Source organism: Deltaproteobacteria bacterium (genome assembly GCA_028818775.1).
In the GTDB taxonomy this organism is placed as follows: Bacteria; Desulfobacterota; Binatia; order UBA9968; family JAJDTQ01; genus JAJDTQ01.
Map to the genome: position 1 here is coordinate 1 of JAPPNE010000061.1, position 57242 is coordinate 57242.

General features: G+C 66.6%; 54 protein-coding genes (1 of these 54 running past the window's edge). 28 read left to right on the forward strand and 26 right to left on the reverse strand.

Annotation, left to right across the window (positions count from 1 at the left end):
* Positions 1-203 (forward strand): amidohydrolase family protein (locus tag OXU42_07880; GenBank protein MDE0029300.1); only part of this gene is annotated, 203 nt, incomplete at its 5' end.
* Between the two features lie 115 nt (positions 204-318).
* Here OXU42_07880 and OXU42_07885 read toward each other — a convergent pair.
* A complete protein-coding gene (locus tag OXU42_07885) occupies positions 319-1410 on the reverse strand; it encodes an amidohydrolase family protein (protein ID MDE0029301.1) in 1092 nt (363 codons plus the stop codon).
* 13 nt (positions 1411-1423) lie between these two features.
* Complete coding sequence (locus tag OXU42_07890; GenBank protein ID MDE0029302.1) at positions 1424-2083, reverse strand: dienelactone hydrolase family protein; 660 nt, start codon at positions 2081-2083, stop codon at positions 1424-1426.
* A gap of 227 nt (positions 2084-2310) precedes the next feature.
* Between OXU42_07890 and accB the strand changes: the two genes are divergently transcribed.
* Entirely contained in the window at positions 2311-2835 is a 525-nt protein-coding gene (accB, locus tag OXU42_07895) for an acetyl-CoA carboxylase biotin carboxyl carrier protein (protein ID MDE0029303.1), read from the forward strand.
* A gap of 14 nt (positions 2836-2849) precedes the next feature.
* Positions 2850-4217, forward strand: a complete 1368-nt coding sequence (gene accC / locus OXU42_07900; GenBank protein ID MDE0029304.1) for an acetyl-CoA carboxylase biotin carboxylase subunit — start codon at positions 2850-2852, stop codon at positions 4215-4217.
* Positions 4218-4282: 65 nt separating this feature from the next.
* Here accC and OXU42_07905 read toward each other — a convergent pair whose 3' ends face one another.
* Complete coding sequence (locus OXU42_07905) at positions 4283-5089, reverse strand: alpha/beta hydrolase (GenBank protein ID MDE0029305.1); 807 nt, start codon at positions 5087-5089, stop codon at positions 4283-4285.
* A 166-nt stretch (positions 5090-5255) separates the two neighbouring features.
* On the opposite strand from OXU42_07905, the gene OXU42_07910 reads away from it, so the two are divergent.
* The 3 genes from OXU42_07910 (at position 5256) to OXU42_07920 (ending at position 8537) form a co-directional block, all read left to right on the forward strand.
* Positions 5256-6278 (forward strand): hypothetical protein, encoded by a 1023-nt coding sequence (locus OXU42_07910; protein ID MDE0029306.1) that lies wholly within the window; start codon positions 5256-5258, stop codon positions 6276-6278.
* A 124-nt stretch (positions 6279-6402) separates the two neighbouring features.
* Complete coding sequence (locus OXU42_07915; GenBank protein MDE0029307.1) at positions 6403-7296, forward strand: DMT family transporter; 894 nt, start codon at positions 6403-6405, stop codon at positions 7294-7296.
* Between the two features lie 5 nt (positions 7297-7301).
* Positions 7302-8537, forward strand: coding sequence for a glycerate kinase (locus OXU42_07920; protein ID MDE0029308.1), 1236 nt, complete (start codon positions 7302-7304; stop codon positions 8535-8537).
* A 14-nt stretch (positions 8538-8551) separates the two neighbouring features.
* On the opposite strand, the gene selD is transcribed toward OXU42_07920, so the two are convergent.
* The 3 genes from selD to selA form a co-directional block, all read right to left on the reverse strand.
* Positions 8552-9595, reverse strand: a complete 1044-nt coding sequence (selD, locus tag OXU42_07925) for a selenide, water dikinase SelD (GenBank protein ID MDE0029309.1) — start codon at positions 9593-9595, stop codon at positions 8552-8554.
* A gap of 47 nt (positions 9596-9642) precedes the next feature.
* Entirely contained in the window at positions 9643-11553 is a 1911-nt protein-coding gene (gene selB, locus OXU42_07930) for a selenocysteine-specific translation elongation factor (GenBank protein MDE0029310.1), read from the reverse strand.
* Positions 11554-11661: 108 nt separating this feature from the next.
* Entirely contained in the window at positions 11662-13074 is a 1413-nt protein-coding gene (gene selA / locus OXU42_07935) for an L-seryl-tRNA(Sec) selenium transferase (GenBank protein ID MDE0029311.1), read from the reverse strand.
* A gap of 55 nt (positions 13075-13129) precedes the next feature.
* Here selA and OXU42_07940 point away from each other — a divergent pair, with 55 nt between their 5' ends.
* Positions 13130-14332, forward strand: a complete 1203-nt coding sequence (locus OXU42_07940; protein MDE0029312.1) for an MFS transporter — start codon at positions 13130-13132, stop codon at positions 14330-14332.
* 170 nt (positions 14333-14502) lie between these two features.
* Here OXU42_07940 and OXU42_07945 read toward each other — a convergent pair whose 3' ends face one another.
* The 3 genes from OXU42_07945 to OXU42_07955 form a co-directional block, all read right to left on the reverse strand.
* Entirely contained in the window at positions 14503-15339 is an 837-nt protein-coding gene (locus OXU42_07945) for a polysaccharide deacetylase family protein (protein MDE0029313.1), read from the reverse strand.
* Between the two features lie 151 nt (positions 15340-15490).
* Positions 15491-16600, reverse strand: a complete 1110-nt coding sequence (locus OXU42_07950) for an acyl-CoA/acyl-ACP dehydrogenase (protein MDE0029314.1) — start codon at positions 16598-16600, stop codon at positions 15491-15493.
* An 18-nt stretch (positions 16601-16618) separates the two neighbouring features.
* Positions 16619-18820, reverse strand: coding sequence for an acetate--CoA ligase family protein (locus tag OXU42_07955; GenBank protein MDE0029315.1), 2202 nt, complete (start codon positions 18818-18820; stop codon positions 16619-16621).
* A 171-nt stretch (positions 18821-18991) separates the two neighbouring features.
* Between OXU42_07955 and OXU42_07960 the strand changes: the two genes are divergently transcribed.
* A complete protein-coding gene (locus OXU42_07960) occupies positions 18992-20152 on the forward strand; it encodes an acyl-CoA dehydrogenase family protein (protein MDE0029316.1) in 1161 nt (386 codons plus the stop codon).
* A gap of 41 nt (positions 20153-20193) precedes the next feature.
* Positions 20194-21102 carry a formamidopyrimidine-DNA glycosylase gene (locus OXU42_07965; GenBank protein MDE0029317.1) on the forward strand — a complete coding sequence of 303 codons (909 nt, stop codon included), beginning with the start codon at positions 20194-20196 and terminating at the stop codon, positions 21100-21102.
* A 13-nt stretch (positions 21103-21115) separates the two neighbouring features.
* Here the strand turns inward: OXU42_07965 and OXU42_07970 are convergent, their stop codons facing one another.
* Together OXU42_07970 and OXU42_07975 are read right to left on the reverse strand one after the other, a co-directional pair.
* The gene (locus OXU42_07970) at positions 21116-21910 is read right to left on the reverse strand and encodes an RNA methyltransferase (protein MDE0029318.1); all 795 of its coding nucleotides are present in this window, start codon (positions 21908-21910) and stop codon (positions 21116-21118) included.
* A 45-nt stretch (positions 21911-21955) separates the two neighbouring features.
* Positions 21956-22714, reverse strand: a complete 759-nt coding sequence (locus tag OXU42_07975) for a DsbA family protein (GenBank protein ID MDE0029319.1) — start codon at positions 22712-22714, stop codon at positions 21956-21958.
* A gap of 237 nt (positions 22715-22951) precedes the next feature.
* On the opposite strand from OXU42_07975, the gene OXU42_07980 reads away from it, so the two are divergent.
* The 8 genes from OXU42_07980 to pstB all read left to right on the forward strand — a co-directional run bounded on the left by OXU42_07980 (position 22952) and on the right by pstB (position 31121).
* Positions 22952-24286 carry an AAA family ATPase gene (locus OXU42_07980; GenBank protein MDE0029320.1) on the forward strand — a complete coding sequence of 445 codons (1335 nt, stop codon included), beginning with the start codon at positions 22952-22954 and terminating at the stop codon, positions 24284-24286.
* Between the two features lie 255 nt (positions 24287-24541).
* Positions 24542-24907 carry a metalloregulator ArsR/SmtB family transcription factor gene (locus OXU42_07985; protein ID MDE0029321.1) on the forward strand — a complete coding sequence of 122 codons (366 nt, stop codon included), beginning with the start codon at positions 24542-24544 and terminating at the stop codon, positions 24905-24907.
* Entirely contained in the window at positions 24862-25578 is a 717-nt protein-coding gene (locus OXU42_07990; GenBank protein ID MDE0029322.1) for an aquaporin family protein, read from the forward strand. The genes OXU42_07985 and OXU42_07990 overlap by 46 nt, the downstream gene beginning before the upstream one ends.
* Positions 25575-26108 (forward strand): arsenate reductase ArsC, encoded by a 534-nt coding sequence (locus OXU42_07995; GenBank protein ID MDE0029323.1) that lies wholly within the window; start codon positions 25575-25577, stop codon positions 26106-26108. The genes OXU42_07990 and OXU42_07995 overlap by 4 nt, the downstream gene beginning before the upstream one ends.
* Positions 26109-26343: 235 nt before the next feature.
* Positions 26344-27387, forward strand: a complete 1044-nt coding sequence (locus OXU42_08000; GenBank protein MDE0029324.1) for a PstS family phosphate ABC transporter substrate-binding protein — start codon at positions 26344-26346, stop codon at positions 27385-27387.
* A 102-nt stretch (positions 27388-27489) separates the two neighbouring features.
* Entirely contained in the window at positions 27490-28869 is a 1380-nt protein-coding gene (pstC, locus tag OXU42_08005; protein ID MDE0029325.1) for a phosphate ABC transporter permease subunit PstC, read from the forward strand.
* A 2-nt stretch (positions 28870-28871) separates the two neighbouring features.
* Positions 28872-30161: a phosphate ABC transporter permease PstA gene (gene pstA / locus OXU42_08010; protein ID MDE0029326.1), complete on the forward strand. Its 1290-nt coding sequence runs from the start codon at positions 28872-28874 to the stop codon at positions 30159-30161.
* A gap of 108 nt (positions 30162-30269) precedes the next feature.
* Positions 30270-31121 carry a phosphate ABC transporter ATP-binding protein PstB gene (gene pstB, locus OXU42_08015; GenBank protein ID MDE0029327.1) on the forward strand — a complete coding sequence of 284 codons (852 nt, stop codon included), beginning with the start codon at positions 30270-30272 and terminating at the stop codon, positions 31119-31121.
* Between the two features lie 6 nt (positions 31122-31127).
* Here pstB and OXU42_08020 read toward each other — a convergent pair whose 3' ends face one another.
* The 4 genes from OXU42_08020 to OXU42_08035 all read right to left on the reverse strand — a co-directional run bounded on the left by OXU42_08020 (position 31128) and on the right by OXU42_08035 (position 36680).
* Positions 31128-32054 carry an aldo/keto reductase gene (locus OXU42_08020; protein ID MDE0029328.1) on the reverse strand — a complete coding sequence of 309 codons (927 nt, stop codon included), beginning with the start codon at positions 32052-32054 and terminating at the stop codon, positions 31128-31130.
* Positions 32051-33925, reverse strand: a complete 1875-nt coding sequence (locus OXU42_08025) for an alpha/beta fold hydrolase (protein MDE0029329.1) — start codon at positions 33923-33925, stop codon at positions 32051-32053. The genes OXU42_08020 and OXU42_08025 overlap by 4 nt, the downstream gene beginning before the upstream one ends.
* A gap of 82 nt (positions 33926-34007) precedes the next feature.
* Positions 34008-35105 (reverse strand): ankyrin repeat domain-containing protein, encoded by a 1098-nt coding sequence (locus tag OXU42_08030; GenBank protein ID MDE0029330.1) that lies wholly within the window; start codon positions 35103-35105, stop codon positions 34008-34010.
* A gap of 57 nt (positions 35106-35162) precedes the next feature.
* On the reverse strand, positions 35163-36680 hold the full coding sequence (locus OXU42_08035) for an amidase (protein MDE0029331.1): 1518 nt from the start codon (positions 36678-36680) through the stop codon (positions 35163-35165).
* Positions 36681-36844: 164 nt separating this feature from the next.
* Between OXU42_08035 and OXU42_08040 the strand changes: the two genes are divergently transcribed.
* From OXU42_08040 to OXU42_08065, 6 genes are all read left to right on the forward strand, one after another.
* Positions 36845-37045 (forward strand): type II toxin-antitoxin system VapB family antitoxin, encoded by a 201-nt coding sequence (locus OXU42_08040; GenBank protein MDE0029332.1) that lies wholly within the window; start codon positions 36845-36847, stop codon positions 37043-37045.
* Positions 37042-37428, forward strand: a complete 387-nt coding sequence (locus OXU42_08045) for a PIN domain nuclease (GenBank protein MDE0029333.1) — start codon at positions 37042-37044, stop codon at positions 37426-37428. The genes OXU42_08040 and OXU42_08045 overlap by 4 nt, the downstream gene beginning before the upstream one ends.
* A 211-nt stretch (positions 37429-37639) precedes the next feature.
* Positions 37640-39100 carry a lyase family protein gene (locus tag OXU42_08050; protein MDE0029334.1) on the forward strand — a complete coding sequence of 487 codons (1461 nt, stop codon included), beginning with the start codon at positions 37640-37642 and terminating at the stop codon, positions 39098-39100.
* Between the two features lie 132 nt (positions 39101-39232).
* Positions 39233-39949, forward strand: a complete 717-nt coding sequence (locus OXU42_08055; protein ID MDE0029335.1) for an aspartate/glutamate racemase family protein — start codon at positions 39233-39235, stop codon at positions 39947-39949.
* 26 nt (positions 39950-39975) lie between these two features.
* Complete coding sequence (locus OXU42_08060) at positions 39976-41514, forward strand: long-chain-fatty-acid--CoA ligase (GenBank protein MDE0029336.1); 1539 nt, start codon at positions 39976-39978, stop codon at positions 41512-41514.
* 47 nt (positions 41515-41561) lie between these two features.
* Positions 41562-41966 carry a heme-binding protein gene (locus tag OXU42_08065; protein ID MDE0029337.1) on the forward strand — a complete coding sequence of 135 codons (405 nt, stop codon included), beginning with the start codon at positions 41562-41564 and terminating at the stop codon, positions 41964-41966.
* A gap of 41 nt (positions 41967-42007) precedes the next feature.
* Here the strand turns inward: OXU42_08065 and OXU42_08070 are convergent, their stop codons facing one another.
* The 9 genes from OXU42_08070 to OXU42_08110 form a co-directional block, all read right to left on the reverse strand.
* On the reverse strand, positions 42008-43411 hold the full coding sequence (locus OXU42_08070) for an L-serine ammonia-lyase (GenBank protein ID MDE0029338.1): 1404 nt from the start codon (positions 43409-43411) through the stop codon (positions 42008-42010).
* A 54-nt stretch (positions 43412-43465) separates the two neighbouring features.
* On the reverse strand, positions 43466-44002 hold the full coding sequence (locus tag OXU42_08075; GenBank protein ID MDE0029339.1) for a PIN domain-containing protein: 537 nt from the start codon (positions 44000-44002) through the stop codon (positions 43466-43468).
* Positions 43992-44360, reverse strand: coding sequence for an STAS-like domain-containing protein (locus OXU42_08080; GenBank protein ID MDE0029340.1), 369 nt, complete (start codon positions 44358-44360; stop codon positions 43992-43994). Before OXU42_08080 ends, OXU42_08075 begins: the two co-directional genes overlap by 11 nt.
* A 9-nt stretch (positions 44361-44369) precedes the next feature.
* Positions 44370-45242: an ATP-binding protein gene (locus OXU42_08085; protein ID MDE0029341.1), complete on the reverse strand. Its 873-nt coding sequence runs from the start codon at positions 45240-45242 to the stop codon at positions 44370-44372.
* 35 nt (positions 45243-45277) lie between these two features.
* Entirely contained in the window at positions 45278-46906 is a 1629-nt protein-coding gene (gene pgi, locus OXU42_08090) for a glucose-6-phosphate isomerase (GenBank protein ID MDE0029342.1), read from the reverse strand.
* Between the two features lie 16 nt (positions 46907-46922).
* Positions 46923-48383 (reverse strand): biotin carboxyl carrier protein, encoded by a 1461-nt coding sequence (locus tag OXU42_08095; protein ID MDE0029343.1) that lies wholly within the window; start codon positions 48381-48383, stop codon positions 46923-46925.
* Positions 48384-48473: 90 nt separating this feature from the next.
* A complete protein-coding gene (locus tag OXU42_08100; GenBank protein ID MDE0029344.1) occupies positions 48474-48812 on the reverse strand; it encodes an XRE family transcriptional regulator in 339 nt (112 codons plus the stop codon).
* Entirely contained in the window at positions 48809-49177 is a 369-nt protein-coding gene (locus tag OXU42_08105; protein MDE0029345.1) for a type II toxin-antitoxin system RelE/ParE family toxin, read from the reverse strand. The genes OXU42_08100 and OXU42_08105 overlap by 4 nt, the downstream gene beginning before the upstream one ends.
* 48 nt (positions 49178-49225) lie before the next feature.
* Positions 49226-50368 (reverse strand): amidohydrolase family protein, encoded by a 1143-nt coding sequence (locus tag OXU42_08110; GenBank protein ID MDE0029346.1) that lies wholly within the window; start codon positions 50366-50368, stop codon positions 49226-49228.
* A 167-nt stretch (positions 50369-50535) separates the two neighbouring features.
* Between OXU42_08110 and OXU42_08115 the strand changes: the two genes are divergently transcribed.
* Together OXU42_08115 and OXU42_08120 are read left to right on the forward strand one after the other, a co-directional pair.
* Complete coding sequence (locus OXU42_08115; protein MDE0029347.1) at positions 50536-51612, forward strand: amidohydrolase family protein; 1077 nt, start codon at positions 50536-50538, stop codon at positions 51610-51612.
* Between the two features lie 99 nt (positions 51613-51711).
* On the forward strand, positions 51712-52749 hold the full coding sequence (locus tag OXU42_08120; protein MDE0029348.1) for an amidohydrolase family protein: 1038 nt from the start codon (positions 51712-51714) through the stop codon (positions 52747-52749).
* Positions 52750-52853: 104 nt separating this feature from the next.
* Here the strand turns inward: OXU42_08120 and OXU42_08125 are convergent, their stop codons facing one another.
* Together OXU42_08125 and OXU42_08130 are read right to left on the reverse strand one after the other, a co-directional pair.
* Positions 52854-53174 (reverse strand): DUF6295 family protein, encoded by a 321-nt coding sequence (locus tag OXU42_08125; GenBank protein MDE0029349.1) that lies wholly within the window; start codon positions 53172-53174, stop codon positions 52854-52856.
* Positions 53175-53214: 40 nt separating this feature from the next.
* The gene (locus tag OXU42_08130; protein ID MDE0029350.1) at positions 53215-53970 is read right to left on the reverse strand and encodes a dienelactone hydrolase family protein; all 756 of its coding nucleotides are present in this window, start codon (positions 53968-53970) and stop codon (positions 53215-53217) included.
* A 202-nt stretch (positions 53971-54172) separates the two neighbouring features.
* Here OXU42_08130 and OXU42_08135 point away from each other — a divergent pair, with 202 nt between their 5' ends.
* From OXU42_08135 to OXU42_08145, 3 genes are all read left to right on the forward strand, one after another.
* Positions 54173-55285 carry a hypothetical protein gene (locus tag OXU42_08135; protein ID MDE0029351.1) on the forward strand — a complete coding sequence of 371 codons (1113 nt, stop codon included), beginning with the start codon at positions 54173-54175 and terminating at the stop codon, positions 55283-55285.
* Between the two features lie 134 nt (positions 55286-55419).
* Positions 55420-56559: a hypothetical protein gene (locus OXU42_08140; GenBank protein MDE0029352.1), complete on the forward strand. Its 1140-nt coding sequence runs from the start codon at positions 55420-55422 to the stop codon at positions 56557-56559.
* A 133-nt stretch (positions 56560-56692) separates the two neighbouring features.
* Positions 56693-57242, forward strand: the 5' portion of a protein-coding gene (locus OXU42_08145; GenBank protein MDE0029353.1) for an anaerobic glycerol-3-phosphate dehydrogenase subunit C. The gene runs 713 nt beyond the window's last position; only the first 550 of its 1263 coding nucleotides appear in the window; its start codon is at positions 56693-56695; the stop codon falls past the right edge of the window.

The following is a 57242-nucleotide window of genomic DNA, read 5'->3' on the forward strand; positions in this document are numbered from 1 at the left end:
GCAAGGCCGCCCTCATCGCCCATACGATCAACAACGCCAAGTTGCTGTTCAAGGAGAAGAGTCTCGGGTCGTTGGAAACCGGCAAGCTGGCCGATCTCGTCGTGCTCGACCGGGACTATCTGACGGTCCCGGCGGAAGAGATCGCTGCCATCCGGCCCGTCCTCACCATGACGGGCGGTCGGATCACATTTGTAGAGAAATAGGTCGTGCGAATTCGCCGGAAAGGACACTAACTTAGCCGTGTAGGGTTTGTCCTACCGCCAGTATCAGAGTTATCGAATCATGGGCGGGTTTGAAATCCGCCTCTACACGCGCCCCTCAGTTGGGCGCGATGTCGTAGAGCCGCTGCGCGTTCTCTCCCATGATCTTGGGCAGCGCGTCCGCGGCGATGTCGTCCCGCTCCAGCACCTCCTTGACCACGTTGGGGAACTTGCAGTCGCCGTGGTTGTAGTCCGAGGCGAACACGAGCCGGTCGTCGCCGATGAAGTCCATGACGTAGGGCAGGGTGGTCTCGTCGGGCTCGAAGGAGAAGAAGACGTCGCGTTGCCGGATGTACTCGCTCGGCGGCATGGTCAGGAGCGGCACCGCCGCCTGCATGTACTCGTAGTGCTCGTCCAGCCGCTCCATCCAGAACGGCACCCAGCCGGCGCCGGCTTCCAGGAACGCCACCTTGAGCCTGGGGAACTTCTCCAGGACGCCGCCGCCGACGACGCACATGACGCCGATCATCTGCTCGAAGGGGTGGGTGGTGGCGTGCACGAACAGGGCGTTGTCGAAGCGGTCGGCGGCGGCCGCGGGCCGGCCCGAGCCCACGTGGACGCACACCGGCACGCCCAGCTCCTCGGCCGCGGCGTAGAACGGGTCGAAGTCGGGGTGGTCGAGGTTGCGCCCGGCGGAGTGGGCCGCGGTGGCCACGGCCACGAAGCCCAGGTCGTTCACGCAGCGCCGCAGCTCGGCCGCGGCCTCCACCGGGTCCTGCATGGGCACCAGGGCGACCCCCTTGAGCCGCTCGGGCGCGTGGGTGCAGTACTCGTGAAGCCAGTTGTTGTAGGCCTTGGACACGGCGCAGGCGTAGTCCTTGTCCTCGAGGAACGGCAGGCTCAGGAACACGGTGGTGCCGAAGTTCACCGAGATGGTGATCTGCTCCAGGTCCATGTCCTTGAGCCGCTGCACCGGGTCCCACATGCCGGTGGTGGGCTGCGGCGAGCGGTTGTGGGGCACCGCGCCGATGCCGCAGCCCACCCCCGAGGGCTTGGCCCAGATGCGCCCCTCCATGAGCAGTTGATCGCGGCCGTCGGCCTTCACCACCCGGGGAGCCTTCTTCTTGTAGGGCCCCTCCAGCAGGTCCTCCCACGGCGCGAACTTCTCCTGCACGTGGCCGTCGGCATCGATGATCGGGAAACTTGCCATGGCGGTCGACCGGCTACTTGAGGTTCTGGGCCAGGAACGCCGTGCTCCGGTCCCATGCCAGCTTGCAGGCGTCGGCGTCGTAGTTCGCCCCGGTCTCGTTCCCGAAGGCATGCTTCGCCTGGTAGCGGAAGATCTCGTGGGTGACGTTGCCCTCCTTGAGGCGCTCTTCCAGGGCATCCACCTGATCCGGCGTGAAGAAGCCGTCCTCCAGCGCGAAGTGACCCTGGAACGGCATGGCGATGGTGCGCGTGTCGGCCGCTTCGGCCGGGGGAACGCCGTACCAGCAGCAGGCCGCGTCCGTGGCCTTGGAGTACACCGCCGCCAGCACCGTCAGGGCGCCGCCCATGCAAAAGCCGATGACCCCCACCTTGGGACAGCTCTGCTTCAGGTGCTCCGCCGCGCTGCACACGTCCGTATTGGCATCGGCGAAGTCCAGGTTCTGCATGAGGTGGCTGGCTTCCTCCGCCTCCACCGTCACCACGCCCCGGTAGAGGTCCGGCACCAGCGCGTTGTAACCCAGACCGGCCAGCTTGTCGGCCACGCTCTTGATCTGGTCGTTGACGCCCCACCATTCCTGGATCACCACCACGCCGGGAGCGTTGTCGCCCGACGCCGCGTAATATCCCGATGCTTCCTTGCCGTCGGGCCTCTTGAAAGTGATCGTCTCTCCCATGACTCTCCCTCCTGAATTCTCCGAGAATGTTCGGCGTCCGCCGCCGACGGGGAGTCAGAATAGTACGTCTCGATTTGCGAGTCCAGCCGTTGCCGGAGGCCCGCGGGCGCGGTTGACGCGCGTTTCGGATTCTTGTTAACAATACCGCCAATTCAGGGCCTTCGCGTCTTTACGCCCGCCACGGCGGTCGCCGGAAACGCAGCGGAACAGGAAGAGAGGACACGCCATTGACCGAGGATGAAGTACTGCAAATTCTGGACTTGGTGGAGAAATCGAACTTCGACTATCTCGACCTGGAGATAGGCGATCTGAAGCTCACCGTCAGCAAGTCGGGCGTTCCCGCGGTGCCCGCGACCGTCAGCGTGACCCAGGCCGCGCCCGCGGCGGCTGCCGCTCCGGCAGCGGCTCCCGCGGCCGAGGCGCCGGCAGCTCCCGCCGCGGCAGCGCCCGAACCCGCCCCGGCGGCGGAAAGCGCCCCCGCGGCCCAGGCGGTCACCGTCAAGGAGGGCACCGTTCCCGTTCCCGCGCCCATGGTCGGCACGTTCTACGCCACGCCCGAGCCCGGAGCGCCGCCGTTCGTGAAGCTCGGCGACCACGTGGACGCCGAGACCACCGTGGGCCTCGTGGAGGTCATGAAGGTCTTCAACGCCGTGAGCGCGGGCGCCGCCGGCACCATCGACGAAGTCTGCGTCGAGAGCGGCCAGTTCGTCGAGCACGGCCAGACCCTCTTCCTGGTGCGGCCGGATGCCTAGCGAGGGTTGCGCCGGTGGCCGTTAGCCGTCTCCTGGTCGCCAACCGGGGCGAGATAGCGGTCCGCATCATCAGAGCCTGCCAGTCCCTGGGCATCGAGTCGGTGGCCGTGGTCTCCGAGGCCGACCGCGACAGCATGCCGGCGCGCCTCGCCAACCGCACCGTGTGCATCGGACCGGCCCGTTCCACCGAGAGCTACCTCAAGGTCGAGGCGCTGGTGGCCACCGCCCTGGGCACCGGCTGCGACGCCCTTCACCCGGGCTACGGCTTCCTCGCCGAGAAGTCCGAGCTGGCCGAGGCCTGCGCCAAGCACGGCGTCACCTTCGTGGGTCCGCGCGCCGACAGCATCCGCCAGATGGGCAACAAGTTGCTGGCCCGGGCCACGGTCGGGGCCTTCGGGGTGCCGCTGGTGCCCGGTTCGGACAACGTGCGCGGCTTCGAGGACGCGGCGGAGGTGGCCGCGGAAGTGGGTTATCCGGTGCTGCTCAAGGCCGCGGCCGGCGGCGGCGGCAAGGGCATCAAGATCGTCCGGGAAGACGGCGAGCTCCAGACCGCCTTCGAGACCGCTTCGGCGGAGGCCCGGGCGGCCTTCGGCGATCCCACGCTGTACATGGAGCGCTACATCCCCAACGCCCGCCACATCGAGGTGCAGGTCATCGGCGACCGCTTCGGCAACGTGGTGCACGTGGGCGAGCGCGACTGCTCGCTGCAGCGGCGCTACCAGAAGGTGGTGGAGGAGGCGCCGGCGGCGTGTATTCCGGTGGAGTTGCGGGAACGCATCCGCGACGCCGGACACAAGGTCGCCAAGGAGATCAAGTACGAGAACGCCGGCACCGTGGAGTTCATCTACGACGAGGACCGGCAGGACTTCTTCTTCCTGGAGATGAATACGCGCATCCAGGTGGAGCATCCGGTCACCGAGATGATCACCGGCATCGACCTCGTGCGCGAGCAGATCCGCGTCGCCGGCGGCGAGCGACTGTCCTTCTCCCAGGAGGACGTGAACTTCAACGGCCACGCCATCGAGTGCCGCATCACCGCCGAGGCGCCGTGGCAGGGGTTCCGGCCGTGTCCCGGCGTGCTCACCGAGTGGAGCCCGCCCCAAGGGCCGGGCATCCGGGTGGACACCCAGTGCTTCCCGGGCTACCGGGTCCCGCCGTTCTACGATTCGCTGCTGGCCAAGCTCATCGTCCACGCCGGCGACCGAGAGCAGGCGGTGGCGCGCATGAAGCAGTCCCTGACGCAGTTCGCCGCCGCCGGCATCGACACCACCATCCCGTTCCTGACCGCGGTCATGGACGAGCCGGACTACGTCAGCGGCAGGGTCAGCACCCGCTGGCTCGAGGGCCGGCTCGACGACCTGGCCGCGCGCCACGCTTCCTGAGCTTTGTCGAAAGGCTCACTCCCCCACCGTTCGCCCTGAGCGTAGCGCAGCGAAGTCGAAGGGCCTCAGTCCCGGATGAACTCCCGGATCGCCTTGTGCGCGGCCTCCGGGTTCGTGAAGAAATAGCTGTGCCGCTCTCCCGGAAGCACCACCAGCCTGGCGTTGGGGATGCCGGTTGCCAGGATCTCCGCTCCCTTGCGGTGCGACATGTCGCTCACCACCGCGTGGTCGTCCTCGCCCACCAGCACCAGCGCCGGCACGCCGATGTCCTTCAGGCGCTCGCTGGTGTCGTGCTCCTGCCGCGCGATCACGTGCCGAAAATAGCACTCCACCGACGACATATTGGCCATGCGCACCTTGAGGCAATGCTCGATCTCGGCCGGGTGGTCCGCCTGGTACTGCTCGGTCCAGCCCACCTCGATGGTGTGCTCGCGCACGTATTTCTCGTAGCCCATCTCCACCATTTCCGTGGCGATGCGCAGGGGTATGCCCCGGGCGTCGGGGTGCGAGGCGCCCGACGAGGCGAGGATGAGCTTCTTGACCCGCCCGGGATGCTCCAGGGCGAGCAACTGCGCCACCCGGCCGCCCATGGAATGCCCGCACACGACGGCGTCGGTGGCGTCGATGTGATCCATGACCGCCGCGACGTCTTCGGCGAACATGCGCGTGGTGTAGCGCATGGGTGTCCGGGTGGAGCGCCCCGTGCCGCGGAAGTCCGTGATGAGGGTGCGGTGGTCGCGCGAGAACTCGGGCACCTGGAAGATGTTCCAGACGTCGCCGTCGCACGCGGTTTCCGAGATGAACACGAACGGAGGCCCGTCTCCCTGGACCTCGTAGTAGATGTCGGCGTCGCCGACGTTGAGTGTTGGCATGGCAAACCTCCTTGGGGTAGACGGACTAGCACAAACCGCCGGTTGGAAACAGAATGCCGTGAAACCGGTTCAAGGGTTGGCATTGTGCGGGCCGATGTGCGACAATGCGGGATTTATTTTGGGGCAAATCCAACCTAAGGGGGTTCTTATGGTCAGGAAGACAGGATTGGCAGTCGCACTGGTTGCGGCGCTCGGCCTGGTCGCCGGCAGCACCGCCGTGGCCGCCGATTTCTTCAAGGGGAAGACCATCCGGGTCGTCGTCGGCTACGCGCCCGGAGGCGGTTATGACACCTACACCCGGCAGGTCGTGCGCCACATGGGCAAGTACATTCCGGGAAACCCGAAGTTCATCGTGCAGAACATGACGGGGGCCGGCAGTCTGGTTTCGGCCAACTACATCCAGAGGCGGGCGAAGCGGGACGGGACCGTCCTGGGCGTGTGGAACAGCGGCTTCGTGCTCATGCAGGCCCTGGGTGATCGCAAGGTGCAGATCAAGGCCAGGGAGCTGGGCTGGATCGGCGCCCCGGTCAAGGGCAACCCCACGTGCGCCTTCATGGGCTGGTCCGGCGTCAGGACGCTCGCCGACATCACCGATCCCAACAAGAAGATCAAGGTGGGCGGCACCCGTACCGGCTCCACCGGTGTCGACATGCCGAAGCTCCTCAACCAGACCGCGGGCACGAACTTCGACGTGGTCGCGGGTTATTCGGGGACCGCTACGTCACGCATCGCCATGCAGTCCAAGGAAGTCGCGGGTGCCTGTTGGGGTTGGGAATCCATGCGCGTGACCGCGCGGGGCATGCTCGATGCCAAGGGCGACGACAAAATGATCCCGGTGCTGGTCACCCACAAGATCGATGACCCGGAGCTCAAGGACTCGCTGCTGGTTCACGAGGTGGTGGAGAAGCGAGGAGGAAAGGAAGGGCTCGCAACCTACCAGGCATGGGGCGGCCAGTATGAGTTCCAGCGCCCGTTCGTGGCTCCGCCGGGAGTGCCCGCCGACCGCCTTGAGGTCCTGAGAGAGGGTTTCCGGAAGACGTTGCAGGATCCCGCTTTCCTTGAAGAGGCCAAAAAGGTCAAGCTCATCGTTCAGTACGTCCCGCCGAAGGAAATCGATGGGCACGTCGACACGATTCTCGGCATTCCTCAGGAGTCCAAGGACGCACTGAGCTTCCTGGTGCGGAAGTAGACTGTTTCCTGCGCCGACCAGGTGATCAGGGAGGGGGCATGCCCTCTCCCTGATTTCCTCCCTTCCGCTGAATACCTCCCACCAACCCAACGGGCCTCCTCCAAACGCGCCCGCGTCACGGGCGGTGGCGCGCCGCACCGAGCGCGCCGCGATTCTGGCGTTGTTCGTCGGCGCCGTGGTCACGGCCTTCGCCCCCATTCTCGTGCGCGTCAGCGAAGTGGGTCCAAGCCCCACGGCGTTTTACCGTTTCCTGCTGGCGATACCCGTTTACTGGACTCTCGCGCTGGCCGTGTCCACGGGAGGCCGGCGCGCTGCCCACAGAAAGCCCACCGGTTCGAGGATCTATCTGCTGATGGCCCTGGCGGGCGCATGCCTCGCCGGAGACATGGCGGCGTGGCACTACTCGATTCACATGACCTCCGTGGCCAATGCCACGCTGCTCTTGAACGTCACGCCGGCGTTCGTGGTCCTGGGCGGGTGGCTCCTGTTCCGCACGCGGGTGACCGGGACGTTCATGCTCGGCCTCGTGACGGCCATGACGGGTATCCTCGCGCTCTCGGGCGCAAGCCTGGCGCTAAGCCGCACGCGTTTCGTGGGCGACCTGCTGGGACTGGTGACCGCCATGTTCTATGCCGGATACCAGATGACCGTGGAACGCCTGCGGCGGCGCTTTTCCACGCTCACCATCATGATCTACGCGATACCTGTCAGCGCCCTGGTGACTTTGGTGGTGGCGCTCCTGAGCCGTGAGACCATGGCGGTGGTGACGCCCGCGGGGTGGGTCGTGCTGGTGGCGCTGGCCGTCGGCCCGCAGGTGCTCGGCCAGGGCCTGATCGCCTGGGCCTTGGCGCACCTGCCGGTGGCGTTCGTCTCCGTGAGCCTCCTGGTGCAGCCGATCGTCGCCGCCACCGCCGCTTGGCTTTTCTTCGACGAACGCATCGGCGGCCAGCAGGCGCTGGGCGCCGTTGCCGTTCTCGGGGGCATCGCCATCGCCCGGCGCGGGAGCGTGCGGCGGTAACTCGAATGGACGCTAAGGTGCTTCTCCGCGGCCTGTTCGACGCCGCGGTCGCCGCCGCCGATCCGGCCCATGTCGTGCCGCCGCACCTTCCCGCGCCGCCCCCGGGACGCACCCTGGTGCTGGCGGCGGGCAAGGCGGCCGCCTCCATGGCGCGGCCCGTCGAGCGGAACTGGCCGGGCGCCATCGAGGGCATAGCGGTCACGCGATACGGACACGGCGTCGAGTGCCAACGCGTCGAGGTGGTCGAGGCCGGTCATCCGTTGCCCGACGCGGCAGGACAGGGCGCCGCCGCGCGTTTTCTCTCGGCCGCCGCCCGCCTGGGGCGCGACGACCTGCTGCTGTTCCTCGTTTCCGGGGGCGCGTCCGCGCTGCTGGTGGAACCGCAACCGGGCCTCGGCCTGACCGACAAACAGGCCGTCAACCGCGCGCTGCTGCGGGCGGGCGCTCCCATCGCCCAGATGAACTGCCTGCGCAAGCACCTCTCCGCCGTCAAGGGGGGACGCCTTGCCGCAGCGGCCGCGCCGGCCCGGGTCGTAACCTTGGCCATCTCGGACGTGCCCGGAGACGACCCGGCGGTCATCGGCTCCGGCCCGACCGTCTCCGACCCCACCACCTGTGCCGATGCGCTGGCGATCGCCGCACAGTACAAAATCGTTCTACCGGAAGTCGCGAGGAGAGCCCTGCAGCAAGCCAGATGGGAAACCGTGAAGCCCGGCGACCCGCGTCTCGCCCGGACCGATTACACGATCGTCGCTCGTCCTGCCGACGCGCTGGCCGCGGCCGCTGCCAGCGCCCGCGCGCTGAATCTCAAGGTGCTGAATCTGGGAGACGATCTCCAAGGAGAGGCACGCGATCTGGGCGCCGCGCACGCTGATTTGGCCCTCCAACACACGCCCGGCGTGCTCATTTCGGGCGGCGAAGCCACGGTCACCCTCAACGCCCCGGGCGCAACCGGCGGCCCCAACCTCGAATACCTGCTGTCCCTGGCGGTGGCCCTCGACGGCGCCCCCAACGTCCACGCCATCGCCTGCGACACCGACGGCATCGACGGCTTCACCAACGCCGCCGGCGCCTGCATCAGCCCCGACACCCTGGCGCGCGCCCGCGCCGCCGGAACGGACCCGCGCGAAATGCTCGCCAGGCACGACAGTTACGAATTCTTCCGACGTCTGGGCGATTTGGTGGTGACCGGTCCGACGCGGACCAACGTCAACGATTTCCGGGCAGTGCTGGCAACTTGAGCGGCGCGGATAGCTCACACCAACCGCACCCCATACTCCTCCCGCCCGGTCACGTGTCCGACGAGGGCCGCCGCGGGCACGTCCCGGTCGATCAGCGCTTTGACCAGCGCTTCGCCGTCCTTTTCCGCCACGGCGATGAGCAGACCCCCGGAGGTCTGCGGGTCCAGTGCCACCTCGGCGAGGGCGTCGGAGACGCTCCCGTCGATGACGGTCTTGTCGTCGAGCCATTCGCGGTTGCGCTTGCAGCCGCCGGTGAGGTTGCCGCCGGACTCGGCGAGTTGGGCGACGTCCGGCAGTACCGGCAGCCGGGCGGCCTCGAAGGTGATGCTGACGCTGCCGTCGAGGGTCATCTCCAGGCCGTGGCCGAGCAGGCCGTAGCCGGTGATGTCGGAGCAGGCGTGGACGTCGAAGTCCCTCATGACCTCGGCGGCGTACTTGTTGAGGGTGGCCATGGAGGCAATGGCCTGGTCGATGCTCGTCTGGGAAACGTTGCCGCGCTTGACGGCGGTGGTGGCGATGCCGGTGCCCAGGGCCTTGGTGAGAACCAGCACGTCGCCCTCACGGGCGCCGATGTTGCGCAGGATGCGGTCGGGGTGCACGGTGCCGGTGACGGCCAAGCCGTACTTGATCTCCTCGTCGATGATGGAGTGGCCGCCGACGATGACGGCGCCGGACTCCTTCACCTTGTCGGCGCCCCCGCGCAGCACCTCGCCCAGCACCTCGATGTCCATCTTCCCCTTGGGGAAGCAGACGATGTTGAGGGCGGTGGCGGGCACCCCGCCCATGGCGTAGACGTCGCTCAAGGAGTTGGTGGCGGCGATCTGGCCGAACATGTAGGGGTCGTCGACGATGGGCGTGAAGAAGTCCACGGTGTTGACGATGGCCAGGTCGGGACGCAACTGGAAGACGCCGGCGTCGTCGGCCGTCTCGGTGCCTACCAGCAGATCAGCGGATTCGAACTTGGGAAGCCGGTGCAGAACCTGCACCAGATCGGCGGGGCCGAGCTTGGCCGCTCAACCCGCGGCCTTGACTTCCTGGGTCAGCCGGATGGCTTCCATGGACATTTGAGAACTCCTTGAGACTGCTCTCGCGGTCTCGTTGGCGATCAGTTTCTCCCCGGCTTGAGCCTCCTCACGTCGCCCACCCGCATGGTCACGCCGGTGCGGTCGAAGTACTCTAGCACGGGGATGGTGTACTTGCGGCTCGACTGCAGGATGTCCCTGAAGGTGGCCGCGCTCATTTCCTCGTGGCTCTCGAAGTAGCTATATAAATCGGCCTTGATCCTGTCAATGGAAGCCTTGAGATAGTAGAGCTCGGTGGTCACCCGGACGATCTCCCCCTGCCGTTCCATGACCCGGATCACCTCGTTCAGCTTCGGGCGCTCCACCCCGAGAGCCTTCTCGATCTCCTTCAGGTAGGGCGGGGCGAGCGGGTTCCTGGCCAGCGCGGCGGAGATCTCGCCGGACAGCGACTTCTCCCGCGCGCCCAACTCTACGCGATGATCCGGCAGGCGCAGGTGGTTGCCGTCCCGGACGCACACGCCCTCGGCCGCCAGGAGGTCCGTCAGGTCCCGGAACAGCCGCGCCGACGCGCCGCTGGCCAGTCTCGCGCGGACCTCTTCGAGGTCCATGCCCGGCGCCAGCGGATGGCTCTCGTGGAACGCCGCCAGGGCGGAGCGCAGCCGCTCCCGGAAGCCGTCCCACTTCTCCTCGGTGGTGTAGACGCGCTCCCGCTCGGAATCGAAGGAGCGGAGCCCCTCGGTCCGTTCCAGCCAGTCGCGCGTTTCCTCCCGCTTCAGGTTGAGGAACTGGCAGATGGAATCGGCCCCGGTGGCCAGACTCGCGTCCCCGGCCAGGAAGCTCCGGATCATCTCCGGCGTGTCGCCTTCGCGCAATGTCCGCAGCCGCTGCTCGACGTCCTTCTCCCGGCGCCGGTGCCGCCGCGCCCGCGGGTCCACGACCTCGCCGCCCCCCAGGGTCTTCTGCGCGGTCTCGTCGCGCACGATGAAGTGGTCGCCGCGCATGACCAGCAGCGGCTCGGTCAACAGCACCTGGCAGTAGGTCGTCTCCTTGGGCTCCACCTTCTCGGTGTCGCCCAGGAAGACGAGCTTTCCCATGCGTTCGGCCGTCCCCAGGTGAATCCGCACCCGCTGGTGGTTCTTGATCCCCTTGGCGGCCGCCGGCCGCACCTCCAGGTGGGCGTCGAAGCGCGTCGACGCCAGGGTCAGCTCCTCGTGGCAGATCATGTGGCCGCGTTCCAGGGCGCCGCGATCCTGGCCGGTGAGGTTGAGAGCCACGCGCTGGCCCCAGCCCGCCGACTCCACCGACTGGCCGTGCACCTGGATACTGCGGACGCGGAACTTCTGGCCGCCGGGGACCGCGTGGACGTGGTCGCCGGTGCGCACCTCGCCCGCCAGCCCGGTGCCGGTGACGATGACCCCGTGCCCCTGGAGCACGAACACGCGGTCCACCGGCAGCCGGAAGAAGCCGCTGGGGGCCGGCCGGTCGATGTCCGTCAACGCGTCGAAGATCCCCTTCCGCACCTCTTCCAGTCCGTCTCCCGAGACGGCGGAGAAGTGGACCACCGGCGATCCTTCCAGCGCGGTCTCGAAGGTCAGGATCTCGATCTCCTCCTCCACTTCCCGGACCCGCGCCTCGGACACCAGGTCCACCTTGGTGATGACGAACAGCGCCGTCCGAACTCCTAGGAGGTGGACGATGTCGAGGTGCTCCTCGGTCTGCGGCATGACCCCGTCGTCCGCCGCCACCGTGAACAGCACGAGGTCGATGCCGTGGGCGCCGGCGAGCATGTTGCGGATGAAGCGCTCGTGGCCGGGCACGTCGACGATGCCGGCCTCGCTGCCGTCGGGCAGGGACAGGTGCGCGAACCCCAGGTCGATGGAGATGCCGCGCTCCTTCTCCTCCTTGAGGCGGTCGGTGTCCGCGCCGGTGAGGGCCTTGATGAGGCTCGTCTTGCCGTGGTCGATGTGGCCGGCGGTGCCGATGATGTATGGCATGGCGTGTGCGGTCCCGTGCCGGTCAGAGTGGACTCGACGCTTGCTCGATCATGGTCGCCGTTGTGCCCGCGGTCCCGGGTGCCGGCTGACGGCGAGAGTCTTGCGCGATCATCGCGTCCCTTCAGGCGACATGAGGGGCTCGAGGTTGGGCACCACCGACTCGGGGTCGCCGGCGCTTCTCAGGTCGAGGATGAAGCGGTCGTTGTGAATGCGGCCGATGACGGGCGGGTCGGCCTGCCGAAAGAACCGCGCCACCTCGTCGGGGCTCATGCCGCGGCCGCGCACGGCGATGCCCTTGCTCGGGATCTCCTCGGTGGGGAGGGCGCCGCTGCCGATCTGGCAGGTGCAGTCCACGAGCTCCAGCTCGTAGTCTGGCCCCAGGCGCTCCCGCAAGAGCGGCAGCACTCTCCGGCCGCCTTCCTCGATCTCGTCCGGCGGACGGCTGAAGGCGCGCAAGGTGGGGATCTCCCGGGTCAGGTCGGGGGACTGCACGTAGCTCCGGAGCGTCGCCTCCAGCGCCGCCAAGGTGAGCTTGTCGCAGCGCAGCGCGCGCTTGAGAGGGTTGCGGTTCATGCTCTCGATCCAGCCCTTGGTGCCGGCCACGAGCCCCGCCTGGGGTCCGCCGAGGATCTTGTCGCCGCTGAAGGTGACCACGTCCGCGCCCATGGCCACGCGCTCCGCCACCAGCGGCTCCCGCGGCAGCCCGAGCTTGCCGAGGTCCACAAGCGCGCCGCTCCCCAAGTCCTCCATCACCGGCACCCCGCGCTCCCGGCCGATGGCCACGAGGTCCTTCAACTCCACCTCCGCGGCGAAACCCACCACCCGGTAGTTGCTGGTGTGCACCTTGAGCAGCAGCCCGGTGTTCTCGTCGATGGCCTCGGCGTAGTCCCGCGGGTGGGTGCGGTTGGTGGTGCCCACCTCTCGCAGGATGGCGCCGCTCTTGGCCATGACCTCCGGGATGCGGAAAGAGCCGCCGATTTCGATCAGCTCGCCCCGCGACACGACGACGTGCTTGCCCTCGGCCATGGAGTTGAGCCCCAGCAGCACCGCCGCCGCGTTGTTGTTCACCGCCGCCGCGGCCTCGGCCCCGGTCAGCTCCCGCAGCAGCGCCTCGATGCCCGCCTCCCGCTGGCCCCGCTTGCCGTGCTCGAGGTCGAACTCCAGGTTGACGGGGTGGCGCGCGGCGAGGGCGGCCGCCGCGGCCGCGGCCTCCGAGAGCAGGGCCCGCCCCAGGTTCGTGTGCAGGATGGTGCCGGAGGCGTTGACTACCCGCACCATGCCGGGCCGGGCGGCGCGGGCGAGCTTCCTTTCCAGGTCCGTTATGATAGATTCCTCGTGCAAACGGTCGGACGGAAGGTCGCGGCCGGATCGTATGACCTGCCTCAGTTCATCCATGAGGCCCCGCAGGGTCGCCGTCACGAACGGCCGGCTGAACCGCTCCAGCAACGGCGCCGCGGCAGGGTGATTCATGACGCGGTCCACGGAGGGCAGCTCACGCAGCAGGTCGGTTTCCGGTTTCATGAGTCAGCATCATCAAACTAGCCCTTCGGTCCGGTAGACGCAAATCTCACCGCACGTGACACCCTCCTCCTCACCCTCACCCCGGCGCTGGTTCTATCTGTTCATCACGACGCTGGCGCAGACCGCGCTGGCGACCATCCACATGGGCATCCCGACGCTGGTGCCGCTCATCCAGAAGGAGCTCTCGCTGACCCTCACCGAGGTCGGCATCCTCGTTTCGATGATCAACGTCGGGGTCGTGGCCGCCGTCCTCGCCGCCGGCAAGGCAGCGGACCGCTACGGCGAGCGGCGCATCATCGGCTACGGCACCGCGGCGTGCGGCGTGCTCGTACTCGCGGTGTTTTTTGCACGGGACTTCCCCGGCCTCCTCGTCCTCTTCCTGCTCCTGGGGCTCCCCATCGCCACCGGCACCCCGGCTGGCAGCAAGGCCATCGCCGGCTGGTTCCCGGACCGCGAGCGCGGCACCGCCATGGGCATCCGCCAGACCGGCATCCCTCTGGGCGGCACCATCGCGGCGCTCACGCTGCCGTCCCTGGGCTTGGTCTACGGCTGGCGCCCGGCGCTGTCCGTGGTGGGCGTCGTCACGGTGGCCACCGGGGTGCTGGTGCTGCTGTTCTACCGGGAACCGGAGCGGGCGCGGGTCGCGGACGGCGCGGCGCCCGCGGTGGGGTTGAGGGAGATCATCCGAAGCGGGGACATCTGGGCGGGGGCGTTCTACGCCGCGGTGCTCGCGGGATGCCAGTGGTGCTACATCAGCTACATCGAGCTGTATCTCACCGAGGACGTGTTCTTCTCGCTGGTCTTCGCCGCCGCGTTGCTGGCGGTGGGACAGGCCTGCGGCGGCGCCGGGCGCATCGGCTTCGGCATCGTCAGCGACAGGGCCTTCTACGGGCGGCGCGTGCCCGTGCTCATGATGCTGGCGCTGCTCGGCTCCGCCGCCGGCGCGGCCACCGCCTTCCTGTCGCCCGGGATGCCCTGGTGGCTCGTGGCCGTGGTCGTGTCGCTTCTCGGCCTCGGCACCATGAGCTGGCAGGGACTGTACCTCGCCCTGGTCGCCAAGGTCGTCGGCATCCGCATCGCCGGCGTCGCCATCGGCCTGACCAACACCGTGGCCTTCGCCGGCGTGGTGGTGCTGCCTCCGGCCTTCGGTTTCATCGCCGACTACACCGAGTCCTACAAGATGGCCTGGATCGCCCTGGCCATCGCCATCGCCGTGCCGCTGCCGTTCCTGTGGAGGGTCCGGGAGGACGCGCTATAGGTTTTCCCTCTGTCATACGCGCCTCCTTCCGTCATTCCCGGGGAACAGGCTGTGTCAGAACACCATCTGAGAGAGGCAACAACCCCCTGAATCGTCATTCCCGCGAAAGCTTGCCCTCGACCCCGATCGGGGGCGGGAATCCAGGGGGGGACGGGGGACCCGAAACCCGATTAGCCACCCAGACAATACTCCGCGATCTCTCGATAAGTGGGTTGCCAGATCTCGCCGCGGTGCCGGTTGACGTACTCGATGATGCGTTCGAAGCCGGCGGCGAGGTAGGGCCGGCCGCCCAGTTCGGCGTGGACGCAGGCGTCGATCATGCCCGGGCGCCCTCGGTTGGCCTCTTCGTAGACGAAGTCGAAGCCGTCCTTGAATCCGGTGAAGAAGGTGCTGGCGTTGCCGAGGCCGTTGCCCCAGGCGCGCCAGTCGTTGGCGTACCAAGTCTTGGGGATCACGCAGATGCGCCGGCCGTCGACCGACTCCACGTGAGGGATGTCGTCGTCCGACGGGTCCCCGGACCACAGGTAGCCTGCCTCGGCGAGGAGTCCCAGCGTGACATCTGTGTGATGCCCGCCCGGACCGAACCAGCCCACCGGCCGCGCCCCGGTGATGTCCTCCAGGATCCGGGTGCAGGAGGCGATCTCCTCTTGCTGTTCTTCCGGACTCAGCTCGATCATGCTGACTTCGTTGGTGGTGCCGTGGCCGGCGATCTCGTGTCCGGCCTCGTGCAGCGCGCGCACCGCGTCCGGCCACTTCTCCGCCGCCAGCGAGTTCACCAGGATCATGGCGCGCACGTTCTGCCGCTCGAGGATCTCGAGGATGCGCCAGACGCCGGCGTTGCCGCCGTACTCCGCATGCGAGAGCGAGCTGTGGTTCACGTCGATGCGTGAATCCATCTTGAAGCGGCCGGTCTTGCGGAAGGCCTCCAGCGCGATGCTGAAAGTGCAGCAGACGAGCTTGTCGTCGGGCCACCGGATGGTGCGTCGAAAAGCGGAGTCGTTGGCCATGATCGGTTCCTTTCGTAACTCGCGGCCCCTCCCCACCCCTGGATTCCCGCTTCCGCGGGAATGACGTTTAGGGAGGTTGTTGCCTTTGTGGTTTACACGGCCTGTTCCGCGGGAATGACGGTGTGGGGTGGCGATGCCACTTCTCCTATCGTCACGCCGCCCGTGACGAAAGCCGCGCGTAGCGCTTGCGGTGTGCGGCGGCGTTGCCGTACTGCGCCGACAGCGACATGGCCCGGCGCAGGTACAGGCTCGCGTCGTACTCGTCGGTGAAGCCGATGGCGCCGTGCATCTGCACCATGGACTTGGTCACCGAGAGCGCGGCGTCCGAGGCGCGGGCCTGGACCGCCGCAACCATCGCGCGGTTGCCGCGCCCCTCGTCCATGGCGGCGCATACCTGGTAGAGCAGGGAGCGCGTCAACTCGATGTCGATGTGGTCGTTGACGGCCCGATGCTGCAATGCCTGGAACGAGCCGATGAGCCGTCCGAACTGCTCGCGCGTTCCCAGGTAGTCCACCGCCAGGGCCAGCCCCTGCTCCATGATGCCCAGCATCTCGGCGGACGTTCCGAGAAGCACCAAATCCAGCGTGGCCGTGGCGACTTCCGTGCCTCGTGCGCCTTGCGCGATCACCGCGTCCGGGGCGATGTCCACGTCCGCCAATGTCAGCGCCGCGTGACCGGTGCCGTCCACGCGCCCGCGCTGTACGACCTCCAGTCCGCCGGCGTCGCGCGGCACAAGGCACACCACCGTGCCGTCGCCGCTCCGGGCGCCGACGATGAAACCGTCGGCCGCGGCCGCACCGGGAACCGCGCCGATCTGCCCGGTGAGCCGAAAGCCGCCGTCTTCGGCCACCGCCTGGACGCGCGTGCCCTCCGGGTCCTCCGCGGCAGGGTCGTGCAGCGCCGGTACGACAACGGAGCGGCCCGTTGTCAACTCCACCAGGGCCGCGCCCATAGTCCCGGGTCCCGAAGCCACGGCCCGCGCCGCCGCCATCACCGCCGCGACAGGCTCGGTCATCAGGCCCCGGCCGGCGGCTTCCAGCACTAGCGCCGCCTCGGTGGTACCGAGACCCAGGCCGTCCCGTTCCTCCGGAACCAGCAGCGACAGCCACCCGGCTTCCGCCACCTCCACGAGCCGCGCCCGATCGAAGCCGTGTTCGGTTGTACGGAGTTCCCGGAAACGGGCGGGTCCGGCGTGCCGTTCGACGAGCTTGTCCGCGCTCTCCCGAAGAATCGTCTGTGCCTCATCGAGGACCAGTTCCATGGCTTCGCCTTTCTTGTGTCACCGCCCTGCTGCCGGTCCGACCACCGCCAGCGCGTCCAGCGCCAGCCCGCCGGCGCCCTCGGGCAGCGCCAGGAACGGGTTGATGTCCAGGCTTTCGATGACGTCGCCGGCCGCGGCCGCCAATCGCCCCACGGCCACCAGAGCATCGATGACGGCGTCGCGGTCGTAGGGGTCCTGGCCGCGGTATCCGTCCAGCAGCTTGCCGGCGCGTGTGGAATCGATGAGCCGGGCGCCGCCGGCGCGGGTCATCCCGGGCGGGCCGAAGGCCACGTCCTTCACCAGTTCCAGCCACACGCCGCCGGCGCCGAACATCACCACCGGCCCCATCTCGGGGTCCCGCTGGATGCCCAGCACCAGTTCCAGGCCGGGCGGCGCCATCCGCGCCACCAGCCAGCCGTCCAGGCGGATGCTCGGGTCATGGGCGGCGGCGTTGCGCGCGATTTCCCGGCAGGCCTGTTGCACGGCCGCCGCGTCGCCGACGTTGACCCGTACGGCCCCGGCGTCGCTCTTGTGGGTGAGGCTCGCGGCCACGCCCTTGACCACCACCGGGTAACCGATACGTTCGGCCAGTTCTTGCGCTTCCTTCTCGGTTTGCGCCAGCCCTTCCTCGACCAGGGGCACCCCGAAAGCGCCTGCCAGCTCCTTGGATTCCGGTTCGGTCAGCGGGAACGGCGTGGCCGCGGCGGCGGCCCGTTGCCGCAGTGTGTCCATTCGCACCGTCAGCGAATCCGGCAAGGCGGGCACCCCCGCGACCTCCGCCTCTCGGCAGCGCCGCCGGTAGTCCATGACAGCGCGGATGGCCCGGAACGCGCGCTCGGGCTCGTTGAGACAGGCCATGTGCGGGAAGCGGCGCCGGGCGGTGCGGCTGAACTCCGTGAGGTCGTAGGACGCCGGGGAGACGAGGGCGAAGGGCTTGCGGTCGGCGCCCAGAAACTGCCGGTCGATGGCCTCCATGGTGGCCAGCACCCGCGCGGCGCGGCGCCGGTTGGCGTCGTTGGCGCCCTCGTGGGGCGGCAGGTCCTCCTGGAACACCACCATGTCCACGCCCGGGTCGTTGTACACGGCGTCCACGACCTTGAGCGCGTCCTCCAGCGGGCGGTTGAGGTAGCCGTTGGCGTCCAGCGGGTTGCTGATGGATTGGGCCTCCCCCAACAACTCGCGGAGGCGCGCCCGGGTCTCGGGCGCGAACTCGGGCAGCGGTACCCGGTGCCGGTCGGCGGCGTCCTCGGCCAGTCCGCGCACCCCGCCGGAGTAGACCAGGCCGCCGACGTTCTCGCCGCGCGGCTCGCTGGCGTGGAGCAGCATGTCGATGACGCCCACCGCTCCGTCGGCGCTCTCCACCCGGATGACGCCGGCGGGTCCGGCGACCGCGTCGAAGGCCTCCACCCGGCCGGCCATGGAGCCCGTGTGGGACAGGGCGGCGCGGCGTCCCCCCTCGGACACGCCCATCTTGAGCACCACCACCGGCTTGCCGGCGTCGCGGGCGCCGCGGCAGGCGGCGAGGAAGTCCTCGGACCGGCGCACCGCCTCCACCAGGCAAAAGACCAGCCGCACCTCCGGATCGGTAACGAAGTAGCGGATGTAGTCCGCGGTGATGAGACCGGTTTCGTTGCCGCTGGTGATGACGTAGCTCACGTCGATGCCCCGTTCCATCAGCGTACGCGCGATGTTGGGCGTGGTAGTGCCGCTCTGCCCCACCATGGCCACCGGGCCGGGGACCAGTTCTTGCACCCGGTCGTCCGGCAGCGTCAGCACGCGCGCGCGGGCCGAGAGGTTGCCGAGACAGTTGGGACCGGAAACGGCGAGCCCGGTCTCCGCGATGGCCTCGCGCAGCTCCGCCTCCAGGGCTCGACCCGCGTCGGTGCCGGCTTCGGAGAAACCGGTGGCGTACACGGTGGCGCTGCGCGTGCCCATGGCCGCGGCCTCCCGCAGGATGCCGGCGACGCTGGCCGCGGCCCGCATCACCACCAGGTGGTCGGGCACCGTGGGCAGCGAGCGCAAGTCGGGAAAACACTCCACACCCCACATGCGCTCGTGGTTGGGGTTCACCGGGTACACCGGTCCGTCGAAATCGAAGCGGATCAGGTTGGCGAAGATGCGCGCCGTCCATCCGCTCGGGTTCTCCCGGGCGCCCAGGATGGCGACGCTCTCGGGATTCAGCAGTGTTGCGACCTTGTCGGTGCTCGTTTGGGCGCTCATGATGTGGCCGGGAGTATAGGCGACGATTCCGGGTGGTGGCAACGGCCACCCTATACCGTCATTCCCGCGAAAGCTTGCCCTCGACCCCGATCGGGGGCGGGAATCCAGGGGTGGGGAGGGGAAACGGTCTGCTTCTCGCAGGCCGGAGCGGGATCTGCTAGTGTCCGGCCCATGAGCACCATCAGCTTCATCGCGGACACCAAAGAGGACGCGGCGTTCCGGCTGGAGGTCCGAAACTGGCTGGAGGAGAACCTGCCGGCGGAGCTCAAGGGCTGGTCCACGCGGCCGCCGCCGGAGATGATCCGTCCGTGGCAGCGCAAGCTCTACGAGCGCGGCTGGATCGCGCCGGGCTGGCCGAAGCAGTACGGCGGCATGGAGGCTACGGTCAACCAGCAGTTGATCCTCCAGGAGGAGTTCGGGCGCGCCGAGGCGCCGGTGCTGTCGCGCCAGGCGGTGGGGCACATCGGGCCGATCCTGATCCGCCACGGCACCGAGGAGCAGAAGGCCGAGCACCTGCCCAAGATGCTCTCCGGCGAGGTGCTCTGGGCCCAGGGCTATTCCGAGCCGGGGTCGGGCTCCGATCTGGCGAGCCTGCGTACCCGCGGAGAAATCGACGGCGACCACGTGGTCATCAACGGCCACAAGATCTGGACCACCGGCGGCCACTACGCCGACTGGATGTACGCGCTGATCCGCACCGACCCCGACGCGCCGCGCAAGCAGTTGGGCATCTCCATGGTGCTCATCGACTTGAGGACGCCGGGCATCACCATCCGCCCCATCAAGACGCTGGCGGACGACGAGGAGTTCGCCGAGGAGTTCTTCGACAATGTGCGCGTGCCCCTCGCCAACGTGGTGGGGAAGCTCAACGACGGATGGCGCGTGGCCAAGGCGCTGCTGGACGGGGAACGGCTCGGCAACGCCAACCCGCAACTGGCCCTGGACATGCTGGAGCGGGTGCGCAAGGTGGCGCGCGCCACCGGCGCCTTCGACGACCCGGTGTTCCAGGACCGGCTGACCCAGGCGGAGCTGGACGTGCTGGCGCAGTCGGCGGTGTTCGCCCACGCGGTCCAGATCGCGCGCGCGGGCCGGGAGATCGGCGCCGACTCGTCCTTCATCAAGATCGTCTCCACCGACATCGTGCAGCGCATCGCCGACCTGCTGCTCGACGCGGCCGGCGAGCACGCCGCCGACGCCGGTCCCCTGGACACTCCGGAGGGCCCGGTGGAGGTGTCGGTGCTGTGGCGCGAGGTACGGCGCATGTCCATCTACGCCGGCACCAGCGAGATCCAGCGCAATGTCACCGCCAAGCGGGTGCTGAGACTGCCGTAGGGAGGGAGTTCCCGCTTTCCAGGGGCGGGGAGGGGCCCCGCATGCCCGAGTTGCCGGACGTCGAACTCTACATCCATGCGCTGAGACCGCGGGTCGTGGGCGAGACCTTGGAAAAGGTCCGGCTTGCGAGCCCGTTCCTGCTCCGGTCCGTGGACCCGCCGATCCGCGAAGCGGAAGGTCGCGAGGTGCTGGGTCTCCGCCGGCTGGGCAAGCGCATCGTCTTCGAACTCCAAGGCGACCTGTTCCTGGTCTTCCACCTGATGATCGCCGGGCGCTTCCGCTGGCGCCCGCGCGGAGCGCGCGTTCCGGGCAAGCTGGGTCTGGCGGCCTTCGACCTCTCCTCGGGCACTCTCGTCCTCACCGAGGCCGCCTCCATGAAACGCGCGTCGCTCCACCTCGTGCGCGGCGCCGCCGGCCTGACGCAACACGACCCCGGCGGCATCGAGGTGCTGGAGTGCGACCTGGACGCGTTCCGGCGCGCGCTCCAGGGCGAGAACCACACCCTCAAGCGCTCCCTCACTGACCCGCGCCTGTTCAGCGGCATCGGCAACGCCTACTCCGACGAAATTCTCCACCGCGCGGGGCTGTCCCCGATGAAGCAGACGCGCCATCTCGACCAGGCTGAGATCGAAACCCTCTTCGCGGCGGTCCGGGAGGTTCTCCAGGAGTGGTGCCGAAGACTCCGCGAGGAGACCGGCGGCGGCTTTCCCGAGAAGGTCACGGCGTTCCGTCCGGGCATGGCCGTGCACGGCCGCTACCGTGAGCCTTGCCCCGTGTGCGGCGCGCGCGTGCAGCGCATCCGTTACGCGGCCAATGAGTGCAACTACTGCGCCCGCTGCCAGACCGGCGGCCGTCTCCTGGCCGACCGCTCCCTGTCACGCCTCATGAAGAGCGACTGGCCGCGCACTCTGGAGGAGCTGGAAGAGATCAGGACGGAGCGGAGTCTCTGAGCAACTCGAGACACTAACGCAGCTTGACCCCCTGCCGCCGCTTCTCCTCCGCCACTTCCCAACCGCCCTGCGCGTACCATTCCACCTGGCGGAACAGTCCGCTGAGGATCTTGACGTCGCGCTCCTCCAGGCCGGCGCGGCCCAGGACGCGGCGCAGTGCGAGCAGGATGTGCTCGGGGTTCTGCGGGTCGAGGAAGCCGACCTTGAGCAACGTGTCCTTCATGCGGTCGAACAGGGCCTCGACCGCTTCCGCGGGCGCGCGCTTGAGGCGCTCATCGCGCGGCGCGCCCAGGGCGGCCGCGACGTAGATTTCGTAGAGGCAGACCATCACCGCTTGCGCCAGATTGAGGGAGGGCTGCTCCGGGTGGCTGGGGATGGTGACGAGGCGCTGGCAGTGCTTGAGGTCGGCGTTGCTGAGGCCGTGGTCCTCGGGGCCGAAGAGGAGGGCGGCGGGTGGGGCGTCCGGGCCGGCCACCGCCGCGACCATGTCCCGGGCCAACTCGCGCGGCAACTCGACGTGGTCGCGGTAGAGTCCCTTGCGGCAGGTGGTGCCCACCACCAGACCGCAGTCGGCGACGGCTTCGCGTATGGTCCCGAACCGGCGCGCGCCGTCGAGGATGTCGCGGGCGTGCACGGCCATGGAGCGGGCCGAAAGGCTCTCGGTGCGGCCGCCGCCCACGAGCGCCAGCTCCCGCAGGCCGGTGTTCTTCATGGCCCGGGCCACCGAGCCGATGTTGCCCGAGCCCTTGGGGCGCACGAGGACGACGCGGATCTTTGCGAGTGTCTCCGTTACGGTGGAGTCAGGCATGAGGCGCGGTGCCTCGAAGCACGCCGGTGACGAAACGGCCTTGGGTCAGGAACCCTCGGCCCTGGCTTTGGCGATCATCCGGCTCAGCTCCGCAAGGGGCACCATGCCCCGGGCGATCTGGTTGCCGACGATTATGGCGGGAGTCCCGTTGATGCTCAACGTCCTGGCAAGTTTGAGGGTCTTGCCGATGATGTCCTGTATCTTGGGGTTCTCCATGTCCTTCTTGAGCCGTTCGGTGTCCAGACCCACCGAACGCGCGACGCGCATGAGGGTCTTTTCGTCAAGGGAGTTCCCCCTGACGCGCATCAAGGCCTCGTGAAACTCGACGTAGCGTCCCTGGTTCCGCGCCGCCAGCGCCGCCTGGGCTCCTCTTATCGAGTCGGGTCCCAGGACTGGAAACTCCTTGTAAACCACCCGGAGCTTCGGGTCCTGTTTCTTGATCTTCTCCAGGGCGGGAGCGAACCGCTTGCAGTAGCCGCAGCGGTAGTCGAAGAACTCCACCAGGGTCACGTCGCCGTCCGGGTTGCCCCCCACGAACGAGTCCGGATCCGCCAGGAGCGCCTGCCGGTGCTGCTTCAGGAGAGCCCGGTCGCGCTGGGCCTGTAGCTGCCGTTGCTTCTCCTGGTGTCGCGCCGCCGCTTCGAAGATCACTTCCGGGTTGTTGAGCAGGTATTCGCGGATGATCTCCCCGATCTCCTCTTTCGAGCGCTGCCCCGTCGCCGGATCGGCGCCCATGGCCGGCACCGCGCCCGCAAGAAAAAGCGAGAGCAAGAGCAGCAGACATCCTGCCGTGAGTCGCAACATCGCGTTCCTCCCTGGATGGTTCGATCGTGTCCCGGTGGTTCGTGTCAACGCGCCGGGATATGCGCCCGGATGCGCCACCGACGGACGGTCAGTCTATGCCAGATCGACCGGCCGCGCCAGTCCGCTGGCGGGTAGCGTCTTCAAGAAACTGAGACACTACTCACTGGTGATGGGCTTGCCGGGTCGGGCGAAAGATCATAATATAGGACTATTCTATATCGATTCCGACGGTACTATATGTCAATTTCGTATATAGCTCGGCATGGAGAAAGCGAACTCGCTCGGCACATCGCCGATGCCACGCCTTTCAAGCCGGTGCTGCTCCTGGAGGGCGCCCGTCAAGTGGGAAAGACCACGCTGGCGGAGCGTGTCCTGCGGCAATCACCCAAGCGCGCCGTACACGTGAACCTGGAGCGGGACTCGCTGATCCGGTCGGCTCTTGATGCCTGCCGGGATTTTGCCGAATACGAAGACGTGCTGCGCGATCGCTTCGATTTCCGGGGCGATGCAGATCGGGTCCTGTTCATCGACGAGGCGCAGGAGAGCCGCAAACTCGGTGAGTTCGTGCGCTTCATGAAGGAAGAGTGGTCGAAAGCCACGGTCATCCTGTCGGGCTCCACGCTCACTCGTCTGTTCCGCCCCACGACCCGCTATCCCGTGGGCCGCGTCCGCCGTTTCGTTCTGGGTCCGTTCTCGTTCTCGGAGTTCCTGGTAGCCTTGGGCCGGCGGCACCTCGCCGACCTCGTGGTGAGCACCCAAACTCGCATAAGCGATCAACGGCACGCACAACTCCTCACCCTGTTCGACGCCTTTCTCGCCGTCGGCGGGCTGCCCGCGGTCGTGCAGGCGCATGCTTCCGGTGACGACCACGGGTTGGTCCTGAGACAGATCATCGCCGATTATGAACAGGACTTTATCCGTATCTTCGGGGAAGACAGCATCGATATCGCCATGGCCTGTTTGCGCAGCGTGGCCAACTTCGCCGGCGGTGCGTCGAAGAACACCGCCGTCGTCCCGGCTCCGAGCACCCGCGTCAACGAGCGCATCAACCACGTGTTCGCCCGGTTCGAGGGCTGGCATCTGGTCTTGCGCTCGGACCAGATGGGCATGAACCCGCAAGCCAGCCACGGCTATCTGCCCAAGCGGTACCTGTTCGACACGGGCGTGCTGCGCGAGTTGCGCGAGTCCGCCGTGCCGTCCATCAGCGCCGTCCGCACCCTGTCCGCCGCGGCACGAACGCCTCTCGGCGCGGTCATCGAGAACCAGACGGCCATCGAGCTGATGCGTTCCCGCGCGGATCTCTCCGGCTGGAAGCGGACTCCTTCGGGCGCGGAGATCGACTTCGTCGTGAAGCGGGGCGGCACGGTCTTCCCGGTCGAATGCAAGGCCGCGCTGACGGTGAACCGAAAGCACATGCGCGGTGTGACCGGATATCTGCGGCAGCACGGGCTCCGCACCGGATACCTGGTGAGTCTGGCGCCCTACTCCACGACGACACTGGACGACGTGCGGATCGTGAACCTGCCGGGCTATCTCCTGGAACGGGTCGGCTGTACGTCTGATTCGCCGTAGACCCTTCAGCACCCTGTTCGGCGATTTCGGATCTCTGCGGAACGCGTTCCGCCGGCGCGCTATCTGCTCAACGCCCTTTTCGATAGCGTCTGCCTTGTCACTTGCTTCGCGCGGGTCGGCAGGATCGAGGAACGAAGGGGATGTATGAGAGACCTGTTATCGGAGAATGTTCCGATCTGATGGGCGTCTTGGGTGCCTGAGAACTCAAGCGTTGAGCTGTTTGTTTTTCCAACAAGTTTCCATAATACTAGAAATATGGAACATGATCGCGCGGTGGTCGCCTTGGCGGCTCTTGCGCAGGACACGCGGCTTAATATCTTTCGCCTTCTGGTGGAAACAGGCTTCGAGGGGCTGCCCGCCGGACAGATCGGCAAGCGGCTCGGGCTGCCCTTGGCGACCCTTTCGTTCCACCTGAATACGCTCAAGCAGGCGGGCCTCGTGGATTTCAGGCGCGAGTCGCGCTCGCTCATCTACCGGTCCAACTTCGAGACAATGAACGACCTGCTCCGCTATCTGACGGACAACTGTTGCGGCGGCAACCCCGAGGCGTGCGGCATCCCGGTTCCGGAAGATCCGTGGGACAAGCCCAAGAGAACCCGAAAGACCTCCCGCGTCGCCTGACGGCGGAGGCCGTCGGCACGGCCTTTCTGCTGGCCGCGGTGGTGGGCTCCGGCATCATGGGCGAGCGGCTGGCCGGCGGCAACGAGGCGGTGGCTTTGCTGGCCAACACCGTGTCCACGGGCGCGGCCCTCTCGGTGCTGATCCTGGTGTTCGGCCCCATCTCCGGCGCACACTTCAACCCGGCGGTGACGGTGGCCGAGGGTTTCCTCGGCGGACTCGCGTGGCGTGACGTTCCGGGCTACCTGGCGGTGCAGGTCACCGGCGCCATCGCCGGGGTGGTCGTGGCGAACCTGATGTTCGACGAGCCCGCGGTGTTCTTCTCGCAGAAGGAGCGCTTCGGCGCGGGGCAGTGGCTGGGCGAGTTCGTCGCGACCTTCGGCCTCCTGGCGGTGATCCAGGGGTGCGTCCGGCTGCGCGGCTCCGCGGTGCCGTTGGCCGTGGGCGGCTACATCACCGCCGCCTACTGGTTCACCTCGTCCACCTCGTTCGCCAATCCCGCGGTGACCATTGCGCGAACGCTCTCCGACACGTTCGCCGGCATCGACCCCTTGCACGCGCCCGCGTTCATCGCGATGCAGTTCGCCGGCGCGGCGGCGGCCACGGCGCTTTTCTGGTGGCTGGTGCCGCCCGAGGCCGAGGGTTCGATAACGACCCCCTGGAGGTCCACATGAGCAAGGACGACAGACGCTTCAACGTGCTTTTCCTGTGCACCGGTAATTCCGCCCGCAGTGTCTTGGGCGAATGCATCCTGAACCGCCTCGGACGCGGGCGGTTCCAGGCGTTCAGCGCCGGCAGCCACCCCAAGGGCGCGATCCACCCGCTGACCATAGAGACCCTGAAAAAGCTCAACTACGTGACCGACGGCCTCCGCCCCAAGAGCTGGGAAGAGTTCGCCGCGCCGGGCGCGCCCGAGTTGCACTTCGTCTTTACGGTGTGCGATCAGGCGGCCCGGGAGGTCTGTCCGCTTTGGCCCGGCCAGCCCATGTCGGCCCACTGGGGCATTCCCGACCCGGCGGCGGTGGGAGGCAGCGAGGCGGAGCAGGTCATCGCCTTCGCCGACGCCTACCGGATGCTCTTCAACCGCATCTCGATCTTCGTGAACCTGCCGCTGACCTCCCTCGACCGGCTGGCGCTGCAACGGCGTCTCGACGAGATCGGCGGGAGCGGACAGTCATCCGGCGACAGCGCGGCGCCGTCCTAGCTCGCCGCGCGGAAAGTCCCACGATTTCAAGCGGTTGGGTTGGTATCGTCCAAGTGGGGTCCACGTGCGCGCCGCAGCCGTAACACACTTGTAACAGTGGTTTCATTCGCGTGTGATGTCGCCGTCATAGAAGGATAATTGCCCTTGGTTAGATTGCCGCCAAAACGGCAGGGTCATTGGGACCCTCTTCGGGTGTCGTGTTTGGTGACAAGACTCTAACCGCAGGAGGTTATCCATGCAGCGGAAGAGTGTGTTGATGGCGGCAGTGGTGGCACTGGCCGTGGCGGGAATGGCGACCGCCGTCTCGGCGCAGTCGCGCGACTACATCCAGATCGTCGGCTCGTCCACGGTCTATCCGTTCACCACGGTGGCGGCCGAGCAGTTCGGCAAGACAACCAAGTTCAAGACCCCCAAGGTGGAGTCCACGGGCTCGGGCGGCGGCCTCAAGCTGTTCTGCGCGGGCGTAGGCGTGGAGCACCCGGACATGACCAACTCTTCGCGGCGCATCAAGAAGAGCGAGGTCGAGCGCTGTGGCAAGAACGGCGTCAGGGAGATCGTCGAGCTGAAGGTCGGCTACGACGGCATCGCGGTGGCCAGCTCGAAGAAGAGCAGGTCCCTGAGCCTCACCCCGCGGGATCTCTTTCTCGCCCTGGCCAAGGACGTGCCGGCCAACGCCGACGGCAGCGAGCGCAAGCCCAACCCCAACAAGACCTGGAAGGACGTCAACCCCAAGCTCCCGGCTCTGAAGATCGAGGTGCTGGGTCCCCCGCCGACGTCCGGCACCCGCGACGCTTTCGTGGAGTTGGTGATGGATGCGGGCTGCGGCATGTTTGCCGCCATCAAGAGCATGGAGAAGAAGGCGAAGAGGGCCGCTTGCCGCACCATGCGTGAGGACGGTGCTTTCGTCGAGGCGGGCGAGAACGACAACCTGATCGTGCAGAAGCTCGACGCCAACCCCAACGCCTTCGGCATCTTCGGCTTCAGCTTCCTGGACCAGAACACGGACAAGCTCCATGGCGCCTCCATCAACGGCGTGAAGCCCGAGTTCGAGACCATCGCCGACGGCAGCTATCCGGTGGCGCGGCCGCTGTACATCTACATCAAGAAGGCCCACCTGGACGTGATCGCCGGCATGAGGGAGTTCCTCGCCGAGTACACCAGCGAGAAGGCCTGGGGCGACGAGGGCTATCTGACCGACAAGGGACTGATCCCGATGCCCAAGAAGGAGCGCCAGCAGTTCTCCTCGGACGTGAAGAACCTGAAGAACCTGGCTCTGTAGCAACGAGTTCGAGTCCGGCCGTGGCGCGCGATGCGTCCCGGCCGGACCTTCAACCCTGCCGGCCTTGCGGCCGGCGTTTCGCGCAAAGGTTTTCTTGAGTCCATGGGCTCCCCAAGTCTGATCCTCGCGCTCCTTGGCCTCAGCTCCGTCAGCTACTACCTCGGCTGGCGGCGCTCCATCTCGCTGGCCCAGGGCACTGTCCGCAACCTGCATTCCCTTCCCGGCTACCACGGTCTGTACACCGCCCTCTGGGCCGCGGTGCCCGCGCTCTTGCTTCTTTGCATCGGCGTGGCCCTCAAGGGCCCCATCGTCACCAGCATCGTCGTGGCCGACCTGCCGCGGGAGGTCCGGAGCCTGCCCGAAGAGCGGCTCAACCTAGTGATCAACGACATCCGCAACCTCGCCTCCGGCAACATCGCCTCGCAGAAGACACCCGCCATGCTGGCCGCGGCGGAGCGTTACGTCCGCCTGCAGGGCTACGGCGCCATCGCCATCACCGTGGCCGTGCTGGTCTTGGCCGCGTTCTGCGGCGCCATGGCCTGGCGCACCATCAAGCCCGGGAAGCGTGCGCGCAACGCTGTGGAACGCATCATCCTGGGCTTCCTCATGGCCAGTTCCACCATCGCCATCCTCACCACGGTGGGGATCGTGCTGTCGGTGCTGTTCGAGTCCATCCGCTTCTTCCAGGCCATCCCCTTGACCGACTTCATCTTCGGCCTCGATTGGAGCCCGCAGACCGCCATCCGCGCGGACCAGGTGGGCGCGTCGGGCGCCTTCGGCGCGATTCCGCTGTTCGTCGGAACGCTGCTGATCTCGTTCATCGCCATGGTCGTGGCCGTGCCCGTGGGCCTCATGTCGGCCATCTACCTCGCCGAGTACGCGCGCCCGCGAGTCCGCGCCGTGGTGAAGCCCCTGCTCGAAGTGCTGGCGGGCATCCCCACCGTGGTGTACGGCTTCTTCGCGGCTCTCACGGTGGCGCCGTTCATCCGTGGGATGGGCCAACACGTCGGCCTCGAGGTGGCCTCCGAGAGTGCCTTGGCCGCGGGGCTGGTCATGGGGATCATGATCATCCCGTTCGTATCCTCGCTTTCCGATGACGTCATCAACGCGGTGCCTCAAGCCATGCGCGACGGCGCGTATGCGCTGGGCGCGACCCAGTCCGAGACCATCAGACAGGTGGTTATCCCGGCGGCGCTTCCGGGAATCGTCGGGGGCGTTCTCCTGGCCGTGTCGCGCGCCATCGGCGAAACCATGATCGTGGTCATGGCCGCCGGGCTGGCCGCGAACCTCACCGTCAATCCGCTCCGGGCTGTCACCACGGTGACGGTCCAGATCGTGACCTTGCTGACCGGCGACCAGGAGTTCGACAGCCCCAAGACTCTGGCCGCGTTCGCGTTGGGCCTGGTGTTGTTCGTCGTGACCCTGGGCTTGAACGTCATCGCCCTGCAAGTGGTGCGCAAGTACCGGGAGCAGTACGAGTAGTCATGGCCGCACCCACAAACAGCACCATCGACATTGTGCGCGCCACCCTGGCCCGCCGGAACCGCGCCGAACGGCGCTTCAGGAACTTCGGGCGCGCGGCGGTTGTCGTGGGGCTCGTGTTCCTGGTGTTGATGTTCGTCAACATCATCGCCACCGGTTACTCCGCCTTCCGGCAGACCTACGTGAAGCTCCCGGTCCACTTCGACGCGCAGGTGATCGATCCCCAGGGCACCGGGGATCCCGACACCCTCGGGTCCGCCGACTACGGCGCCCTGGTCAAGGCGTCGGTGCGTTCGCTCTTTCCCGAGGTGAAGGGGAGGCGGCACCGGCGGGACGTGGCCATGCTGGTCAGCCGGGGAACCGTCTTCGAGCTTCGCCGCATGGTCCTGGAGGATCCGTCGCTGGTAGGCGCCAGGGCCGAGATATGGGTGCCCGCCGACGACGACTACGACATGCTGCACAAAGGGAACGTCGACCGGAACCTCCCGGAAGGGGACCGGCGGCTGTCCGACATGCAGATCGGCTGGTTCGACGAATTGGTGGCCCAAGGGCGGGTGGAGTCGCGCTTCAACAAGACGTTCTTCACCGCCGGCGATTCGCGCGAGCCGGAACTCGCCGGCATCTGGGGCGCGGCCATGGGGTCGTTCTTCACCCTGATCGTGACCTTGGCGCTGTCGTTCCCGCTGGGCGTGGCCACCGCCGTCTACCTGGAGGAGTACGCTCCCCGGAATCGCGTGACCGCGCTGATCGAGGTGAACATCAACAACCTGGCGGCGGTACCGTCCATCGTCTTCGGCCTTCTCGGGCTGGCGGTGTTCATCAACCTGTTCGGTCTGCCGCGCTCGGCACCTCTGGTGGGAGGGCTGGTGCTCACCCTCATGACGCTTCCGACCATCATCATCGCGGGCCGCGCGGCGCTCACGTCCGTGCCGCCGTCGATTCGGGAGGCGGCCTTGGGGGTGGGGGCATCCAAGTTGCAGATGATCGTGCACCACGTGTTGCCGCTGGCCATGCCCGGCATGTTGACCGGGACCATCATCGGCATGGCCCGGGCCCTTGGAGAGACCGCGCCGCTGCTCATGATCGGAATGGTCGCGTTCGTGGTGGACATTCCGCAGGGCGTAACGGATGCAGCGACGGCGCTGCCCGTGCAGATTTTTCTCTGGCTGGACAGCCCGGAGCGTGCCTTCGTCGAAAGGGCGTCCGCCGCCATCATGGTCCTGCTGGCGTTTCTCGTTGCCATGAACGCCTTGGCCATCGTGCTGCGGCGACGCTTTGAAAGACGCTGGTAAACCGGCAAGAACGAAGGTGTCGGCCGGCGAGCCCTTGTCGGGGATCGGAGGCGGCACGGTAACAGCTCAGGAGGCGCCGTTATGGCCGACCAACCAAGTGTAGCCGTCATGGAAGCAGGAACGCTGGAATTCCGTGGAGCCGAGGCCGACCTTGTCGACGAGCGACGTGAAAGCCGCGAAACCGTGGGCACGCCGTTCGTCGACGATGCGCGCATGACCTGCCGCAACGTCGACGTCTATTACGGCGACAACCATGCCATCAAGAACGTGAGCCTGGACATAGGGCGGGAGCAGGTGCTGGCCATGATCGGCCCGTCCGGGTGCGGCAAGTCCACGTTCCTGCGCGCGCTCAACCGCATGAACGACACCATCGACGGCTGTCGCATGACGGGTGAGATCAAGCTCGATGGCAACGATATCTACTCCAAGGACATGGACGTGGTACCGTTGCGAGCCCAGGTGGGCATGGTGTTCCAGAAGCCCAACCCCTTTCCCAAGTCCATCTTCGACAACATCGCCTACGGCGTGCGCATCCACGGCCTGGCGGAATCCAAGTCCGAGCTCGAGGGCATCGTGGAGCACAGCCTCAAGCGCGCCGGCCTGTGGGAAGAGGTGAACGACCGCCTCGACCAGCCCGGCACCGGCTTGTCCGGCGGCCAGCAGCAGCGCCTGTGCATCGCCCGCACCATCGCCGTGAGTCCCGAGGTCATCCTCATGGACGAGCCCTGCTCCGCCCTCGACCCCATCGCCACCGCGCGCGTTGAGGACCTCATCAACGAGCTCGGCGCGGACTACACCATCGCCATCGTCACCCATTCCATGCAGCAGGCCGCCCGTGTGTCGCAGCGCACCGCCTATTTTCACCTGGGAGACTTGCTGGAGGTGGGGCCGACCGACCAGATATTCACCAACCCCATCCACCCACTCACCGAGGACTACATCACCGGCCGGTTCGGGTGATTGAGGTCAGTTCCCCGTCACCGAGTCCACATCCCCGAACAGCGCCTCCAGCCGCTCCAGCGCCCCGGCCGGCAACGGCGGCTTGAGCGCCGCCTCGATGTTGGCCGCCAGGTGCCCTTCGTCCCCGGTGCCCGTCAGCACCACGTCCGCGCCCGGCTCGTGCACGCAGAAGCGGTAGGCCGCCTCGGTCAGACTCCCGGCGCAACCGTCGTCCGTGAGGAATCCCAGGTCCGCGCCCGGTGCCACGAGGCCGTTCTGCTCCATTTCCACCAGCAGCCGTGCAAGCCGCACCGGCTGGCTCAGCGCCCGCCGCACCGCGAACATCACCAGCGTCCCCACGCCCTTTTCCCGCGTGAGCGGGAATACGCTGCGCCGTGCCGACGGGTTCAGCAGGTTGAATCCCACCATGACCACGTCCCACCACGGATCCCGCAGCCCGCGCCGGAGCATCTCGTGCCGCGGGTTCGCCGGGAATTCCTCGGTGATGCCCACCGCGCGAATCTTCCCTTCCTCGCGCAGCTTCGTCAGGACCGGCGCCATCACGTTCGCCGCGAAGTCGTAGCGCGCCTCGCTCACGCCGTGGAGATGAAAGACGTCCACGTAGTCCGTGCCCAGCCGCTCGAGGCTCGCCTCCACTCCCGCGCGCATGAACCCCGCCGGATCGGGATGGTCCGGCTCGGGCATGATCTTCTTGGTGGATATCACGATGCGGTCCCGCGGCACGTCGCGGATGGCCGCGCGGACGATCTCTTCCGTGCCGTAGTTCTCCGCGGTGTCCAGGAAGTTCACGCCCAGGTCCAGCGCCTGCCGCACCAGGCGGACGGAGTGGTCCGTACTCTTCCCGCCACGCTGGCCGAGCCGGCTGGGACCGCCGCAGCCGAGTCCGACGACGCTCACCTCAAGTTCGGTGTTGCCGAGTCTGGTGTAGTTCATGGGTGCAGATGCTCCTCCAGAAACGCCGCTAACGACGCAACGATATGTGATTTCCTGCCCGCACTCCAGATCCTGTGGCGCGCGGACTCGAACTCGACAAGTTGCACCGTCTTGCCGCTCTCCTTCAACAGATGGAACATCTCCTGGGAGTGGGAGGGTGGGACGCGGCGGTCACGAGATCCCGCGATCAACTGGACCGGAGCGACGATACGGTCGAAGTTGTTGACCGGCGACACCTCGGCCAAGGCCACCTCAGGAAGCAAATCGCTATCGAAGAATTCTTGCCAGGCTACACGGTTGTTGGGACGCCGCCAGTCGGTTCTCCAGAATTCGACCGCATCCGTGACGGCATTGATGGCGATCCCCGCCTTGAATCGGTCGGGGTGATGCGCCAGCATCACGAGCGTCAGGAATCCGCCGAAACTGCCCCCCAACAGCGCGATCCCATCGCGCGCGGCGTGCTCGTTCGCGACGGCCCATTCGGCGGCATCCAGGACATCGTGCTGCATGCTCCCGAACAGAGTCCCTTTCCCGGCGGCGAGAAAGCTTCGATCGTAGCCGGTGGATCCGCGGTAGTTCAGCCTGAGCACCGCGTATCCCTCGCCGGCGAGAAACTGAACCAACGCGCCGTCCGGCCAGAAGTACCTGGACCATGGCCCGCCGTGAAGCATGAGTATCATCGGCGGGGGACGGGCGGCATCGGGGTCCGGAGGCAAGGTGAGATAGCCGTAAAGCTCAAGTCCGTCGCGTGCCGGGAACGTCACGGGTCGAGAGGGAGACGGCGCATACGACGCCAGAGAACTGGCCGACAGTTCACGGGACGTTTTCTTTTCGAGATCCAGAAGATACCAGCTACGATACAGCCGAGGGTTCTCCACCAGGACGACGGCGGATTTCCCCATCCGGTCCAGGCTCACCAGATCGATACGCGACGGTCGGCCGACCTTTTCGTACAGCGCCTCGTACGCAGCCGCAAGTCCGTCATGGAAATGCACGACGACCTGGTAGTCCGGGTCATAGCTGGCCAGCAAGGGCGTGCCTTCCCCGTCCTCGTCGAATAGTATGACGGCCTTGGTCAGATCATGGTGCTCGTGCTCGAAGAAGACCTCCTCCTCGCCCGTCTCGACATTCAGCCGGACCAGCGCTACCCGCTCGCGCTGCCGGTTGGATAGTGCCCATACCGTGCCGTCCCGCTGCACGAACCGGATAGGCTTCAGCTCTGTGTAGTGCGGGGCAAAGTGGAACCGGTAGTCCCACTCTCCCGTCGGCGTCAGGGATTGGAATACACGTTGTCCGGTGATCGACAACTTGATCCTGGCGACGAGTCGGCCCTTGGCCGTCGTGAGCCAGCGCACCACGCTCCGCCCATCTTCGATCAACACACGGCACCGGGTCTCCGTTCGATGTTCGGTCGAGGCGGGACTCAAATCGCAACGATAGACCGGCCGGTGCCGTCGTGAACCTCGGGCGAGGAGAAAGGGAACGGTCCGTGACGGAAAGACGAGGACCCTGGGAGCCTGGTGCGCCGGGATAGCTTCCGGTCCGGTAAGGGCCACCTTGTCCATTCGTACGGTCTCGGCGTCCAGTGACAACCGGTAGACCTGCTTGTCCTTGGCGACCGCGTAAGCGACGTTGCTGTTCTCGCCCCAAACGGCACGAACGAAGGAGTGCTTCAGGAGTCCGAGAGATCGACCTGAAGAGGTTTCCACCACGTCGAACAGTGTCTCCCCTTCATGCTCCTCCTGGACGATCATCCTGGCGCCGTCGTAGGACAGGATATGCCGCTCCGTCCGGGGCGGCGCATGAAGCTGAAGGGTAGCCGTGGCATGACGGCAGGATGCCGCCACCATGGCCGCCACGAGAGCGATCAAGGCCAGAGCGCGACCTGTCCGCCGTCCGGGAACAGGCCCGCCCGCGTGGGGGTACGGGCCCCGTGACGCTTGGGCGGCCACGTCACCGGGAAGGGTCTTCGAGCAGCTTCTCGACAATGTCGTCAGCTTTGAGTCGCTTCGCCAAATCGATCGCGGAGAGACCGCCCCGCCGGCCACAGTGATCGTAGTGTTTCAGTTCCGGGTCCTTTTTGAGCAGCACGTCAACTATTTGGGGATGCTTCATGGCAATGGCCGCACAGATCGCTCCGGACGATCGCCCCCGCGTGGTGGCGCCCTTCTTCAGCAGGAACACCACCATCTCGGTCCGGCCGAAGAGAGCCGCCGCCATGAGGATCGGTCTCCTTATGACGCGGCCGCCCGCGAAACGCGGATGCTGAAAGGGAACGATCGTGTCCGGGTCGAAGTCCTTGACCGCGGCCCTGCGCAACCCCTTGATGTCACCGGTGGCCACGAGGATCGTGAGAGGGTGCGTCGTGGGGCTCCGCGATACCGGCGGACCGCCGGCGCGTGGCTCTTCCACCTTCGGAACGGCGATGCCGCGCACGCCCACCTTGGAGAGAAGGGACTCCAGGGTTCGGGCATCAACTCGAGCGGAAAGCGGGCAGTAGAAACCCATCAGATCACCGTTGCCGAGCGTGTCCGCCCGGCGGATGGTGCCGTCATCGAGATAGAGGTGAAACACGCCGCATCGGCGCTCGCCGCCCTCGAGAATCAGAAACTCGGCCGGCCCCACCGCGGTTCCGGCGGTGCCGGTCTCAACGGTCGACATCGGCACGTTCTTGAACCTCGCGAAAACCTTTGTGAACCGATCAACCAAAGGAACTTCCCGGTCGGTGGGGAAGTGGTGATCGGGAGGGAGTATCCTCAGATCAATCCGAAAGACGGTTCGACGACCGGGACCGACCGTCCATCGAGCCCGGTAGCTCTCCTGGGAGTTGCTTGCGTCGAAGGGCTGGTAGTAGTGAAGCGCCAGGTAGTCGTCCAAGTCGCTTCCGGAGAATACGATCTTGTTCTCCGCTTCGGTGATTCCCTGCCACTTCTGCGCGAAAGCTTCCGTGGATGCCGCCAGAACGAGTGCGGTGCTCAGCGCGAACAGTCGGCCAAGTCGCATGGAACGGGTCAGATGATTCGATTGCACCGAAATGCCCTCGCATTTCATATGCGTGCTTGTGGCCAAGCACACTATCAGTGGACAAATGATCGGTCAATAATCTCCTCAAGGGCACGCTGGTGAGAGTTGCCGGCTCGTCCGTTCAAACGCGTACGCCGCTCGATAGAGCGTGAACTCGTCGAAGTGCCTGCCCGCCAGCATCATCCCCACGGGCAGTCCGTCGGCCGTCGTGCCACAGGGAATCGTCATGGCGGGATGTCCGGTGAGGTTGAAGGGGCCGGTGTTGGCGAGCATCTCGCCCGCCCGCCGGGCGCGCTCGGCCGGGCCGGCGTCGGTGTCGGGCAAGGGCGTGGCCGCCATGGGGGTGGTGGGCATGAGCAGCAGGTCGTAGCCGGAGAGGGCCTCGTCGTAGGCGCGGCGGATGGTCCGGCGCAGGCGCTGCGCCTTGACGTAGTGGTGTCCGGGGGCACGGGCGCGCACGAAGGCGCCGAACAGGATCAGCGCCAACACGTTCTCCGGCAACTCCCGCCAGCGGTCGCTCCAGGTGGCGAACTTCTCGGCCAGGCCCGGGCCGAGGCCTTCGGCGTCGGGCATGACCCCCGATCGCCCCATGGAGTGGGCGAGGCCTTCGACGTAGATGGGCTGGGCGAGCAGCCAGGCCCGCTTGTGTACGGGGACGGACGCCTCCTCCACCGCCAACCCGGCTCGGACCAGGGTGTCGGCCGCGGACCGCACGTGTTCTTCGACTTCAGCCTCGGCATTGTGCCGGCCGAAGCCTTCCTTGACCACGGCCACGCGCAAGCCCTTGGCGCCGGCGCGGCGCGCTGCCGTGTATTTCACCGGCTGCCAAGTGCTGGGCTGGCGTGGATCCATGCCGTCGCGTCCGGCGAGCACTTCCAGCAGCAAGGCGTTGTTGTCCACGTCGCGCGTCATGGGGCCGCAGTGGTCCACCACGGGGTCCACTCCCAGGATCCCGGTGTACGGGACGAGGCCGTGGGTGGGCTTCATGCCCACGATGCCGCACCACGCCGCGGGCACCCGGATGGAACCGGCCTGATCGCAGCCCAGGGCCATGCCCGCGTCCCCCACGGCCACGGCCACCGCGCTCCCGGACGACGAGCCGCCCGCCGAATAGCCCTCCTTGTACGGATTGACGACCGGCCCGTTGGCGCAGGTGTGGCTTCCGCCCGAGAGAGACAGATACTCGCAGTTGGTCTTGCCGACGATCTCCGCGCCGGCGTGGAGCGCGCGGGTGACCACGGTGGCGTCGACGTCGGGCACGTGGCCCTCCAGGAACGAAGCACCGTTCATCATCGGCACGCCGGCCACGCTGATGGAGTCCTTCACCGCCAGGGTCTTGCCCGCGAGCCGTCCGCGGTATTCCTCCCGGATGGACGTCTTGACGTACCATGCGTTGTAGCGGTTCTCCGCCGGTCTCGGCCGGCGCGCGGGCGCGCGCCGTTGCCCCACCGCCGGGTCGGGCGCCTCGCCCACCAGCGCATAGGCGCGGGCGAATCCCTCCATCTGCTCCAGGTACCCGGTCAGTTCGTCGTCGGAAAGGTCGACGCCGAGGCCGTCCGCGACGGCCCGCAGTTGTTCGCGTGTCGGTTTATCAATAGACATGGGACGGATTTCTGATGCCCGGACAACGAAGGGTTCACGGACGATCACGCGTAACTCAACATTAACCGGGAAGGGGGTCAAGATGCACTTGCCTCGCCGTCAAAGTAACACACCTCCCTGGGAGCTTCCTTGCCGACGGCCGGCATTTGGTGTATTGCAGGTGTATGGCACGTACCAACATTGACATTGATGATGAAGCATGCGCGGAAGTGATGCGCCGCTACCGTCTACCCAGCAAGCGCGAAGCGGTCAACTTCGCCCTTCGAGCCCTCGCGGCCGAGCCCTTCAGTGTCGAGGAAGCCCGGCGCCTTCGGGGGGCGGGATGGGAAGGTGACCTGGACGAGATGCGGACCCGCCCCTCGTGATCCTGATCGACACGTCCGCCTGGATCGAGTTCCTTCGCAACACGGGCTCCCCGATCTGCGACCGTGTCGATGCCCTGCTCGAAGAAGAGATTGCCGTCTGCGACGCGATTCGGATGGAGGTGCTCGCCGGCGCCCGCGACGAGCGGCACCTCCAGGCACTCCGGCGATTGCTCGCGCTTGCGACGGTGTTGCCGACGGAGCCTGCCCGCTACGACGACGCCGCGGCGTTGTACCGTGCATGTCGCAGGGAAGGCGAGACCGTTCGCAAGTTGATCGACTGCCTCATCGCCGCCGTCGCCATCCACGCCCGTATACCTGTTCTCCACGGAGATGCCGACTTCGAGGTCCTGGTCCGTCATACGGAACTGGAAACAGCGACATGAGTTGCGACGGTGTTGCGCGACCGGCGGACGACTGCAAGAAGTCTGCGTGGAGGCGGCATCCTCTCCTTGCCGCAGCCTCACTCTGCGTCCTCCCAAGCCAAACTCACCTTCGGGCCGCTCGACTTGTTGATATTGGCTCCGCCATTCACGTAGAGTCGGCCGGCAGCGCGAGGCAGTGGCGGGGTGAAGCCCCGGATAAAGGGAGGTGCACGTGGCAACGACTCCACAGGGCGCGCGTCTGGCCGGCGCCAAGGCGCCGAGCTACGTTCGGGCGGTCAACGAGGTCGAGGCGCGGTCAAGCCGGTATACGGCGCGCTACATGCTCGCCAGCGACGTCGCCTACGTGCTGACGGCGGCGGAGATGAACCTGACGCCGGTGGAGTCGGCGAAAGAGTTGCTGGAGGCGGTGCTGGCGCTGATCGATGACCTGGACGCCGTCGACACCACCACGCCGCCCGGCGATATCGTGGCGCAGCGCGAGGCGTGGATGCGTGAGAGAGTCGGGGCGCGGCACGCGGCCTGGCTTCACTTGGGGCGCAATCGCGGCGAGAGCCTGCGGGCGTACTTGCCGCGGCTCTATTTCCGGCACACGCTGTACGAGGAACGCCGCGCGGTGACGGGAATGCTGCGGGTGCTGGTGGAGAAGGCCGAGCCCGTCCTGGAGGCGGTGGCGCCCAACTACCACCATCTGCAGCATTCCGGCTTCGGGACGCTCGGCGAGTACTTGCTCTCGTGGGTGCCGGTGTTCCTGTCTCACCTGGAACGGCTGGAGCAGGCCGAACAGCGCCTGGACTACGGGCCGTCGGTCATCGGCGCGCGCAAGGAAGTGCACGCGCTGTACGACAGGGTGAGCCGCCGGCTGGGCTTTTCGCGGCGCGCCTGGCTGCGGCGCGACGGCATCTGGATGCACGGCCAGTTCACCGAGCCGTTCTTCGCCCTGTCGCTGGTGGCGGTGGACGTCGCCCGCATGGCCCAGGACATGCGCATCTGGATGACGCCGGAGTTCGGCTTCTTCGTGCCCGCGGACGCGCACTCGGGCGGAAGCAGCGCCTTGCCCCACGCCAAGGTGCCGTTCGGCTTCCAGGCGGTCATCGGCGGCGCCATCATGGCCGCGACCCGCCTCGCCGGCGAAATGTCGGCCGCCGCCGGGGGACCGTCGGAAGGGTCCGAGCCCATCTACCATTCCGCGAGCCTGTACGAAGGCGCGGCGGATATCGTCGCCCGCACCCGCTACATGGCCGAGGTGATCGAGCACGGCCGGTTCGACCTGGAGGAGCTCAGACGCAAGTCCACCACCGACTACGCGGGCTCCAGCGAAGCCCACGACCGGCTGGTGTACGATTTCGGCGTGCCGTTCCGTACCGGCCACCGGCTCCTGGGCGCCATGGCCCGGGCGGACTACCTGGGCGAGCCGCGGATCGACCTCAAGCAGGCGCTGCGGGAGGAGACCGGGCGCGACCTCGACGTCGACCAGGACGAGATCATGGACATCGTGCTGGGCCGGCGGCTGTGGCCGACCACGTTCGACTTCGACCGGCTGAGGGAGTTGTGGGCGGAGTTCGGCAACGAGGTCGCGGGAGCGGAGGGAAAGCTGGCGGACCAGAATCCGGTGGAGAGGACGCTGGAGGCGCTGCTGGCCGAGGCGCGGGCGTGGCTTGCCCGGCAGGGGTGAGGCGTAGAAGGACGGCGCCAATCGATTGTGTTGGCGCCCTTCGACTTCGCGCCGCTGACGCGGCGCTACGCTCAGGGTGAACGGGGTTGGGCTCGCCCGCATCTGCTCGGAGGACGGAAAGGAGAATCAGCCATGGCTCGTGTTGCCTTCGTCGTCGGCGACTACCCTTCGGAGGAGCGCACCCGGCGCGAGAAGGTCGCCCTGTCCTACGCCACCGCGGAGGTCGAGGTCGGCATCGTGTCCGCGCCGGTCACCCCCTACTTTCACGGCATGACGCAGGCCGAGATCACGATGGTGTCGCCCGCGCTCATCCAGGCGTTCCGGGAGGCCGAAGCGCAAGGCTACGACGCCGCGGTGCCGCTGGGGTTCCTCGACCTGGGAGTGGACGGCGGACGGTCCGCGGTCGACATTCCCATTCTTGCGCCCTTCGAGACCGCGCTTCACGTCGCCGCGCTGATGGGCGACCGGTTCGGTTGCATCGCCTACAACGAGATTCACTTCCCGGTGCTGCAAGGTCTCGCGCGGCGCTACGGCATGGAGCACAAGATCGTCGGCTGGGCCGGATCGGGTTTCGACCTGCCGGACATCGCGGCCAACCACGATGCCATGGTCGAGAACTTCGTCGCCTCGGCCCGCAAGCTCATCGATCGGGACGGCGCCGACGTGATCATTCCCACCGGCATCACTCAGTGTCCGGTCCATATCGATCCCAAGTGGTTGATGAAGGAGTTGGGCGTTCCGGTATCGGAAGGCATCGGCGCACCCATCCGCATCGCCGCGGTCTTCGCGGACCTGGGCTTGCACCAAAGCCGCAAGCGCTGGCTGAAATCCCGTTCGTTCGAGGGGTAACGCGGGAGTCGGCCGCTATCCGAACCATGCTCGGTTCCCTGACGCTGCGGAACTCGCGGCTGAGACCCGATGCGGCGGCTATCCTGTTCGAGGGACGGACCATAACGCACCGTGTCTTCGCCGAGCGCGCCCTCCGGCTTGCCGCCGCGCTGCGGCGCCGCGGGGTGGCGCGCGGCGACCGGGTCGCCATCCTGACGCAGAACTGCCCCGAGTTTCTCGAAGCGTACGCCGCCGGCGAGTTGGGCGGCTGGACCAGCGTGACGGTGAACTACCGGCTGGCACCTCCCGAGATCGACGTCATCCTCGCCGACAGCGAGCCCAAGGCGATGATCGTGGGTGCCGAGTCCCTCGACCGGTTGAGCCCGGCTGCATCGGCCCGGCTCGATCATGTCCTGGTCATCGGCGACGCCTCGTCCGACGTGGCTTACGACGCGGCGCTGGCGGCGGAAGAACCCGAGCCCCCGCGTGCCGGGCCCGAACCGGACGACTGCGCCTACCTGATCTACACCAGCGGCACCACCGGGAAGCCCAAGGGCGTCATGCTGAGCCACCGCGGCATGATGGAAGCCGCACGCCTCACCGCCCTCGAGTCGTTGGTCCGGCCCGACGACCGGGTTGCGCTTACGATGCCGCTCTACCACATCGGCGGGCGGCTCACGTCGCTGTCGTACGCTTTGCACGGCTGCGCCATCGTCCTTCACCGGAACTACCGCCCGCGGGCGTTCTTCGAGTCCCTCCGGGCCGACGGCGTGACCGCGACGCTGCTCGCGCCCACCATGCTCGGCGACCTGCTGGAGACGACGCCGGCCGGCCGCGGGTCGCTGCCCAGGCTGTCCAGGCTCTTCTATTCGGCGGCGCCCATGCCGGAAGCCCTGCTGCGCCGCGCCATGAAGGCGTTCGGGCCGATCTTCGCGCAGTTCTACGGCATGACCGAATCCGCCGGCCCAGGATGCGTGCTGCACGCCCATCAGCACCTGCTGGACGGCCCCGAGCCCGTGGTGCGCCGGCTGCGCTCCGCGGGCCAGCCCATGATTGGCTGCGACGTGCGGGTGGTGGACCCGGAAGGCATCCCCTGCGCGATCGGCGAGCCCGGCGAGATCGTCATCCAAAGCCCCTCGCTCATGACCGGATACTGGCGCAACCCCGAGGCCACGGCCGAGACCATCCGCCACGGCTGGCTCCATACCGGCGACGCCGGCATGGCGGACGAGGAAGGGTTCATCTTCGTCATCGACCGGCTCAAGGACATGATCATCTCGGGGGGAGAGAACATCTACTCCCGAGAGGTGGAGGACGCGCTGGTGAGCCACCCCGGCGTGGTCGAGGCGGCGGTCGTCGGGCGCCCGGACGCGCGCTGGGGTGAATCGGTGCTCGCCTTCGTGGTGCGGCGCGAGGTTCCCGGCGTCACGGAAGAGACCTTGATCGACCACTGCCGGCGGAAGATCGCGCCGTACAAGAGGCCCAGGGAGATACGCTTCGTCGACTCACTGCCCAAGCTGCCCAACGGGAAGGTCGAGAAGGCGAAACTGCGCGCACAGGTCACCACACTGCCAACCGCGCCATAACGCCCCCGCGCATCCGCGAAGCCTCACGGAAAGGAAGACACAAGACCATGCGCAGCAAGTTCAGCCTGACACTCGAGGACGTGCACCGGATCGTTGCCGCATGCCGGCGCGAAGCCGGCAGGGCAGGGCGGGCCGCGACCATCGCCGTCGTGGACGGCTCCGGCGTGCTCATGTACCTGGAGCGGCCCGACGACCAGCCCGTCAACAGCGTCGACATGGCCACCGGCAAGGCCCGGACCGCCGCCTTCCGCGAACGCCCCAGCTCCAGTCTCGAAGCCCGCGTGAAGGAGCGCCCGGGCTTCCTCACCTACCCCAACGCCATCGCGGTGACCGGCGGCGTGCCGCTGATCTACCAAGGCCAATGCGTCGGCGGCGTCGGCGTTTCGGGCATCGCCGATGATGACGAGGTCGTGGCAAAGGCCGGCGCCGAGGCGCTGGCCGGTGGTGGTTGATACGCCCCTGGCCATGAAGGACTGCATTTCCGGCGCCGGTGTCAGCACTGCGGCAGGTTCACGGCGAGGCCGCCGAGGCTGGTCTCCTTGAAGCGCGTGCTCATTTCCTGGCCGGTTTCGCGCATGGCCGCGATGCAGTTGTCGAGGGGCATGAAGTGGCTGCCGTCTCCTCGCAGCGCCAGCGAGGCGGCCGCCACCGCCTTGTTTGCGCCGATGCCGTTGCGCTCGATGCAGGGGATCTGGACCAGGCCCGCCACCGGGTCGCAGGTCATGCCGAGGTGGTGTTCGAGGGCGATCTCGGCCGCGTTTTCGACCTGCGCCGGCGTACCGCCAAGAACGGCGCACAGGCCCGCGGCGGCCATGGCGGCGGCGGAGCCGACCTCGGCCTGGCAGCCGGCGTCGGCGCCGGAGATCGACGCGTTGTGCTTGATGAGCCCGCCGATGGCGGACGCGGTGAGCAGGAAGTCGGGGATGCGGTCCTCGGCGGCGCCGATGCAGTGGTCCCGATAGTATCGAAGCACCGCCGGAACGACCCCGGCCGCGCCGTTGGTGGGCGCGGTCACCACCTTGCCTCCAGCCGCGTTCTCTTCGTTCACGGCCATGGCGTAGACGTTGAGCCAGTCCGTGACCACGTGCGGCTGCATCCGGTTGGAATCCCGTTCGCGGTGCAACTGTTCGAACAGCGCGCTCGCGCGCCGCTTCACTTTCAACCCACCCGACAGTTCCCCGCGCGCGGCCAGGCCGCGCTCCACGCATTCGTTCATCGCGTTCCAGATGGACCGGAGCCCGGCGTCCAACTCACCGTCGGACCGCTGGACGCGCTCGTTCGCGCGTGCCATCTCCGCGATGCTCTTGCCGCTCTCGCCGGCCATCCGCAGCATGGTTGCGGCAGTGTCGAAGGGGAACGGGTGGGACCGGTCCTCGTCCTCGCCGCCGGCCGCGGGCGCGCCTTGGGCGAGTTCTTCCTCGGTGACGATGAAGCCGCCGCCGATCGAATAGTACACTTGGGCGAGCCGGACCGCGCCGGCCGAATCCACCGCCTCGAAACGAAGCCCGTTGGGATGACCCGGCAGACGCACGCGCCGGTCGAAAACCAGATCGTCGTCCGGGTCGAACGCAAGAGAGAGGCCGTCCGATGGAGGCAGGAGGCGGTTTTGCCGCAAAGAGTCGAGGTCGGCCTCCGCCCGGTCGAGGTCCAGGTCCGCGGCCCGATGGCCCAGGAGCCCGAGCATGACCGCCCGGTCCGTCGCGTGCCCCTTGCCGGTAAAGGCGAGAGAGCCGTGAAGCGAAGCGCGGACGCGCAGCCAGCGGCCCGGCGGCACCTGGCCCCGGCAGCGTTCCCGAACCAGCTCGACAAAGGCGCCGGCCGCCGCCATCGGCCCCATCGTGTGGGAGGACGACGGACCGACGCCCACCTTGAAGAGATCGAAGACGCTCAGAAACATCGTGCACCAAGGGGAATCCGGCCAGCTTGAGTGCTATTGCTTCGCCTTGCAAGATCAGTTCAACAGTCTGTTGTTGGCTGTCAGTATGGTCACTCCTTCTCCGGCGAAGTCCGCGTCGTCCGTCACAAGTTTCAGGAGGTTCCTCTTGCAGGTCTCGCGGATGACTTGATCATTGAAATCCGCCCGACCGTCTCCATACTCGGCAGTTACCGCGTCCAGGTCAAGTGTGGGGAAGCCACTTTCCACTGGTGAACATTGCCTCAATATGCGCCGTGTGTCGGCGGCGATATGGAGAGCGATCGGTTTGAAGGCGTCACTGTTGCGGAAAGCCTTGAAGCTGAATCCGGTCCCCGATTCCTGGTAGTGAAATCTGGCCCAACGATTGATGACCTCCGATAGGACGAGCACGTCGATATAGATACGGCACTTTGCCTCCAGGATGCGCCGAAATGCGCTGGAGTAGTAGTGTGTTCTGGGGCCACGACTGGGCCGTTGTGGTCCATGGATGTACAGCCAAACATTGGCGTCGAGGAACAATTCATCAGCAGACGAAAAACGGTAGTCCCTGACGTGTAAGACCTCACCCGCCATTGTCGTCCTCGCTGTCCAGGGTTTCACGAGCGGCTTGGTTAAATCTCTCAGGGTCTTTGAAGTACAGCTTCGCGGTGTCAACAACACGCTTCAAAAGGGCAAGATCCTCAGCCTCCATGTCTTCGACGCTAAGCAATTCACGAATCTGGTTCTCTTTGAACTCGCCATACAACTGGCCGATGGCCGTGTTGAGAAAGGCCGATGTCAGCGTCGAAACATTGAGGAACGAGAGTACGACACGGCGATTCTGCCTGAGCGTGGCGGCTAGCCGGTCATGGACCTTCTGTCCGTCGCCCGAGGCGACGCACAAGGGGCTGCCGACCACACCGAATACGGATATCGCAACACTTTTGTTCATCGGAGGACCTTAAAAAATGTCGTCTGTCTCAAGTTCGGAGGAAAGTCTGTAAGAATTCCGATCCGCGGTATCGATTTCCACACTCACAACGGTGCCGGGGAATGCGTTCCTCAGTCGCGCCTTGTTGTTGCGTCGGTTCTTCCGTCTCCAATAGCCGGCGTCAGACACGATCTGGAGGGAGCCGCCGTTCAAGTCTATGAACTCGCACAGCAATTTCAAACCCAATCCGCCAGGGACATCTCCTCGTTTGGTCGTGTTGTTTGCCTGGGTGGCCCATTCGATGGCTTCCTCTGGAGCCAAGTCAACTCCGGTATGGCGGTGTACGTTCCGCTGTATCCCTACTCCTAAATCGGCCACACAGAAGTCGAGTTTAGATCGGGTTGGAAAAAATTGCCCGCAACTGAAGATGCCCAGTTTGGTCCGGGAATGCAGGACGGCGTTGCTGAAGATCTCGAAGATGCTTTCGCAGAACTTTTTTCGGAGGCCGGTGGACATCTCCGGTATTTCCGAGCGCTGGATGAATTCGTCCTCAATGTAACGAGCAAAGTAGCGATCATCGTCAGCGTCGAATCGCTTGTAGGAAATCGTCGTCCCCCAGTGATCAGGAACCTTGGTGCGGCCGTAGTGACTGAGGAAGCCGTTTTTCGACAGGATGCTTTCGACGGCTGGGCGGATATGGGTCAGGCGGACTGTGTTCAGATTGTCTTCCAGACCGTACAAGATTGCGCCAAGGGCGGCGCACATGTCGGCGTCGAGCCAATCCGTCGCGCGCATGTCGATCTCGACATCGTCCAGGAAACAGTCCGCGGTCTGGGCATGAAGACCTGCGAGGACCAAGAATCCATGGCGATCGTGGTGGATCGCGGACAGGGGGATTTTCATGCCGACATCCGGGCGGTCGTTACCTCGCGCCCCCCTCACCCCCGCAAACGCCGGTAGCGCCGTATCAACGCGTTTGTTGAGCTGTCGTGGGCCAGCTCCGGCGCCGCTTCGCTTTCCAGTTCAGGGACGATGCGTTGCGCCAGGGCCTTGCCCAGCTCCACGCCCCACTGGTCGAAGGAGTTGATGCCCCAGATGGAGCCCTGGACGAACACCTTGTGCTCGTAGAGGCCGATGATCTTGCCCAGGGTTTCCGGGGTCAACCGCTCCGCCAGGATGGTGTTGGTGGGGCGGTTGCCCTCGAAGGTCCGGTGCGGCACCTGGAAGGCTTCCATGCCCTCGGCGGCCGCCTCCTCCCCGGTCTTGCCGAAGGCCAGGGCCTCGGTCTGGGCGAACAGGTTCGCCATCAGCAAGTCGTGGTGGTTCCCCAGCGGGTTCAGGGTCCGGCAGAAGCCGATGAAGTCGCAGGGGATGAGCTTCGTGCCCTGGTGGATCAACTGGTAGTAGGCGTGCTGTCCGTTGGTGCCGGGCTGTCCCCAGATGATCGGGCCGGTCTGGTAGTCCACGGCCTCGCCGTCCAGGGTGACATGCTTGCCGTTGCTCTCCATGTCGAGTTGCTGGCAGTAGGCGCTCAGGCGCCAGAGGTACTGGTCGTAGGGCAGGATGGAGTGGGTCTCGGCGCCGAAGAAGTTGTTGTACCAGATGCCCAGGAGGCCCAGCAGCACCGGCAGGTTCTCCTCGAAGGGGGCGGTGCGGAAATGCCCGTCCATGGCGTGGAGGCCGCCGAGCATGGCTCGGAAGTTGTCCGGACCGACCGCGATCATCAGCGACAGGCCGATGGCGGAGTCGTAGGAATAGCGGCCCCCGACCCAGTCCCAGAAGCCGAACATGTTGTCGGTGTCGATGCCGAAGCGCCGCACCTCGTCGTGGTTGGTGGACACGGCCACGAAGTGGCGCGCCACGGCGGCGTCGTCCTTGAGGGCGGCCAGGCACCATTCCCGCGCCGTGTGGGCGTTCTTCAGGGTCTCCAGGGTGGTGAAGGTCTTGGAGCTGACGATGAACAGGGTCTCGGCCGGGTCCAGGCCATGGGTGGTCTCGACGAAGTCCGTGGCGTCCACGTTGGAGACGAAGCCCAGGTCGAGGGAGCGGTCGCTGTAGTGCCGCAGGGCCTCGTAGGCCATCACCGGGCCCAGGTCCGAGCCGCCGATGCCGATGTTGACCACGTTGCGGATGCGCTTCCCGGTGTGCCCTTTCCACTCGCCCGAGCGTACCCGGTCGGCGAAGGACGTCATCCGGTCCAGCACCGCGTGCACCTCGGGCACCACGTCCTCGCCGTCCACCAGGATCCGGCGGTCGCGCGGCGCCCGCAGCGCCACGTGCAGCACCGGCCGTCCCTCGGTGACGTTGATGCGCTCGCCGCCGAACATGGCGTCGATGCGCGCTCGGAGCCCGGTGGCCCCGGCCAGCTCCAGCAGGAGCCCCAGGGTCTCGTCTGTGACGCGGTTCTTGGAGTAGTCGAGATAGAGCCCCGCGCCCTCCACCGCGAAGCGCTCGCCGCGGGTCGCGTCCTCGGCGAACAGCGCGCGCAGGTGCATGTCCTTGATCTTGCGGTGGTGGGCGGCGAGGGCTTTCCACGCCGGCAGATCGGTCAGGCGATGAGTGGCGATGGCGGCTCCTCCTGCGTTATTCGGCCCGGTTCAGCGTCACGGAGAGATCGCCCTTGGCCACCCGCACGTGCGCGAGGTCGGATTTCCTGGCGAGCTGCTCCACCAACGCCACCATCGGCGGGCGGGTGCTCACGTAGGCCTGGGGCGGCGCGGCCGCGCGCATGGCGGCGATCTCCTCTTCGCTCATGAGCCAGCGCAGCAGCAGCTCCTCGTCCGACACCCCGTCGCCACCCAGCCGGGCGCGCATCTCCGAGAGCGGCGTGTCCTCGGGTTCTTGTGCGGCGATCTCCCGCGCCCGCGGCCGGTCGAGGATCTTGTCCCTGACGTTCGGGTCCATGAGCCGGGCGCCTTCCTCGCCGGCGCGCCCGAGGGCGTAGCGGATCACCTGGTCGGTGACCTCTTTGTAGCGTTCCCCGACGATGACGTTGAGCGCCGCCTGGCTGCCCACGAACTGGGACAGCGGCGTCACCATGATGGGATAGCCGAACTCGGCGCGCACCTGGATGGATTCCTCCAGGGCTTGAGGGAACCGGTCGCCCAGGCGCACTTTGTCGAGTTGGTGCTGGAGGTTGGACAGCATGCCGCCGGGCACCTGGTGCTGGTACTGGGCATAGTCGTATTCCACCGGCTTGCCGATGGGGAAGCCCTCGCGCCTGGCGATGGTCATGAAGTGCTCGGAGACGGGCTCCAGCACCGACTCGTCCACCAGCGGGTTGTAGCCCAGCGCCCGGGCGTTGCGGGCGACGTTGAAGACCGAGGGATTGGAGGAGCTGTCCGCCAGCGGCGGCACCGCGGTGTTGACGCTGCGGATCCCCAGGTCCATGGCCTCAATGCAGCACAGCGGCCCCAGGCCGGTGGTGCAGTGGGTGTGAAGCTCGATGGGGATGCCGTTGCAGTTCTCGTACATCACCGGCACCAGCGTGCGCATGCGCTCGGGCGTGAGCAGCCCTCCGGGGTCCTTGAGGCAGATGATCGGCACCTCCAGAGAGGCCGCCTCGCGGGTCTTCTGCGCGAAGTACTCGTCGGTGTGCTTGGGCGACACCGAGTAGATCATGTTGATGATGGGCTTGATGCCCACCTCCCGCGACACCTTCACCTTGCGCGTCCAGCCCGCCAGGTCGTTCCACTCCTCGGAGATGCGCGCCTCGCGGATGCCGTTGGCGGCCATGCGTTCCATGAACAACCGGTACATGCACAGCGGGTTAAACTCGAAGGTGTTGACCCGCCCGGCGATGACCCGGAGCGGCGTCTCGGTGATGCGCTGCGCCACCAGCCGCACCCGCTCCCACGGATCCTCCTTCAGTTCCCGCACGCACTTCTTGAGATGCGACCCGGAGATCAGCTCCATGGCCTCGAACCCCGCCCGGTCCATCTGCTCGGCCACCGAAAGCATCATGCCCGTGGTCATGTTCTCCGCCCACAGGCTCTGGTGCCCGTCGCGCAGGGTGGTGTCGACAAAGGTGATGTCCTTGCTCATGTGGTCCTCCAAACCTGCACCTGAACTTAGGGCGCGGGCGGGGAAATCTCAACCGTTGCGGCTACAACGCGAGGTGCCGTGTCGGCACGCCTATGATTTGGCCGGACGGGCCTCCTTGTCGAGAGCAGCGATGCCGGTCAACGTAATCGGAGGACGGTCGGGAAACTCTGCCACAAGGCTCAACTTGCCGCCCATCGCTTCAACGTAGCCGCTGAGTGTGGATATCAGAAGATCGCTGCGCTTCTCGATTCGCGATACGTTTTCCTGCTTGATGCCAAGCTCTTTCGCCACGTGGACCTGAGTCTTCTTTCGCGCCTTGCGCAGGTCTTGCAAAGACATCTCCTCGGCAATCAGTGCCCTTGCCCGTTCCAGTACCTTCTTTCGCCGGGCTTTGGGGAGTTTCCCGATTCTCTCCGTCAGGGTCGTCATCGCGACCTCCTTCCGCGTTTCAGCCGGTCCAAATGAGCATCGAACCTTTCGTCGGCTTTCTTGATCAGTGCCGTGTAAAAGCGTCTTGCCTTCACACCTGACTTGTCGCCGGCCACCAGGACGATGGCTTGCCGCCGGGGATCAAACGCAAAAGCGACTCTCCAAACCCCCTTGTCGGCCTGAAAGCGCAACTCCTTCATGTTCGCGTGTCGCGATCCCTTCAAGGTGTCTACCCGCGGCCGACCCAATGCCGGGCCCAACGCCTCGATGAGTTTCGCCTGTGCGAGCAGTTCATCCTGTACCAGAACCGGGAGGGCATCGAATTCCGGGTCGAAAGCTGGGTCGAATTCGACTTTCCACGCCATAGTCGATTATGACTCAAGACGCATATGTCGTCAAGGTCATAATCCGATCTAGCAGTTCGTATGTCCGCAACCGCTCAGTCGAGCCCGTAGAACCGGCGCGGATTGTCGCAGAGGATTTTCTCCACCACCTCGGAAGAGACGTTCTCCTTGCGGCGCATGACCGCCACCATGCCGTTTTCCCGGGACTGGTCCTGGTGGCCGTAGTCGGAGCCAATGATGATGTGGTCTTCGCCGATGTGGGTAAGCAGGTAAGGCAGGTCTTCGTCGGCTTCCGCGGCCACGTAGAGCCGGTAGTCGCGGAACAAGCCGGGGCCCCAGTCGAGCGAGGCGTCCGCGTCGCCGCCGGCGTTGAGCTTCGCACCGCTCGCTCGCTGCAGATGGTGCAGGATGTAGGGGACCCACGAGGCGGAGGCCTCGATGAAGCCCGAAGCGGACGTCCGGGAAACGCTCCGGGATCTTGTGCGCCACGAGGTCGCGGAAGGCGAACAGCGGCAGAGAGCGCACGTGGGGCAGGTTGTGGCTGAAGTTCCGGTCGAACACCTTGGTGATGTCCGGAGCACCCGCGCCGGTGTGGATGCATATGGCCATGCCCAGCCGGTTGGCCGCTTCATAAACCGGAAAGAAATACGATTCCGCCAACGAGCGGTCGCCCTCCACGCCGCGGAAGAACACTCCCACCGCGCCGTGGTCCCGCGCCGTCTCGATCTCCCGCACCGACGCGTCCATGTCCCGCAACGGCGGCACCACCACCCATCGCAGCCGGTCCCCGGCGGTCTTCCAGGCCTGCCCCAGAAAGCGGTTGTACGCTTGGCAGACGGCCACCTCCAGGGCCACGTTCACGTCCAGGTAGCTCAGCAGCAGGGTAGGGTACACCACCTCCGTGTCCACGCCGCGCTTGTCCATGTCCCGCACCCGCGCCTCCGGGTCGGTGACGTACCGCACCGCCGCCGCGATGTCCGTTCGGGCATTCTCCCTGTCCGAGCCGCCCACCGCCACCAGCGCGCTGCCTTTGCCGAAACGCTTCGGCACGGCCATGCCGTCGATGAGCCAAACCTGGTTGTTCTCCCCGTAGACGCTGTCCACCGTGGTCGACGCCAGCACCGGCCGCCGCTGGTACAGTGCCGGGTCGAAAAGCTCCCACATCCCCGGATGCTCGATAATGTGCGTGTCCGCGTCCACGACACCTGGCATGGTGGCCTCCTTCTGGTAGGTGTGTCCTGCATGGCAGGATTCGGGTGACAGGTCAACGCGGAATGTTCGTTCTGGAGCAGGGTCTTGAAGGCAGGTTGACTGCCTCGCTTCAACCCGGATAATCTCGGACCGTATCCCACAGCTATCCACGGAAGGAGACCGATCCAATGGGATGGGTAGACGCTGACGCGCATGTCGTCGAGAGCCCGCGTACGTGGGACTATCTCACGCCGTCGGAGCAGAAGTACCGGCCGGCCCTTTTCGACCCGAACGACGGGACGGAGCGGCAGAATTGGGTCATCGACGGGAAGATTCGCGGGCTGTTCCGGTTCACGTTCACCGAGGAGGCGCTGGTGGAGCGGTCGCGCAGGACCGGCAGGCAGATGACTACCTCCATGGAGACCCGCGACGTGGCCAACGTGGGGGCGCGGCTGGCGCACATGGACGAGCTGGGCATCGACGTGCAGGTCCTCTACACGAGCATCTTCCTGGACCAGTGCACCGAGCGGCCGGAGGTGGACGTGGCCCTTTGCGGCGCCTACAACCGCTGGCTGGCGGACATCTGGAAGGAAGGCAAGGGGCGGCTCCGCTGGATGTGCGTGCTGCCGTTTCTCAGCATGCCCGATGCCATGGACCAGTTGCGCTTCGCCAAGGAGAACGGCGCCTGCGGCATCTTCATGCGGCCCATGGAGGGCCCCCGCCCCGTGGACGACCCGTACTTCTTTCCGATCTACGAGGAGGCTTCGAAACTGGATCTGTGCATCGGGCTGCACCAGTCCAACGGCAATGCCAACCTGGTGGACATGATGGGCAACCCCGACGGCAGCCGGGAGTTTTTCAACCAGTACCGCATCTTCAACGTTGGCGCCTTCTTCCGCCTGGTCAGCTCCGGCATCCCCAAGACCTTTCCAAAGCTCCGGTTCGGCTTCATCGAGACCGCGGCGTCTTGGATCCCGTGGGTGGTCTACGAGCTGCGGCGGCGGATCGACACGGTGGACGACAAGCTGCCGGAGGATCTGCTGAAGGAGTACAACATGTACGTGACCTGCCAGATCGGGGACGACGTGCCGTACTTGGTGCAACAGGCCGGCGAGGGCACCCTGATGATCGGGACGGACTACGGGCACGCCGACTCGTCCACCGAGCTTGAGGCGCTCACCTCGCTCAAGGAAAGCGGCGGCATCAGCGACGAGATGCACACCCGGATCGTGGAGGACAACCCGCGGGAGTTCTACGGGCTTTAGCGTCCTTCGACTTCGCGACGTTTCACGTCGCGAAGCCTGTCCTGAGCCTGTCGAAGGGCTCGGGACGGAGGGTGAAGGGGCGCAAGAAGGGAACACGAGATGATCGGATATCCTGTCATTGACGCGGACGGGCACCTGACCGAGCCCATGACCGCATACCGGGAGAGGATCCCGGAGCCTTACAGCACGGCCCGGGAGCTGTTTCCCCAGGACGGCTGGGACCGCGACCTGGGGCGCATGGGGCACCGGGTGGCGGACCCCGAGCGGGAGCTGGCGGACATCGACGCCGAGGGCATCGACACCGCGGTGCTGTTCCCCACCGCGGGCTTGAGCATCGGCAACGTGCGCGACCCGGCCCGGGCCCGGGTGCTGGCGACGGCGTACAATGAATGGCTGCATGAGTTCTGCAGCGCCTCGCCGGAGCGCATCAAGGGCGTGGGCATCGTCGGCCTCCAGGAGGTCGAGAGCGCGGTGGAGGAGCTGGAGCGGCTGGTGGAGCTGGGCATGGTGGCGGTGCAGGTGCCCACCTACGTGGCTTGGCGCAAGCTCTCCGACCGGGAGCTGGACCCGTTCTATGCCGCGGTGGAGCGGCTGAACGTACCCATCGCCGTCCACAGCCAGCCGCGCGACGCCGCCGGCACGGATCGTTTCGACAAGTTCCTGGCGATCCACGCCGTGACCCATCCCTTCGAGCAGATGATCGCCATGACCCAGCTCATCTTCGGGGGCGTGCTGGAGCGCTATCCCAAGCTGAAGGTCGGTTTCCTGGAGTCCGGCGCCGGTTGGGTGCCCTACTGGATGGACCGGCTGGACGAGGAGTGGGAGAAGCGCGGCGACGTGGAGGCGCCGCTGTGCAAGCGCGCGCCCAGCGAGTACGTGAAGAGCGGACGGTGCTACTTCGGCGTGGAGTGCGAGGAGCTCACAATCCCCGACGCCATCCGCCACATCGGCGACCGCTGCCTGCTGTACTCGTCCGACAACCCCCACTGGGACACGGACTGGCCCCACTCGGTGGAGAAGCTGCGCCGGCGCGACGACCTGACCGAGGAGAACAAGCAGCGCATCCTGTGCCGGAACGCCGCGGATTTCTATGGGGTGCCGGTGAGCGAGATCGCCGCCGTGCCGGCGCAGGCGTAGCGCCTGCAATCAGTGTGTTGGGGGATTGGGGGAGTCAGCCTTCCGCGTCCCAAGCGGGCCGGAAAGGCTGACTCCGGGAAAGCCGTCCTGCCTGGAAACCGGGTCTACAGGGTTCCCGAGCTCTTCACCGGAGGCATGTGTTCCTCCGGCCCTTCGTTCTCGTCGATCCAGCCGCCCCGCTCCGCTTCGTCCAGCACGTTGAGGATGGTGTCCACCAGCTTGCGGGCCGACTCCACGCTCAACTCCACGGCCACGCGGGCGCCCGTTCCCTCGGCCTCGTTGACGAAGTCGATGTTGACGGAGTGCTCCCGGAAGACGTGGTAGGGATGGTCATAGGCGACGTTGGCCTGGTTGACCTTGAACCAGTCCTCCGACTGCTTGCCGCTGCCCTCCATAACGACCTTTCTGGCGATCATCGTGCACATGGTCGTCTCCTTTCGTGCTCTCCGGAAATGCCCCGCGTTCCTAGCCGAGTTGCTTCCCGAAGAAATCGAGGAGCTTTTTCCAGCCGTCCACCGCCTGCTCCTGACGGTAGGCGGGGCGGTCGTAGTAGAAGAAGCCGTGGCCGGCGCCGTCGTAGCGGTGGAACTCGTAGTCCTTGCCGTGCTTCTTGAGCTCGGCCTCGTGCTGGTCCACCTGTTCCGGCGAAGGGCTCTTGTCGTCGTTGCCGAAGATGCCCAGGATCGGGCAGGAGAGGTCGGCGGTGTAGTCGATGGGGGCGACGGGCTGCTTCTCGGTCAGGTCGTCGCCACTGGCCACCACGCGGCCGCCCCAGCACTCCACCACCGCGTCGAAGCCCTGGGCGCGGCAGGCGGTGAGAAAGGCGTGGCGCCCGCCCGAGCAGGTACCCCAGATGCCCACCTTGCCGTTGTGGTAGGGCATGGAGCGCAGGTAGTTCATGGCGCCCGTGAGGTCGCCCACCACCTGGTCGTCGGCCACGCCGCCGTCGGCGCGGATCTTGGCGGCCACGTCTTCCGGCGTGCCGGCGCCGGCCCGATGATAAAGGTCCGGCGAGATGGTGGCGAAGCCGTGGTGCGCGAGCCGGCGCGTGGCTTCCCGGTACCACTCGTCCCAGCCGGGCAGGTGGTGGATGGCCACCACGCCGGGGAACGGCCCCGCGCCCAGCGGACGCGCGTAATAGGCGTTGATGGTGTCGCCGTTGTGGCCCTGGATGGTGATGGTCTCGGCCAGCATGCCCTCGTATTGGTCGGTCGTGTACATGATTACCTCCTTCAAGATTTGCCTTGGATGAAACCGACTCCGAAGACGCCGCGAGGGTCTCGTGCGGCGTCCCTTTCGCAGTGAGAACTAATACCAAGGCGCCGGGAAATTCAACCCCGCGCGTCTTGACGGGGTGGCGGGGGCTTCAGTAGATTGGACCGGCAAGAAACGCAAAGGCAAATCGCGCGAAGGAGGACTGATCATGTTCGTTTGTCTATCCCCTGGAGGCCAACTGCTGACCCATGGCGAAACCGCTACCGACAAGCTGCTCGTAGGCACCGTGGACGGCGTCTTCTCGTTCCGCCGCGACAATGGCTCGTGGCGGCAGGACAGCGTGCACCTGCCCGGCAAGCACGCCAGTTCCGTCATCTTCGAGCCGGCGACGAAGACGCTCTTCGTCGGCACCTACGGCTGCGAGATCTACGCCAGCGCCGACGAGGGCGGCACCTGGGAGAAGCGCGACAGCGGCATCGGCGACAAGGAGATCTACTCGCTGGCCACCCAGTTGGTGGACGGCAAGCCCAGGGTCTACGCCGGCACGCAGCCCGCGCACCTCTACTACAGCGACGACCTCGGCAAGAGCTGGACCGACATGCCGGGGTTGCGCCAGGTACCCGGCGTCGAGAAGTGGACCTTTCCGGGACCGCCGCACCAGGCCCATGCCAAGAGCATCACGTTCCATCCCACGGACCCCGACATCATCCACGTGGCGGTGGAGGTGGGCGGCTTCCTGCGCACCACGGACGGCGGCGAGACCTGGACCACCATCGACAACATCAACCCGGACGCGCACCGCGTGTTCATCCCGTCCAACGACCCGGACAAGCTCTACGGCACGGCGCCCACCACCAACTGCGGCCCCGAGGTCATGGCGGGCTTCTGCGTGAGCGGCGACGGCGGCGCCACTTGGCAAAACATGACCCCGCGGGACTTCCGCATCGGCTACGTGGACCCGTTCTTCGTCCATCCGCAGGACTCCAACCTGCTGTTCGTGGCCGGCGCCAAGACCGGCCCGGGTACGTGGCGCAAGCTCCACACCGCGGACGCGCGCGTGGCGCGCAGCCGTGACGGCGGCCAGACCTGGGACATCCTGGGCGAGGGCCTGCCCGAGCACATCCGCGCCAACATCGAGGCCATGTGCATGGATGCGTGGAACGGCGGCTACGCCATCTTCGCCGGCACCACCGACGGCGACATCTTCTACAGCGACGACGAGGGCGAGCACTGGACCACCCTCGCCAAGGGCATCGGCCCGGTGTCCAAGTCCCACCACCACATCAACCTCGCCCTGGAGGGCGAGGCCGCGCATCACTAGCGGGTTCTCCGTGTGAATCCGCTGCCACACCCGCGGGGCTCCCGTGGCCGGCACCGCGCCGGCGACGGGAGCCCTGTCGGGCGAATCGCCCGGACAAGACACTAGAATTTCTCTGCACAGGCGGGTGGCCGCCCTTGTCCATCCTTTCACACGTCCGGATCGCGTTCCTGAGCCTGGCGCTGCTGCTCCATCTGCTGGGCGGCGAGGGCTTGAGGAGGCTCCTTCGAGGTTGGCGGCGGCGCAAGCCCGCCGTCCGTACCCTCGCCATCGCCGGCGGCGACCGGCACATGGTCGCCGATCTCTACGCGGTCCAGGATGCCCGGCCCCGTGCCGGTCTGCTCGTCACCCACGGGGTGCTCGACACGGGCAAGGACGACCCGCGCCTGGTGGCGCTGGCGGACGAGCTCGCTTCCTGCGGGTTCGCCGTCCTGGTGCCCGAACTCGAGGGGCTCAAGTCCCTTCGGCTGGAGATGGCCGAGTCCGAGGACATCGCGGCTGCCTTTCGCTTCATGCTCTCGCGGGACGAGGTGGACGCAACCCGCGCCGGCCTGTTGGGCATCAGCTTCGCCGCCGGTCCGACCCTGAAGGCCGCGGCGGACCCGTCGATCCGGGATAGGGTGAAGTTCGTGGTGTCCTTCGGCGGCTACTACGACACGGTCAACATAATCCGCTACCTGACCACCGGCCGGGACGAGTACCGGAGCCACCGGCACGTCGAACCGCCGGAGATCTACGCAAGGTACGTGTTCGTGAAGAACCTCCTGGTCCATGTGACGGTGGCGGAGGATCGCAGGGTGCTGGCGGGTCTGCTCGATGACATGCAGCGGGAGGCCGACGCCGGCGTCACCAGATGGGACGGGGAGGCGCCGGTGATCTCGCCGGAACGGCTCACGGAAGACGGACGCGCCGTGTACGACTTGATCCGGAACCAAGACCCGGCCCGGGTCCGGAGCCTCGTGGAGGCGACCGAACCCGGCGTGCGGCACTACCTGGAGGGCCTCTCTCTCCGTCCGGTAGTCCCGCAAGTCACGGCGCGGGTCCTCATCGGCCACGGGGACACCGATCCGCTGATCCCCTCCACCGAGAGCCTGCGGCTGGCGGACGCACTGCCGGACCCGAGCCGCGTCTATGTTGCCGTCCTGAAGGTGGTGAGCCACGTGGACGCACGGCTGTCGGTGCAATCCATCCGCGAGTTCCTGACGGCGACCCTGCCCTCCTGTTGCCGCTTCTATGGTCTGATCTTTCGTATCCTGAAGCAGCAGCTCGACTTATAGTCGTTTAGGCCGCCGACTCAATTCAGTCGCGCGCATAAATTTAGCTTCCTTTCTTACTTTTCACGGATGAAACCCTTAAGATCCCCCTTCATCGCGCCTTCATGCGAACATCTCCGAGGAGGAAACCGCATTCATGAGCTTTGAACCCAAGACACCGGCGTTCTGGGACAAGGGAGCCCTGCGCAAGGAACTCGATCGCGTGTTCGACATCTGCTACGGCTGCACGCTGTGCCACACCCTCTGTCCGTCGTTCGTGAGCCTGTTCCAGATGATGGACGAGAACTTCGGTGACGCCACCTCCCTCAAGGACGAGCAGATGAAGTCGGTGGTGGACCAGTGCTACCAGTGTAAGCTCTGCGATCCCATCTGTCCGTACGTGCCGCCGCACGAGTGGGACATCGACTTTCCCCGGACCATGATGCGGGCGACACTTGTGGAAGCCAAGGAGAAGGGCGTGAGCTGGGCCGACCGGCTCATGGGAGACACGGACCGGGCCGGGCGGCTGGCGAGCTGGATGGCGCCGCTGGTCAACTGGGCCAACCGGACGCCGTTTGTGCGCGGCCTGATGGAGAAGTACCTGGGAGTGCACCGCGACCGGCTGCTGCCGACCTACCACGGACAGACCTTCGCCAAGTGGAACCGCCGGCGCCCCGCGGCCCCGAAAACCAACGGCGGGGAGAAGG

Coding starts and splice junctions, on each gene's coding strand:
- OXU42_07885 (MDE0029301.1), bottom strand. CDS start 1,410: ATGGCAAGTTTCCCGATCATCGATGCCGACGGCCACGTGCAGGAGAAG.
- OXU42_07890 (MDE0029302.1), bottom strand. CDS start 2,083: ATGGGAGAGACGATCACTTTCAAGAGGCCCGACGGCAAGGAAGCATCG.
- OXU42_07905 (MDE0029305.1), bottom strand. CDS start 5,089: ATGCCAACACTCAACGTCGGCGACGCCGACATCTACTACGAGGTCCAG.
- OXU42_07920 (MDE0029308.1), top strand. CDS start 7,302: ATGGACGCTAAGGTGCTTCTCCGCGGCCTGTTCGACGCCGCGGTCGCC.
- selB (MDE0029310.1), bottom strand. CDS start 11,553: ATGCCATACATCATCGGCACCGCCGGCCACATCGACCACGGCAAGACG.
- selA (MDE0029311.1), bottom strand. CDS start 13,074: ATGAAACCGGAAACCGACCTGCTGCGTGAGCTGCCCTCCGTGGACCGC.
- OXU42_07945 (MDE0029313.1), bottom strand. CDS start 15,339: ATGGCCAACGACTCCGCTTTTCGACGCACCATCCGGTGGCCCGACGAC.
- OXU42_07950 (MDE0029314.1), bottom strand. CDS start 16,600: ATGGAACTGGTCCTCGATGAGGCACAGACGATTCTTCGGGAGAGCGCG.
- OXU42_07955 (MDE0029315.1), bottom strand. CDS start 18,820: ATGAGCGCCCAAACGAGCACCGACAAGGTCGCAACACTGCTGAATCCC.
- OXU42_07960 (MDE0029316.1), top strand. CDS start 18,992: ATGAGCACCATCAGCTTCATCGCGGACACCAAAGAGGACGCGGCGTTC.
- OXU42_07965 (MDE0029317.1), top strand. CDS start 20,194: ATGCCCGAGTTGCCGGACGTCGAACTCTACATCCATGCGCTGAGACCG.
- OXU42_07970 (MDE0029318.1), bottom strand. CDS start 21,910: ATGCCTGACTCCACCGTAACGGAGACACTCGCAAAGATCCGCGTCGTC.
- OXU42_07975 (MDE0029319.1), bottom strand. CDS start 22,714: ATGTTGCGACTCACGGCAGGATGTCTGCTGCTCTTGCTCTCGCTTTTT.
- OXU42_07980 (MDE0029320.1), top strand. CDS start 22,952: ATGTCAATTTCGTATATAGCTCGGCATGGAGAAAGCGAACTCGCTCGG.
- OXU42_07985 (MDE0029321.1), top strand. CDS start 24,542: ATGGAACATGATCGCGCGGTGGTCGCCTTGGCGGCTCTTGCGCAGGAC.
- OXU42_07995 (MDE0029323.1), top strand. CDS start 25,575: ATGAGCAAGGACGACAGACGCTTCAACGTGCTTTTCCTGTGCACCGGT.
- OXU42_08000 (MDE0029324.1), top strand. CDS start 26,344: ATGCAGCGGAAGAGTGTGTTGATGGCGGCAGTGGTGGCACTGGCCGTG.
- pstC (MDE0029325.1), top strand. CDS start 27,490: ATGGGCTCCCCAAGTCTGATCCTCGCGCTCCTTGGCCTCAGCTCCGTC.
- pstA (MDE0029326.1), top strand. CDS start 28,872: ATGGCCGCACCCACAAACAGCACCATCGACATTGTGCGCGCCACCCTG.
- pstB (MDE0029327.1), top strand. CDS start 30,270: ATGGAAGCAGGAACGCTGGAATTCCGTGGAGCCGAGGCCGACCTTGTC.
- OXU42_08020 (MDE0029328.1), bottom strand. CDS start 32,054: ATGAACTACACCAGACTCGGCAACACCGAACTTGAGGTGAGCGTCGTC.
- OXU42_08030 (MDE0029330.1), bottom strand. CDS start 35,105: ATGAAATGCGAGGGCATTTCGGTGCAATCGAATCATCTGACCCGTTCC.
- OXU42_08035 (MDE0029331.1), bottom strand. CDS start 36,680: ATGTCTATTGATAAACCGACACGCGAACAACTGCGGGCCGTCGCGGAC.
- OXU42_08040 (MDE0029332.1), top strand. CDS start 36,845: ATGGCACGTACCAACATTGACATTGATGATGAAGCATGCGCGGAAGTG.
- OXU42_08055 (MDE0029335.1), top strand. CDS start 39,233: ATGGCTCGTGTTGCCTTCGTCGTCGGCGACTACCCTTCGGAGGAGCGC.
- OXU42_08060 (MDE0029336.1), top strand. CDS start 39,976: ATGCTCGGTTCCCTGACGCTGCGGAACTCGCGGCTGAGACCCGATGCG.
- OXU42_08065 (MDE0029337.1), top strand. CDS start 41,562: ATGCGCAGCAAGTTCAGCCTGACACTCGAGGACGTGCACCGGATCGTT.
- OXU42_08070 (MDE0029338.1), bottom strand. CDS start 43,411: ATGTTTCTGAGCGTCTTCGATCTCTTCAAGGTGGGCGTCGGTCCGTCG.
- OXU42_08075 (MDE0029339.1), bottom strand. CDS start 44,002: ATGGCGGGTGAGGTCTTACACGTCAGGGACTACCGTTTTTCGTCTGCT.
- OXU42_08080 (MDE0029340.1), bottom strand. CDS start 44,360: ATGAACAAAAGTGTTGCGATATCCGTATTCGGTGTGGTCGGCAGCCCC.
- OXU42_08085 (MDE0029341.1), bottom strand. CDS start 45,242: ATGAAAATCCCCCTGTCCGCGATCCACCACGATCGCCATGGATTCTTG.
- OXU42_08095 (MDE0029343.1), bottom strand. CDS start 48,383: ATGAGCAAGGACATCACCTTTGTCGACACCACCCTGCGCGACGGGCAC.
- OXU42_08100 (MDE0029344.1), bottom strand. CDS start 48,812: ATGACGACCCTGACGGAGAGAATCGGGAAACTCCCCAAAGCCCGGCGA.
- OXU42_08105 (MDE0029345.1), bottom strand. CDS start 49,177: ATGGCGTGGAAAGTCGAATTCGACCCAGCTTTCGACCCGGAATTCGAT.
- OXU42_08110 (MDE0029346.1), bottom strand. CDS start 50,368: ATGCCAGGTGTCGTGGACGCGGACACGCACATTATCGAGCATCCGGGG.
- OXU42_08115 (MDE0029347.1), top strand. CDS start 50,536: ATGGGATGGGTAGACGCTGACGCGCATGTCGTCGAGAGCCCGCGTACG.
- OXU42_08120 (MDE0029348.1), top strand. CDS start 51,712: ATGATCGGATATCCTGTCATTGACGCGGACGGGCACCTGACCGAGCCC.
- OXU42_08125 (MDE0029349.1), bottom strand. CDS start 53,174: ATGTGCACGATGATCGCCAGAAAGGTCGTTATGGAGGGCAGCGGCAAG.
- OXU42_08130 (MDE0029350.1), bottom strand. CDS start 53,970: ATGTACACGACCGACCAATACGAGGGCATGCTGGCCGAGACCATCACC.
- OXU42_08135 (MDE0029351.1), top strand. CDS start 54,173: ATGTTCGTTTGTCTATCCCCTGGAGGCCAACTGCTGACCCATGGCGAA.